Annotated in this window: 47 protein-coding genes (1 of these 47 cut by a window edge); 21 read left to right on the top strand and 26 right to left on the bottom strand. The window is 53.1% G+C overall.

The window, feature by feature from the left end; translation table 11 throughout:
• Positions 1–23 precede the first annotated feature (23 nt).
• Entirely contained in the window at positions 24–1,094 is a 1,071-nt protein-coding gene (locus tag ACSHSR_RS21750) for a hypothetical protein (RefSeq protein WP_107352615.1), read from the top strand.
• Entirely contained in the window at positions 1,091–2,200 is a 1,110-nt protein-coding gene (locus ACSHSR_RS21745) for a glycosyltransferase (RefSeq protein ID WP_144164614.1), read from the top strand. Before ACSHSR_RS21750 ends, ACSHSR_RS21745 begins: the two co-directional genes overlap by 4 nt.
• A 99-nt stretch (positions 2,201–2,299) precedes the next feature.
• Here the strand turns inward: ACSHSR_RS21745 and ACSHSR_RS21740 are convergent, their stop codons facing one another.
• From ACSHSR_RS21740 to ACSHSR_RS21715, 6 genes are all read right to left on the bottom strand, one after another.
• Complete coding sequence (locus ACSHSR_RS21740; protein ID WP_479631141.1) at positions 2,300–3,262, bottom strand: WavE lipopolysaccharide synthesis family protein; 963 nt, start codon at positions 3,260–3,262, stop codon at positions 2,300–2,302.
• 36 nt (positions 3,263–3,298) lie between these two features.
• Entirely contained in the window at positions 3,299–4,024 is a 726-nt protein-coding gene (locus tag ACSHSR_RS21735) for a glycosyltransferase family 2 protein (RefSeq protein ID WP_025009076.1), read from the bottom strand.
• Positions 4,021–5,577 carry a phosphotransferase gene (locus ACSHSR_RS21730; RefSeq protein ID WP_181881377.1) on the bottom strand — a complete coding sequence of 519 codons (1,557 nt, stop codon included), beginning with the start codon at positions 5,575–5,577 and terminating at the stop codon, positions 4,021–4,023. Before ACSHSR_RS21730 ends, ACSHSR_RS21735 begins: the two co-directional genes overlap by 4 nt.
• 35 nt (positions 5,578–5,612) lie before the next feature.
• Positions 5,613–5,987 (bottom strand): HAD hydrolase family protein, encoded by a 375-nt coding sequence (locus ACSHSR_RS21725; RefSeq protein ID WP_123115406.1) that lies wholly within the window; start codon positions 5,985–5,987, stop codon positions 5,613–5,615.
• A gap of 24 nt (positions 5,988–6,011) precedes the next feature.
• Positions 6,012–6,701, bottom strand: coding sequence for a glycosyltransferase family 4 protein (locus ACSHSR_RS21720; RefSeq protein WP_479631140.1), 690 nt, complete (start codon positions 6,699–6,701; stop codon positions 6,012–6,014).
• A 96-nt stretch (positions 6,702–6,797) separates the two neighbouring features.
• Positions 6,798–7,226, bottom strand: a complete 429-nt coding sequence (locus ACSHSR_RS21715; RefSeq protein ID WP_479631139.1) for a hypothetical protein — start codon at positions 7,224–7,226, stop codon at positions 6,798–6,800.
• Between the two features lie 759 nt (positions 7,227–7,985).
• Here ACSHSR_RS21715 and coaD point away from each other — a divergent pair.
• From coaD to ACSHSR_RS21690, 5 genes are all read left to right on the top strand, one after another.
• A complete protein-coding gene (gene coaD, locus ACSHSR_RS21710) occupies positions 7,986–8,477 on the top strand; it encodes a pantetheine-phosphate adenylyltransferase (protein ID WP_025009078.1) in 492 nt (163 codons plus the stop codon).
• A 5-nt stretch (positions 8,478–8,482) separates the two neighbouring features.
• Positions 8,483–9,976 (top strand): capsule assembly Wzi family protein, encoded by a 1,494-nt coding sequence (locus tag ACSHSR_RS21705; RefSeq protein WP_101059527.1) that lies wholly within the window; start codon positions 8,483–8,485, stop codon positions 9,974–9,976.
• A 256-nt stretch (positions 9,977–10,232) separates the two neighbouring features.
• Positions 10,233–10,964, top strand: coding sequence for a glycosyltransferase family 2 protein (locus ACSHSR_RS21700; RefSeq protein WP_025009080.1), 732 nt, complete (start codon positions 10,233–10,235; stop codon positions 10,962–10,964).
• Position 10,965: 1 nt separating this feature from the next.
• Complete coding sequence (locus ACSHSR_RS21695; RefSeq protein ID WP_096142240.1) at positions 10,966–11,640, top strand: TVP38/TMEM64 family protein; 675 nt, start codon at positions 10,966–10,968, stop codon at positions 11,638–11,640.
• A complete protein-coding gene (locus tag ACSHSR_RS21690) occupies positions 11,640–13,361 on the top strand; it encodes an ArnT family glycosyltransferase (RefSeq protein WP_144218807.1) in 1,722 nt (573 codons plus the stop codon). The genes ACSHSR_RS21695 and ACSHSR_RS21690 overlap by 1 nt, the downstream gene beginning before the upstream one ends.
• A gap of 7 nt (positions 13,362–13,368) precedes the next feature.
• Here the strand turns inward: ACSHSR_RS21690 and mutM are convergent, their stop codons facing one another.
• The 8 genes from mutM to ACSHSR_RS21650 are packed head-to-tail and all read right to left on the bottom strand — an operon-like array spanning position 13,369 to position 20,332.
• On the bottom strand, positions 13,369–14,184 hold the full coding sequence (mutM, locus tag ACSHSR_RS21685; RefSeq protein WP_025889008.1) for a bifunctional DNA-formamidopyrimidine glycosylase/DNA-(apurinic or apyrimidinic site) lyase: 816 nt from the start codon (positions 14,182–14,184) through the stop codon (positions 13,369–13,371).
• Positions 14,185–14,200: 16 nt separating this feature from the next.
• Positions 14,201–14,659, bottom strand: a complete 459-nt coding sequence (locus tag ACSHSR_RS21680) for a hypothetical protein (RefSeq protein WP_479631138.1) — start codon at positions 14,657–14,659, stop codon at positions 14,201–14,203.
• A gap of 53 nt (positions 14,660–14,712) precedes the next feature.
• Positions 14,713–15,699, bottom strand: coding sequence for a GTP 3',8-cyclase MoaA (gene moaA, locus ACSHSR_RS21675; protein WP_028780384.1), 987 nt, complete (start codon positions 15,697–15,699; stop codon positions 14,713–14,715).
• An 8-nt stretch (positions 15,700–15,707) separates the two neighbouring features.
• Positions 15,708–17,513 carry a bifunctional molybdopterin-guanine dinucleotide biosynthesis adaptor protein MobB/molybdopterin molybdotransferase MoeA gene (locus tag ACSHSR_RS21670; RefSeq protein WP_479631137.1) on the bottom strand — a complete coding sequence of 602 codons (1,806 nt, stop codon included), beginning with the start codon at positions 17,511–17,513 and terminating at the stop codon, positions 15,708–15,710.
• 9 nt (positions 17,514–17,522) lie between these two features.
• Entirely contained in the window at positions 17,523–18,116 is a 594-nt protein-coding gene (gene mobA / locus ACSHSR_RS21665) for a molybdenum cofactor guanylyltransferase MobA (RefSeq protein WP_345852322.1), read from the bottom strand.
• Positions 18,100–18,807 carry an ABC transporter ATP-binding protein gene (locus tag ACSHSR_RS21660; protein WP_044735567.1) on the bottom strand — a complete coding sequence of 236 codons (708 nt, stop codon included), beginning with the start codon at positions 18,805–18,807 and terminating at the stop codon, positions 18,100–18,102. Before ACSHSR_RS21660 ends, mobA begins: the two co-directional genes overlap by 17 nt.
• A gap of 8 nt (positions 18,808–18,815) precedes the next feature.
• Positions 18,816–19,523 (bottom strand): ABC transporter permease, encoded by a 708-nt coding sequence (locus ACSHSR_RS21655; protein ID WP_025009085.1) that lies wholly within the window; start codon positions 19,521–19,523, stop codon positions 18,816–18,818.
• Positions 19,520–20,332: an ABC transporter substrate-binding protein gene (locus tag ACSHSR_RS21650; protein WP_045283803.1), complete on the bottom strand. Its 813-nt coding sequence runs from the start codon at positions 20,330–20,332 to the stop codon at positions 19,520–19,522. Before ACSHSR_RS21650 ends, ACSHSR_RS21655 begins: the two co-directional genes overlap by 4 nt.
• 281 nt (positions 20,333–20,613) lie before the next feature.
• On the opposite strand from ACSHSR_RS21650, the gene ACSHSR_RS21645 reads away from it, so the two are divergent.
• Positions 20,614–21,996, top strand: coding sequence for a sigma-54-dependent transcriptional regulator (locus ACSHSR_RS21645; RefSeq protein WP_025009087.1), 1,383 nt, complete (start codon positions 20,614–20,616; stop codon positions 21,994–21,996).
• A 2-nt stretch (positions 21,997–21,998) separates the two neighbouring features.
• A complete protein-coding gene (locus ACSHSR_RS21640; protein ID WP_093981691.1) occupies positions 21,999–24,107 on the top strand; it encodes a sensor histidine kinase in 2,109 nt (702 codons plus the stop codon).
• A 700-nt stretch (positions 24,108–24,807) separates the two neighbouring features.
• Here the strand turns inward: ACSHSR_RS21640 and ACSHSR_RS21635 are convergent.
• Together ACSHSR_RS21635 and ACSHSR_RS21630 are read right to left on the bottom strand one after the other, a co-directional pair.
• Positions 24,808–25,497, bottom strand: coding sequence for a DNA-3-methyladenine glycosylase I (locus ACSHSR_RS21635; protein WP_208123985.1), 690 nt, complete (start codon positions 25,495–25,497; stop codon positions 24,808–24,810).
• Positions 25,498–25,633: 136 nt separating this feature from the next.
• Positions 25,634–26,503, bottom strand: a complete 870-nt coding sequence (locus ACSHSR_RS21630; protein WP_208123984.1) for an NAD(P)H-binding protein — start codon at positions 26,501–26,503, stop codon at positions 25,634–25,636.
• 107 nt (positions 26,504–26,610) lie between these two features.
• Here ACSHSR_RS21630 and ACSHSR_RS21625 point away from each other — a divergent pair, with 107 nt between their 5' ends.
• On the top strand, positions 26,611–27,516 hold the full coding sequence (locus ACSHSR_RS21625; protein ID WP_144224126.1) for a LysR family transcriptional regulator: 906 nt from the start codon (positions 26,611–26,613) through the stop codon (positions 27,514–27,516).
• Between the two features lie 92 nt (positions 27,517–27,608).
• Positions 27,609–28,262 carry a glutathione S-transferase family protein gene (locus ACSHSR_RS21620; protein WP_345884106.1) on the top strand — a complete coding sequence of 218 codons (654 nt, stop codon included), beginning with the start codon at positions 27,609–27,611 and terminating at the stop codon, positions 28,260–28,262.
• Between the two features lie 8 nt (positions 28,263–28,270).
• On the opposite strand, the gene ACSHSR_RS21615 is transcribed toward ACSHSR_RS21620, so the two are convergent.
• Together ACSHSR_RS21615 and prlC are read right to left on the bottom strand one after the other, a co-directional pair.
• Complete coding sequence (locus ACSHSR_RS21615; RefSeq protein ID WP_071237359.1) at positions 28,271–28,801, bottom strand: thioesterase family protein; 531 nt, start codon at positions 28,799–28,801, stop codon at positions 28,271–28,273.
• Between the two features lie 114 nt (positions 28,802–28,915).
• Positions 28,916–30,955 (bottom strand): oligopeptidase A, encoded by a 2,040-nt coding sequence (gene prlC / locus ACSHSR_RS21610; RefSeq protein ID WP_479631136.1) that lies wholly within the window; start codon positions 30,953–30,955, stop codon positions 28,916–28,918.
• A gap of 364 nt (positions 30,956–31,319) precedes the next feature.
• Here prlC and ACSHSR_RS21605 point away from each other — a divergent pair, with 364 nt between their 5' ends.
• The 6 genes from ACSHSR_RS21605 to ACSHSR_RS21580 all read left to right on the top strand — a co-directional run bounded on the left by ACSHSR_RS21605 (position 31,320) and on the right by ACSHSR_RS21580 (position 39,419).
• Complete coding sequence (locus ACSHSR_RS21605) at positions 31,320–32,027, top strand: hypothetical protein (RefSeq protein ID WP_208150252.1); 708 nt, start codon at positions 31,320–31,322, stop codon at positions 32,025–32,027.
• Positions 32,028–32,107: 80 nt separating this feature from the next.
• On the top strand, positions 32,108–32,632 hold the full coding sequence (locus tag ACSHSR_RS21600) for a hypothetical protein (protein WP_479631135.1): 525 nt from the start codon (positions 32,108–32,110) through the stop codon (positions 32,630–32,632).
• Between the two features lie 128 nt (positions 32,633–32,760).
• Positions 32,761–34,119: a glutathione-disulfide reductase gene (gorA, locus tag ACSHSR_RS21595; RefSeq protein ID WP_028780394.1), complete on the top strand. Its 1,359-nt coding sequence runs from the start codon at positions 32,761–32,763 to the stop codon at positions 34,117–34,119.
• Positions 34,120–34,451: 332 nt separating this feature from the next.
• On the top strand, positions 34,452–36,173 hold the full coding sequence (locus tag ACSHSR_RS21590; RefSeq protein ID WP_234519264.1) for a DUF262 domain-containing protein: 1,722 nt from the start codon (positions 34,452–34,454) through the stop codon (positions 36,171–36,173).
• 276 nt (positions 36,174–36,449) lie between these two features.
• On the top strand, positions 36,450–36,854 hold the full coding sequence (locus tag ACSHSR_RS21585; RefSeq protein ID WP_234519255.1) for a hypothetical protein: 405 nt from the start codon (positions 36,450–36,452) through the stop codon (positions 36,852–36,854).
• Between the two features lie 468 nt (positions 36,855–37,322).
• Positions 37,323–39,419 (top strand): M13 family metallopeptidase, encoded by a 2,097-nt coding sequence (locus ACSHSR_RS21580; RefSeq protein ID WP_479631134.1) that lies wholly within the window; start codon positions 37,323–37,325, stop codon positions 39,417–39,419.
• 71 nt (positions 39,420–39,490) lie between these two features.
• Here ACSHSR_RS21580 and ACSHSR_RS21575 read toward each other — a convergent pair whose 3' ends face one another.
• The 4 genes from ACSHSR_RS21575 to ACSHSR_RS21560 form a co-directional block, all read right to left on the bottom strand.
• Positions 39,491–48,004 carry a fibronectin type III domain-containing protein gene (locus ACSHSR_RS21575; protein WP_479631133.1) on the bottom strand — a complete coding sequence of 2,838 codons (8,514 nt, stop codon included), beginning with the start codon at positions 48,002–48,004 and terminating at the stop codon, positions 39,491–39,493.
• A 91-nt stretch (positions 48,005–48,095) separates the two neighbouring features.
• Positions 48,096–48,671, bottom strand: coding sequence for a phage tail protein (locus ACSHSR_RS21570; protein ID WP_208162804.1), 576 nt, complete (start codon positions 48,669–48,671; stop codon positions 48,096–48,098).
• 221 nt (positions 48,672–48,892) lie between these two features.
• A complete protein-coding gene (locus ACSHSR_RS21565; protein WP_479631132.1) occupies positions 48,893–49,384 on the bottom strand; it encodes a GNAT family N-acetyltransferase in 492 nt (163 codons plus the stop codon).
• A gap of 30 nt (positions 49,385–49,414) precedes the next feature.
• Entirely contained in the window at positions 49,415–50,341 is a 927-nt protein-coding gene (locus tag ACSHSR_RS21560) for a pirin family protein (RefSeq protein WP_479631131.1), read from the bottom strand.
• A 118-nt stretch (positions 50,342–50,459) separates the two neighbouring features.
• Between ACSHSR_RS21560 and ACSHSR_RS21555 the strand changes: the two genes are divergently transcribed.
• Positions 50,460–50,984 carry an NlpC/P60 family protein gene (locus ACSHSR_RS21555; RefSeq protein ID WP_479631130.1) on the top strand — a complete coding sequence of 175 codons (525 nt, stop codon included), beginning with the start codon at positions 50,460–50,462 and terminating at the stop codon, positions 50,982–50,984.
• Here the strand turns inward: ACSHSR_RS21555 and ACSHSR_RS21550 are convergent.
• Complete coding sequence (locus tag ACSHSR_RS21550) at positions 50,977–52,302, bottom strand: IS4 family transposase (protein WP_479631076.1); 1,326 nt, start codon at positions 52,300–52,302, stop codon at positions 50,977–50,979. The two genes, ACSHSR_RS21555 and ACSHSR_RS21550, sit on opposite strands and share 8 nt — an antisense overlap.
• A 118-nt stretch (positions 52,303–52,420) precedes the next feature.
• On the opposite strand from ACSHSR_RS21550, the gene ACSHSR_RS21545 reads away from it, so the two are divergent.
• Entirely contained in the window at positions 52,421–53,260 is an 840-nt protein-coding gene (locus ACSHSR_RS21545; RefSeq protein WP_044735545.1) for a hypothetical protein, read from the top strand.
• 73 nt (positions 53,261–53,333) lie between these two features.
• Positions 53,334–53,867 (top strand): molybdopterin adenylyltransferase, encoded by a 534-nt coding sequence (gene mog / locus ACSHSR_RS21540; RefSeq protein ID WP_028780400.1) that lies wholly within the window; start codon positions 53,334–53,336, stop codon positions 53,865–53,867.
• 119 nt (positions 53,868–53,986) lie between these two features.
• On the opposite strand, the gene ACSHSR_RS21535 is transcribed toward mog, so the two are convergent.
• Genes ACSHSR_RS21535 through ACSHSR_RS21525 form a run of 3 tightly spaced genes read right to left on the bottom strand, consistent with a single transcriptional unit; the run spans position 53,987 to position 57,341 of the window.
• Positions 53,987–55,123, bottom strand: a complete 1,137-nt coding sequence (locus ACSHSR_RS21535) for an ABC transporter permease (RefSeq protein WP_394136002.1) — start codon at positions 55,121–55,123, stop codon at positions 53,987–53,989.
• Complete coding sequence (locus tag ACSHSR_RS21530; RefSeq protein WP_028780402.1) at positions 55,120–55,854, bottom strand: ABC transporter ATP-binding protein; 735 nt, start codon at positions 55,852–55,854, stop codon at positions 55,120–55,122. The genes ACSHSR_RS21535 and ACSHSR_RS21530 overlap by 4 nt, the downstream gene beginning before the upstream one ends.
• Positions 55,851–57,341, bottom strand: a complete 1,491-nt coding sequence (locus ACSHSR_RS21525; protein WP_375336952.1) for an alpha/beta hydrolase — start codon at positions 57,339–57,341, stop codon at positions 55,851–55,853. Before ACSHSR_RS21525 ends, ACSHSR_RS21530 begins: the two co-directional genes overlap by 4 nt.
• Before the next feature lie 83 nt (positions 57,342–57,424).
• Here ACSHSR_RS21525 and ACSHSR_RS21520 point away from each other — a divergent pair, with 83 nt between their 5' ends.
• On the top strand, positions 57,425–57,671 hold the 5' portion of the coding sequence (locus ACSHSR_RS21520; protein WP_025009112.1) for a GntR family transcriptional regulator. The gene runs 137 nt beyond the window's last position; 247 of the gene's 384 nt are visible here — the first part of the coding sequence; it begins with the start codon at positions 57,425–57,427; the stop codon falls past the right edge of the window.

Raw genomic sequence — 57,671 nt, 5'->3', positions numbered from 1 at the left:
AGTATCAGTCTATGAATAAGCCTATGACAGCCCAATCCGCAGTAAAGTTTTTGTTTGTGCCCGTGTCTTCTGCCGAAGGCATGGGTGAGTATATGCGCTCCTTGATCATCGCCGATGAAGTGAAGCGGGTTTGGCCACAGGCGGATATTCGCTTTGTTCTCAGCCGGGAAGCTCCCTACGCCAAGACCTGTCCCTATCCGGCAGATTTGCTGGCCCGGACGCCCACCAAGGAGGTCAAGGCGGTCAACGGCATTATGGATGAGTTTGCTCCCGATGTGGTGCTGTTTGACGCCTCAGGCCGTAAGTCACAACTGAGCCATGCCCACAACTTGGGTGCCAAGGTGATCTTCTTCAGCCAGCACAAGCGCAAGCGCAGCCGGGGTATGAAAATAGGTCGCGCCAGGGTCACAGACAGCCACTTGGTCGTACAGCCTGAGTTTGTTATCGGCCCTATCAGCGCCTGGGAAAGTATCAAGCTAAAGCTCATTGGTAAGCCGGAACCTGTGTGTATCGGCCCTGTATTTACCCCGCCGGATGAAGCGCGGCAGCAGACTTTGCTGCAACAGTATGGCTTGAATGAGGGCGAATTCTTGCTGTTCAACGCCGGTTCCGGCGGCCATAAACTCAATGACAAGCTGGCAGCCGATTACTTCTTTGCCGCCGCCGAGGCTTGTTACCAAGCCTCGGGTATCCCTGTGGTGATGGTGTTTGGCCCCAATTATCCCAAGGATTTACCGCAGGCTCCCGGAGTTATAGCTATTTCCTCGTTGGCCAATGCCGACTTTATCAATCTGCTGGTGGCTTCGCGTGCGGCGGTTCTCAGTGGCGGTGATACCCTGCTGCAGGCCATAGCACTGCGTAAAAATACCCTGGCGGTTGCCGTGTCCAAAGATCAGCCTGCGCGAATTCGTGTCTGTTCAGACAAGGGGTTGGTGCTGCAGGCCGAGGCCGAACAGATGGGTTCGGCAGTACAGACGCTGTTGTCGCCGGATATGGACCAGAAGCTGCAACAAGCCATGGCCGCAGAACCGGACATGAACGGGCTACAGCTCACTATAGATGCGCTTAAGGCGTTGCTGGAGAATCAAGCATGACAGGCAGAAGAATCGCCATTGCCATAGACAGTCTCGCCGGTGGCGGCGCCGAAAAAGTAATGCTGACGCTGGCCACAAGCTTGAAGCAGATGGGACACGAGCCTCATCTGCTGGTGCTGCATAATGACTGTCACCACGAAGTGCCCGCCGCCCTGGCGGTGCATTTCTGTTTCGATGCCAAAGAGCGCAATATCGACAGTTTCTGGCGCCTGAAATCATCGGTTGCCAGAGTGCAGAGCTGGATTGCACAACTACAGCAGCAATATGGCACATTCGAGTTGTTTCTCTCCAATCTGGACAAGACCAACCTGTTGATGACTCGCGCCAGTGTGGCGCCACTCTACTGCATAGTGCACAACTCGATTGAAGAGGAGTTGCAAAGGCAGCGCAAGTTGGGGCCATTTGCCTACCTGAGTATGCTCAAGGCCAAGAAGGCGCTCAATGGCCAGAAATTGGTGACGGTTTCCAAAGGGATCGCCGGGGAGATAACGCAAGTGGGCCGGATCAAGCCCGCTTCGGTGCAGACTATTTACAATCCGTTTGAGCTGGACAAGATCCAGGCCTTGTCACAACAAGTGCCAGCAGATATGCCGACAGGGGATTATATGATCCATGTCGGCCGTTTTGCCCGGCAGAAACGCCACGATGTGCTCTTTGCTGCCATGAAGCAGATGAAAAACCCTATGCCATTGGTATTGTTGTGTAACAACAAGAAGAAGGCACTCAAGGCGGCGCATAAGTTTGGGGTCAGCGACAGGGTGATCATCCCGGGATTCCAGACCAACCCCTACCCCTGGATCAAAAATGCCCGTCTGTTGGTGCTCAGTTCCGACTATGAAGGCCTGCCAACGGTATTGATTGAATCACTGGCAGTGGGAACCCCTGTGGTGAGCAGCGATTGTCGTCATGGCCCGAAAGAGATCTTAACCGGGGAGTTTAGCCGTTATCTGGTACCCCGTAGGGAACCTGCTGCGCTGGCCAAGGCCATGGATGCGGCGCTGAATGATTATCCGGACTGTGCTACGGCCGAGATACTGCAGCAGGTGGGTGCCAAGCGGGTTGCTGAGCAATATCTGGCATTACTCAACGGGCCGGACTCAGAGTAACAAAGATTAAAAAAGGGCTGATTCGGCCCTTTTTATTTAGGATTGTACGAACGAACCCGGCCTGCTCTCTGGCGTGCAAGGGCTATTTGCCGGAACCCGTTAACCGAGTCTGAACTTGAGGTAGCTGAAAGGCATTTTCAGCATGCGTCGCCATCCCAGAGTACTGAACAGGGCCAGTTTGGAAGCCGGAAACTTAGGGTCACAATAGTGCTGGTAGAGCAGTTGCCAGTCGAGATGACTCATCTCGTTGGGGCGCTTGCTCTTGGGGATAAAGCGCTTTATCAGACCAAGCCCAATCTGCTCAGGCTCCAGCACCAGTAGATTGGAAGCCATAAATCTATCCCACTGCTCATCCATAGCGGCATCAAAATGGTGCCTGTGCTCCAGCTTGGGCCATGCGGGATCCAGGCGTCTCAGCCAGATATCACAATAAATCTGCTCTGCATGGGGGCAGGTCAAAGGGGCGCCATGATATTGCGCCTGATCGCTTCTCGAAGGGTCGTATTCGAGATCGGCAAACAGTGGCAGGTCCCATATCTTCAACAGATCTTCCTTGAGCCCAAAGTGGAAAAAGTCACTCGGGTGCCTGACGACTCTCTGCCCTTCGGCATAACGCCGAAAGTAGCTGGTATTGACTACGACTCTTTCCTGGAAATAGCTGTCGGCGGCATTGCGAACGGGATACTTGCCCTGGGCTGCCACAAAACCGTTGCCGGTCAGGAAATTGTCCGAGCGCAGTTTGACGGCATAGCGGGTTTCTACCCGTTTAAGCCCTTCGGCGGATGAGACAATTTGGCGGTTGAAGTTGAGTTTTTGCGGTTTGCCGGCGGCATCATAGGCCACTATGTTGCCGCCCGGGTCCTGATTGAGTAGCAGCAGATCCGGCTCCAGCCCACTGCAATCCTGCCCCTCCCAGGTGGAGAGAATAATCTTGGCACCGGGCAGGTGCTCTCTGATGCTTTGCAAACACTTATGGGTAATGCCTGTTTCCTGGGCCCTTTCCTGGTAGCTTTGAACCGGGCCTTGCACTACCACTGTGATATCGCTGAAATTGATTGCCATAATTAAGCGTCTGAATTGTCGTCGAAAGGAGCCTGGCTAATCGGCTTGTGCCAGCAGGGATAGATATTCTTCAGGAACACCACAAAAAATCACTTCATCGCGTTCAATCAGATGGTAATGGATCTGCTTACCCTGACTTATCAGGTAGTTGTATAAAGGCGCTATATACAGCTCCTGCTTTTGCCACTCGCTGGCGGGCTTGGCGGCCTCCTGGGTATAGGCTGTGCAAAAATCGGCGGCATGGCGAAAGTAGTACAGACCTGTACTGCACAGATCGGAAATCGGCCTTTTTTCTGCGGTTTCAACGACGAGCGTCGAATCTACAGCGGCAGGTTTAGCGTATGACCAGTTACTGCCTTCACCCTTGAACACTTCAAGATAGCCGTCGCAATGCTCTGTGATGGCAGGAAAGCTAAAGCCCGGGCGGAAAGTATCGATATTGAAGATGGTCAGCGGGGTTTGCGGGTCGACATCCGTTAACCCCAAATAGACGGTTTCGGCTTGTCCTCGAGTCGCTTCCGTGAGCGAGACGATACGGTAATCCTTGATCCCCAGTTGCCGGCAGCGCTTTTCAACAAACTCCGGAGTGTTATAGACATCGCGCACGATAAATAGAAACGGCATGGTCGCAAAATAGCGGCTGAAACTCAGCAGCGCATGGTCAAATAAAGGCTTGCCATGGGCCGGTAGCATATATTTGGGTTCCTGGTAGCCGGCTTTGAAGAAACGGGAACTGAGTCCGGCCATGGGGATGACTATCATAATTGGGCTCCTGTGCAGCTTTGCAGGCGATCATACAGGCGATAGGCATTGCCGATAAAGCCCAATTGTCTGTCGGGTCTGTCATTGTGCAGTGGCAGCATGGACAGAAATAGCTGGATCTGCATGGCGTAGAGCTGGCTCTCGCTGACACCGAATTCGCTGGCCATCAGTTGGGTGAAGTCGGCCATGATCTGTTCCCGTCTCTCTGTCACCGCAATATCGAAGTTGAGCGCTTGACCGTCGAGCTGCGCCCGAAAGTAGCTGGCGATAATGGAGTCGTACAGTCCCATCACAGAATGGGCCAGTTTGGCGATGTCGTAGAGGCTGTTGCCATATATAGTTTGCTGCTCGTCGCCGTCTATGCCGCGAGGATCTATCACCTTGATATTACAGGTGCGAAAGTCGTAGAGAATATTACTGAAGCAAAAATCACCGTGCAGCACATTGAGTTGACCACTGTCACCAGGAAGTTGCGCCTGAGTCGCTTCGGCCAGTTGATAGATGCTGGGCCTGAGTTGACCATTAAAAACGATGGGCTGGTGGAGATCCAGCGGCGTTTGCTTGGCAAACTCCTTGAGGCGTGAGCGGGTCTTGGCCATAAACAAGCCATCCAGGGTCGGCTTGGGTTGCGCCTTTTGATTGGCGGCATCCTTAATAAACTGGCTGCAGGCTCTGAGTATTTTACGCCAGGCAAAAGCTGGCAGTTGGCTGAAGACATACAGCTCGTTGAGCGCCGTCAGATGCAGGTATTCTATGCTGTAGCCAAAGAATTCAGTGGTTTCCTGGGTGCCGAGTAATTGTGGGATATAACTGCGCAGTGGCCCTGGTAGTTCAGTGTACCAGTTGGCTTCGGCAGCCAGTTTACGCTTTTTGTGGCTGTATTTACTGACCACCTGTCCCTGAATCGACATCTCATTGAAGGCTCTCTGGGTGGTCATTCGGCTCTTGGACTGATAGTAAGTATGACTGTGGCCGAAGTCATACCAATGCTCGAAGCGCTCGGGGGTGAGGCCTTTTTCGGCAATATAGCCGTTGAGTCCGGCGATAAAGTCCCACTTGCATTGGGTGATATGGCGGATCAGGGCTCTTGGTGCAGAAAAACTGAAAAAACCATTGGCGATCAATTCACTGGATGGTGGCTGATCACTATGGTGTTTATTGAGCATGCCGGTATCCGGATTGAATTCGGCCCAATCATAGTTGTCTTCAACTTGGCTCAGGCCGAGCAGATCCGGGGTCTGTGGCAGGGCATCGAACAAGGTGTCTCCATGCAGCACATACAAGGGCTCGGTCGTGGCAAATTCCAGCAGATTGAGGGCATAGACTATAGACTCCCCCAGACTCAAGTGAGTCGGCAGGTACAGGAGTTCTACCTGCTTTTCTGCCAATGCCTGGGTATCATAGGGCCCTGGAATAAAACCCTCTGGCAGTGTCATCACCACTCTCGCTCCCTCGGGAAGCAGGGCCAGTTGATGGTGAAACAGCCGTTTATTGCCTACCGGTAAAAAACAGGGCGGCAGTGGCCCGAATTCAGACTGGAGTTCAGATGCCACGAGTGCTGCAGAAGTTATCAGATACATGCTTGGCCCTATGCTTTGTCGTCCGCCAGTAACTCTTCTATCTGCTCCCGGCTCAACTTGGCAAATTCTGATGGTCTTATTGCCCGGTCATCAATATAGAAACCCTCATGACCACACCAAGGCTTACCCACCAGAATTTCATCGTAGGGAACCTGGTGCTTATCGAGCCAAGTGGTGATCACCGGCAGGGTATGAATATTGATCTTGCCAACATTCCCCTCAAAGGTGCGCATATTGCGAGCGGTGGAGATAACAATGTCAAACCCCTGCGCCTGATATTCACGCAATTTGGCTATCACATCCAAGCGCGGTGACACCGCGCTGTAATCCTTACTGTCACCTTGGGTAAGGGTGCCGTCAAGGTCGACTATGAGTCGTTTCATCTCTGCCCCAATAGGATAAAAACCTTATTGTACTGTGCGAGGCCAGGCTGAGCCAGTTGCTTGCGGACTTTGCACTTGCTGGCTTTGGGACTTAAGTGCCCGTATCTCTTTGGACATATCTTGCTTGAACTTGTCCAGATGGTGCACCTTTTTGATGTAGGCAATGGCTTCCTTGGCCAGAGTCTGGCGTTTGGCTTCATTCTGCAGCAACTGCTCAATCCCTTCGATGAACAGCGGCAATTTGTCGAAGCCATCCCCCAAAACTTTGCCGGTATAAATGCCGAAGCGACTGGTCAATTCATCCGGGTTTTGACAACTGACCAATAAGGTTCCGTATGACAAGGCCTCGAGAAATGACACGGGCAAGGCTTCATGAATAGAGGTATTGACCAGCAGCTTGGCATCTTTCAGCAGCTGATTTTTACGCTCGCCTTCAACGTGACCGACAAAGTGCAGGTTGGGTATGTCTTGATACTTGGCCATCACGGCGTTGTTCTCATCGGCCTGTCTATGCGCCTGCCCCAACATGTAGAATTGGTACTGCGGCATGGCTCGGGCAATTTCGGCAAACAACCAACCGCGTTTTACTGATTCTATTCGGCCAAGGAACAAAATATTGTCTTGTTTTTGATGATAATCCAGGTCGAAATTTTCATCTATTTCAATAGGGTTGGGCAGATACTGAATCTCGGTATCGGCCGGCAGGCGATACAAGTCTTTGGCTTTTTGGTCTAAACATCTGGCCTGACTGATAAAACGAATATTGCCCGTCTTAGCGTATTGATTTACAAAATCATAGACTTGTTGATCCTAATAGCAGGGTTCTGGAAACAGCTTGACGGTATTTATTTCATCCCATTCATAAGTGGGACGTGGATCCTGAATCCAAAACAGCAACTTCTTGTTTTTACCAGGGGCCTTGCTGAATATACGATATGAGTGAGTCGTCATTTCAATAGACAGGAAGACATCATATTGCTTTTTTTTCAAGAACAAATAGTTAATAAAATCGAAAGCCCTGGCGGCTAATTTATAGACTTTGATACCGTCTATCATATGGCATTTGGGAATGAGCCTGACTTTACCACAGTCTTTTTTTAGCAGCACTTCGACATCAATATCGTCGCCGGGCAGATATTTGGCAACCAAATGACGGGCAAGAAAACCATATCCCCCAAACTTTGTTTTGGCTCCACCAAAATACTCATCAACCAGAAGTGCTACTCTTAATTTACTCATCAGACCTGACCCAAACATATTGCTGAAGACGGCATTTTAGTTAGCCAAGACAACTAATTCAAAATTTATATCTGGAATAAAGTCTTGGTGTTTTTAATAAGATAATGATGTTGTTTTTTTATTTTTGTTGTTTGTTGTTTGTTGTTTGTTGTTTTTTGGTTTGATTTTTGCCTTGTTTTTAGGGGCGTGAATACTGTAATTGTTGATTGGGTTTCGATGCTTTCTGTCATGGTAAAATACTTTTTATTATTCTCCATGGCCGAATGCTATTCCGGGTTAATTATATCTATAGTGGATTTCGGCGTTATTTGATGTAGTACACGTAGGAAGCATCGAGGACTTATTCGCACTTTCATGAATAATAAGTCATAGGTTCAGTGGCTTATATTTCAGTATTCCGCTCGTTACATCACTCTCAATTTTATGTAGTCATAAAGGGTTTCAGTGTATGGAAGCCTTAGGGAAGGTGCGAACAAGTCCTCGTGGCACTCTGGCTTACACAGCAACCGGTTCTCTGCGTTATCCGACTTAAGCAGGCTTTCAGTCAGATGCCTTGAACGCCAATGCTGTGCAAGCCACTCTCTACAAAAGAGAAGGCCACAAGGACGTTACCAAGCACAAAAGTTGGGTAGATCTCAGGTCGTAGAGGATTGACTGGGGTTGGCTTGAGCCGTAAGCCGCCTAATACGTATTCACAAACACAGTGCGAGCGGTTAGGATCTGGCCTCTGTATTCGAGTAATATTACGTCGGTATCCTTATGCTCACACGCGCCATCTATCCCGGAACTTTTGATCCCGTTACCAATGGTCATGCGGATCTTATTCAACGTGCCGCGGCACTGTTTTCTCACTTGGTGATAGGCGTGGCAGCCAGTCCATCCAAGCAGCCTTGCTTCACTCTGGAAGAAAGGGTCGCCATGCTAAATGAGGTGACTGCGCACCTGGATAATGTGGAGGTGGTTGGTTTTACCGGGCTACTGGTAGATTTTGCCAAAGAACAAGGCGCCAATGTACTGGTTCGTGGGCTGCGCGCGGTTTCTGATTTCGAATATGAGTTTCAATTAGCCAATATGAATCGTCGGCTCCACCCAGAACTGGAGAGTGTCTTTTTGACTCCGGCGGAAGAAAACTCGTTTATTTCATCTACCCTGGTTAAAGAGGTCGCGCTGCATGGCGGCGATGTCAGCCAGTTTGTTCATCCGGATGTTGCCAAGGCTTTGGTTGCCCGAGTCAAAAAGCAAGGAAGTTAAAGTTAATGAGAAGTCTTTTGTACAAGAGCCTGATGCTGGCCGCAGGCCTGGGTATGAGCGCTGCGAGCCATGCGGCACCTTGGGTCGATAGTTCAGACATTTATTTGAGAGCCGATATTCAGGCGCTGGCAGATGCCGGGGTGATCACGGTTCCCGTTAATACTTACCCCTTGATGTGGGCCGGTATCGGTGCCGATTTGGCCAAGGTTGAGCCGGCAACCCTCACTCCTGCGTTGACTGATGCTTTTTCCAGAGTGAATTTTTACTATCGTCAGGCGATAGAAAATCGCGGCAATGCTGTTATCAAGGCGACGGCAGCCACGGATGCCGCCCGGTTTCAACATTTTGGCTCTGACTACCGTGAAAAGGGCCAACTGAGCGCCTCATATGAATATGTCGGAGAGCGTTTTGCCTTCAAGGCTGCGGGAACCGGCGCCTATGACGCCCAGGATGATGAGAGTGCACGTTTGGATGACTCCTACATGGCGCTGGTGCTGGGCAACTGGATAATGACTGCGGGTGCAGTGCAGCAGTGGTGGGGCCCTGGGTTTGATTCGGCTTTGCACAAGTCAAACAATGCCCGCCCTATGCCGTCAGTCATGCTCAGTCGTAATAATGCTGCGGGTTTTGAAACCCCTTGGCTATCCTGGATTGGCCCCTGGACCCTGACCGCAGGTGTCAGTTGGATGAATGACGACAGAGCCGTTGAAGACACACTGCTGTGGAACATGCGCGGCAGTGTCAGGCCCTTCAAACAGTTGGAAATAGGCCTTTCCTGGACCACACAATTCTGTGGAGAGGGACAGGATTGCGGCTTTGGTTCATTCTGGGATGCTATTTCCGGTGGAACCGAGTGTGCTGATGGTGACCCGAACTGCGACCCTTCAATGAATACCAAGATAGGTAACCAGATGGCGGGTTTCGACGTTCGTTATGCCGATACCCTGTTTAATGTGCCTTTCGGTCTCTATCTGGAGCGTACCTGTGAAGACTCCAGCGGTTCGGCGCCATGGCAGATTGCCGACTGCGCCGTGCTGGTGGGCGCTGATACCCGCTTCAACCTGGCGCAGCAGCAATATAAGCTGTTCTTTGAGTATACGGATACTCTGGTTGCCTGTGGTGGAGATCCCAATGTGTTCAACTGTTTCTATGAGCACAGCACTTATTTGAGTGGTTCCCGTTATTACAAACGTTCCTTGGGTTCTACCTATGACAGCGATGCCAAGGTCTACGTTCTGGGCTTGGTGGGTCAATTTGCCGACAGCCATGGTATTAACGCCTACCTGCGCTATGCTCAGCTCAACAAAGACGGTAAAAACCGAAATAATGGTTGGGCCCCAAAACCCGCCAAGGAAGATCTGCTGATGTTGGAACTCAGCTATCGTATGCCCTTGCTGAAGGGGATGATGACTTTTGGTGGCACAGCTTCCCGTTCAGAGTTTGCAACTTATAACGATAACGATGCCAGTTTGTTTGGTAGTTATGAGTACAGGTTCTGAGTGACAACTGCTTAACTAAGCCTGTATAGCCGGCTTTTTTAATCCCAGCCACAAGAATGTTACCAAATTTAGCCGGCCTAGCCGGCTTTTTTATGCTCGTAAAGAAAATGTTACCAAGTTTAAACGGAATGATTGCGTAAAAAACGGCATTAACGTAATTTGGCCTTAAGAAACTACAGCTATATTGCATCCAGACCTACTTCCTGTGTAGGTTGTTTTTTAATCAGTTCCAAGTTTGGAACCCGGGAGCTTATTTTTGATTTCAGTCGTAATACCCGCCAAAGACGAAGCCGGCAATATAGGCCCTCTCATTAATGAGATCTGTCAGGCCTTGGCAACGACAACCCCTTTTGAAATTCTGGTTGTAGATGATGGCAGCAGCGATAGTACTGCCGACGAAGTGTTGCAAACTGCAAAGCAAAACAGCTGTGATGCCAGAGTTATTCGCCATAAACGCAGTACAGGCCAGAGCACGGCTATCTGCACAGGTGTGCGCGAGGCCAAAGGGGAATATATAGTGACCCTAGATGCCGATGGTCAAAATGATCCTGCCGACATTCCCGCCATGATCCGGCTGATCCCGGAAATGAACAGTGCTGATTTTTGCATCGCTGGTTATCGAAAGCACCGTAAAGATACGGCTTGGAAACGCTTTCAATCCCGTTTTGCCAACAGGGTACGCGATGCCTTATTGCACGATGGCGTTCCGGATACCGGCTGTGGTCTTAAGCTCTTTCCGCGAGCCAGTTTTCTGAAACTCCCCTATTTCAACCATATGCATAGGTATATTCCAGCGCTTATCCGACGTATGGGCGGTGATGTGCGGATTTCTGTGGTTAATCACAGAGACAGACAAGCCGGTATTTCCAAATATACCGCCTGGAATCGACTCTGGGTGGGAATCGTCGATATCCTCGGGGTGATGTGGTTGATTCGCCGGGCCAAAATTGCCGAGATAGACAGCATTGAATACAGCCGCCGGGACTAAACTGAAGCGCCTGCTAAAGACGCTGTTGCTGATATCCGTCTTGCTTGGGCTGATGTTGGCCGTTCAGGCCGGCTGGTTTGAGCATCTCACCGACAGTAACTGGGTCGCTAACTTTATTCACCGCCAAGGGCCTGCCGGAGTGGCGTTACTGTTTGCTGTCGGCGCTCTGTTTACTGCTGTGGGGGGCCCGAGGCAGATCATCGCATTTGTTTTCGGCTTCGCGCTTGGTGGTGCTGTGGGCGCCCTGTTTTCCACCTTTGCCGCCTTGGCGGGTTGTCTCCTCAGCTTTTATTGTGCCCGCTTGACGGTGCGCGAGTTTCTACAGAAGCGCTTTGGGTCGCGGCTGCAACGTTTTGAACGGCTGATCATTCATCGCACCTGGCTTAAAGTTTTAATGATCAGGCTATTACCTGTTGGCAGCAACCTGTTGACCAATCTCTTCGCCGGGGCAACCAGGGTGCCTGCCGGCGGGTTCTTAATCGGCAGTTTCATCGGCTACCTGCCGCAGATGCTGATCTTTGCCTATGCGGGAGCCGGCTTGGGCTTGTCTGATCAGTATCAACTCGGTATCAGCCTGGTGTTATTGCTGCTTTCCAGCGCCATAGGAACTTACCTTTACCGTAATCGTCTGAGCCGTCAGGTGGATGATTTGGTTACAGATAAACAGGGGCTTTGATGAATTGGCTGCGTAGCTACTTTGACAGTGATGATTACACAAAAGTGTTTTGGGCACTGTTCTGGCTGACCCTGTTTATTATGTTGTTGGGAATAGGATTCCGCTCTCCCTGGCCTGCCGACGAGCCTAGATTTGTCGAAGTCGCCAGAGAAATGGTCAGCAGCGGTCAGTGGTTGTTTCCCAGCCGTGGTGGCGAATTCTATCCGGACAAACCGCCGGTTTTCATGTGGGCCATAGCACTTTGTTACGCCTTGATTGGAGACCTCAAGCTGGCTTTCTTACTGCCCAATGCCCTGTGTGGTTTGCTGACCGTGATGCTGGTCTACGATCTGGGCGCAAGGCTGTGGAATGTTCGCACCGGGCGCAACGCCGCTCTGCTACTGATGTTGGTGCCGCAGTTTTTGATGCAGGCCAAGAATGCCCAGATAGATGCCATGGTGATGTGCTGGATAACTTTAGGGTGCTATGGCTTGCTGCGCCATTTCCTCAAGGGACCCAGTTGGGGCTGGTATTTTGCCGCCTGGGGCTTTATGGGGCTGGGAGTTATCACCAAGGGAGTTGGTTTTCTGCCCTTGCTGCTGTTGTTGCCGTTGGGGGGGTACAGTTGGCAAAAGGGCTTGTGGCGAGAGAGTTGGCGCTGGCGAATAGTATTGGGGCCGGTTGTTATGTTGGCCGTAATTGCGCTCTGGTTGGTTCCCATGGTGCTGACGGTTCAAGCATCGGCCAGCCCGGAACACCTGGCATATATGAACAATATTCTGTTTAAGCAGACGGGTGAGCGTTACGTCAACGCCTGGCATCATATCAAGCCTTGGTATTTCTTTGTTTTCAGTGTCATTCCCTGGCTCTGGTTCCCGCTGCCCCTATTGGCATTGGCTTACGGAAAGCGACTCTGGGCGGCTATCAAGGCTGACCCAGGCATTGCCGTTTTGCTGTTATGGGTCTTGCTGGTGGTGGTGTTTTTCAGCATCAGCCCAGGTAAGCGTAATGTCTATATTTTGCCGGCACTGCCGATGGCCGCGCTGGCCATTGCAGCAGCACTGCAGGGAGCACAGTTGTGTCTATGGTTTGAGCGCCTGGTTTCCGCCTTGCTGTGGTTGTTGGGGGGCTTGCTGCTGACTCTGGGCGTGCTGGCATTGCTGCACCATCCCAAATTGCTTGAGAGACTGGCTGATTATACCGATGATCTCACAGGTATCGGTTATCTGTTTATGGTGCTCGGTTCCTCCTGGCTGATTTTGCTCTGGTGGTTAAGGAAACAGCCTTCGCTGCTCCGCTCCGGCGTGGTGACTATTCTTGGTTGGGCCTTGGTCAGTAGCTGGGGCTATCTGTTGCTCGACGAAATACGTACTCCCAAGGCCTTGATGCAGCACACTGCCGAGGTTATAGGTGAAGATGCCGAGCTTGGGCTGATCCGCTTTAAGGAGCAGTTTATTCTGTTTTCTCCCATGAGCATTACCCACTTCAGTTATCTGGCTTCCACTGCCGAGCAGGAACGCAGGGCCTGGCAGTGGCTGCAACAAGGTAAACAGCGTTATCTCCTGGTTCCCGGTGGGATAACGCTTGATTGCTTTGATATGAGCAAGGGCCAGAACATGGGCACAGCCCACAGAGAGGAGTGGTATTTACTTGGGGCTTCGGCGAGTTTGCCCGAGTGTCAGGCCCCCAAGACCATGGTCAGTTACCACACGCCGCACCCGGGACAGTGGATGCGGGAGTGATTGTGCTTCAGCGTGTCTGGCACAGGCTGCAAAACACTGTGGTGCGCTGTCCCAGGCGTATTTCGGATAACATATGGCCGCATTGGGTACAGGTTTCCCCACCGCGGCCATAGACATGCAGCTTCTGGGCAAAGTAACCCGGTTTACCTTCGGCATTGGTAAAGTCTTTCAGTGTGGTGCCCCCCTGCTTGATTGCCTGGGCCAGGATCAGCTTTATCTCGGCGACCAGCACTGTCAGCCGCTCTTTATCCACTTTACCGGCCTCGGCCTGCGGGTGGATCCCTGCGGCAAACAGGGCTTCGTTGGCATAGATATTACCGACACCCACCACAATGGCATTGTCCATCAGACAGAGTTTTATCGCCTTCTTCTTGCCCTTGAGCGCCGCTTGCAGTTGCTCGACATTGAAGGCATCCGTTAAAGGTTCGGGCCCCAGTTTGGCCAGCAGCGGATGAGCCGTTTCCGGCAACTCGCACCAGAGCCAGGCACCGAATCTGCGCGGATCGTTGAACCTCAGCACCCGGCCGTTTTCCAATTCCAAATCTATATGATCGTGCTTCTCAGCCGGTGTGCTACGGGGCAAAATCCGCAGGCTGCCGGACATCCCAAGATGCACTATGCAGGTACCGGCATCTGTATCCAGCAATAGGTATTTGGCGCGGCGGCGCACGGCTCTGATGGTCTGTCCTATGATATTGCGGGCCGTTTCGGGTACCGGCCAACGCAGCGAAGGATTACGAACGATAAGGTTACTGACGGTCTGATCAACAAGATACGGCGCAACCCCGAGGCGGGTCACTTCCACTTCCGGCAATTCTGGCATAAGGCTCTCTGCTCTATCAGCTTGTGGATACACTCAGCAGAGGTACAACACCACTTCTGAGGCTAGGGGGAATAAGATACCAGTTCCCGGCGGCAGATTTAAGCAGTCCCTGATGGGGATAGAACAGCCAAAGTTGTGGCTCGGCAGCGCCGCTGACTTTCAGCAGCAACTCTCGTGGCCGCTCATCTTGGGTGAGTTCTGGTTTACTTGCCAATGGTGATACCAGAATACTGAGCCAGGCTTGGCTCCAGTCGGCGCAATTGAGCACCTTGGGATCACACTGCCATTGGCCATTGGCGGCCTGTGCCAACCAGATCCCGCCCAGTTGCAGCTGCTGCAGTTCAGTATTGCTGTCAAACAGCTCGCGGGTATCGGGTACCGAGTTCATGCGTTTATCCAGCAAGGTCAGTACCGACACCATCAGAATGGAGGCCAGAATAATGATGTTATTCCACTGTTTGCGGGTCAGTGCCATGGGCAAGAATGTTTGGTTGAGGTCGAATCGCCAGTGTAGCACGGTGGCAGGTATCAGCCACCCGTGCTGTTCATAAACCTCAGGATCTGCACCTGATTGGGATCGTCGAAGTGATGCTCTTTGGGCTTGCGCTGAATCGCCTCGAAGATAGCCTGCTTCAATACGTCTATATCACCAGGATGGCTGCGGATGATCTGCTTCAGATCCAGCGAGTGTTCATTCCCCAGGCACAGCAGCAAGCGGCCTTCGGCCGTGACTCTGACCCGGTTGCACTCATGGCAAAAGTTATGGCTGTGGGGTGAAATAAAACCTATATGGATAGGGCTGTCGGCCATGCTGTAGTAACGTGCCGGGCCGCCGGTACGCTTGGATGACAGGCTCAGTGGCCAGCGTTGATTGATAATTTCCCTGACATCACTGCTGCTCATGTGTCTTGGCAGAGAACGCTCTTCCATAACACCCAGAGGCATCTCTTCGATAAAGGCGATGTCCAGCTGCTTTTGACGGCAATATTCCAGCAGATCGATAATTTCGTTTTCGTTGCGGCCCTTGAGGATCACGGCGTTGATCTTGATCCTGTCAAAGCCGGCCGCCTTGGCGGCATCTATGCCCTTGAGCACCCGCTCCAGCTTGCCGTTGCGGGTCAGGGTGGTGAAGAGTTCGCTCTTTAGGGTATCCAGGCTGATATTAAGGCGGTTCAAGCCGGCGGCTTTCAGCGCCGGAGCCAGCTTGGCCAGCCTGGAGCCGTTGCTGGTCATGGAAAGATCCTTGAGCCCGGGTAGTGCCGCCAACTGCGCCACCAAACGGTCACAATCGCTGCGTACCAAGGGTTCGCCGCCGGTGAGGCGTATCTTGCTGACACCAAGTTCGGTAAAGGCGCGGCCGATAAAGGCCAGCTCCTCCAGGCTCAATACCTGTTCCCGCTCCAGAAAACAGGGGTCTTCACTCATGCAATAGATGCAGCGAAAATCACACCTGTCGGTAATAGAGAGGCGCAGATACTCTATTTTGCGGCCAAAGCCGTCACTCAGGCTGTTCAAGGGCAGGCTCAGAGCAGGTCTGCAAACGGGTGTACATAGACGGTTTCACCCGCCTCTATGCGTTCATCTGCCTCGCCGATAATCACCAAACAGTTGGCCTTGACCATGGAGCTGAGCATGCCTGAGCCCTGGGCACCGGTCGTACGTACGTGCAATTGGCCATCATCTCCCAGGGTCATGATGCCGCGGCTGAATTCGGTGCGGCCGCTGCGGCTGCGCATGGCTTCATCGGCAATCGCCGGCAATAGTCTTGGCTGCCAGCTTGGTTCGCCGGCCAGTTTACGCAATGCCGGTTGAACAAACATCAGGAAAGAGACCATCACGGCCACAGGGTTGCCGGGCAAGCCGAAGAACAATGTTTGGTCTATCTTACCAAACGCCAACGGGCGTCCCGGACGCATATTGATGCGCCAGAAGTTGATTTCCCCCAGCTTGGCCAGCACTGTCTTGATATAGTCGGCATTGCCGACAGACACCCCGCCCGAGCTGATGATCACATCGGCCTGAGTCGCCGCCTGGCTCAATGTTTGGCTCAGAACCGCTTCCGAGTCTTCGATGATCCCCAAGTCCAGCACTTCACAGCCAAGGCGTTTGGCCATCGCCTTGATGGTATAGCGGTTGGAGTCGTAGATGCAGTTGGCCTTGAGCTCAGTGCCGGGTTGGCTGACTTCATCGCCGGTGGAGAATACGGCGATTCTGGGGCGGCGCTTGAGGGGCATCTCAAACAGCCCCAGCGAAGCCAGCAGGCCTTGCTCGGCAGCGCCCAAACGAGTGCCACTGCCGAGGGCAACGGCGCCTTGGGCTATATCTTCCCCTGCCAGACGCACGTGCTGGCCGCGGTAGATCTTGCCACTGAAGCTGACCTTGCCATCGGTTTCGGTGGCAAGCTCTCTGGGTTGAATGGTATCTGCACCCAGAGGAACCGGCGCACCTGTCATAATTCGTACCGCTTCACCCGGCTGCAGCTGGCCTGAATATTGATGACCGGCCAGCACTTCTCCTTTCAGTTCAAAGGATTGTGACATGTTGTCTTGAAACGCGAAGGCGTAACCATCCATTGCCGAGTTGGTCTGCTGCGGTACGTTCACCGGTGATATGGCGTCCTGGGCCAGAATACGGTTGTCGGCTTCATCGAGCGTCAACAGCTCTGTCTCTGTGACGGGTTTGACTTGCTCCAGGATATGGTCGATGCCCTGACGTACCGACAGATTTTGTTCGCTGCCGAGCTCACAGGCACTTAAGGGCAGGGCTCTTGCTGAAGAGGACTTGAATTCGGGGCGATACTCGCGAACATACTGCTGCACAAAATCAGCAATTTGCGCCACATTGTTGAGATCCAGGCGGCGGATCTCTCCCGGCAGCTTGGTTTCATCACAGCAGGCGATTGCGAGGATATTGGGATCCTCGGTATGGATAAAGGGTTTGCCATGGGCGGCTCGGTGTAATTCAATTTTGGGCAGCGCCAGTTTCTTGAAGCCTTCCACCAACACCAGGTCGGCCTTGTCCTGTTCCAACTGGCCGAGTAGATGCAGCAGGTCTGGATCTCTGTCCAGCGGATCTTCAGTCATCAAGGCCCAACGCACATGGGAGGCCACCAACATCTGTCTGGCGCCAGCCTTGCGCATTTCATAGCTATCTTTGCCCGGCTCATCAATATCAAAGTTGTGATGAGCGTGTTTGATCACTGCCAGTCTCAAACCACGACGATTCAGCTCAGGGATCAACTGCTTCAACAGTGTGGTCTTGCCTGTGCCGCTGTAGGCACAGAAGCCCAACACGGGAATGGACAGGGGATTGGTAAAGACAGTGCTCATAAAAACCTCTTAAGCTTGGGATATTTCCGCCGCGAGTTGTTGTTTTTGTTCGTTGGTATTGACGTTAATAAAGGCGCTGGGTTGATCGGCGAATGATTCAACCACTACCGGGTGTTCACTGTACCAGAGATCGATACGGCGCCTGCCAGAATCGAGAAAGGCCTGCATCGAATCCCTCACCGTCGGTTTGAGCAGCATAACCACCGGCTGCTCCCGCTCGCCGTCGGACGCCACGGCGAGATCCGCCTCTGACGCCTGCAGCTTTTGCACCATACGCTCGACCAGGTCTTTGGGCAGCAAAGGGCAGTCGCAGGGCACCACCAACAGCAGATCGGCATCTGTCTTATCCAGGGCGCTGATCATTCCCGCCAACGGCCCGGGATAACCCTGTTCCAGGTCGGCAATGACAGGAAAACCGAACTCAGCATAACGTGTTTGATTGCGGTTGGCGTTGATCAGGATCTGATTCACCTGAGGTTTTACCCTGTCGATAACATGGGCAATCATGGGGCGTCCCAGCAGGTCCACCAAGCCTTTGTCTTCTCCGCCCATACGCCTGGCCATGCCTCCGGCGAGTATCACCGCATCAATGCGCTGCGACATAGTTGTTCTCCTGCAGTTCTTCCGTGGCCAGGGTCAAATTGGCTGAGGTTGTCAGTTGTTGTGATTCGATATGCCAATGTTGATGACAAAGTGCCGTTAGTTCTGAGTGCTGGTGGCTACTGATAAGCAGTCCTGTGCCTTGTTGCTTCAATTCGGCAATCATAGCAAAAACGGTTTGCTGCGATGCCCTGTCCATATTGGATATGGGTTCATCGAGCATGAGTAACTTGGGTTTCAACAGCCAGGCTCTGGCCAGTGCCAGCCGTTGCCGTTCACCGCCGGACAGAGTTGAGGCGTTGGTCTTGAGCAGTTGCCCCAACTGGGCATGTTCTATCGCGCTTTGCATCCTAGTGTGCTGTTCGGTCTTATCCAGGCTGCTGTATTTCTGCGCCAGTTGCAGATTGTAGCTGACATTGCCTTCAAACAGGTACGGGTGTTGATGCAGGTAAATAGCCTTGCCGAGCAAGGTATCGCGTCGCCACCAGGGCGCAGCTGGAAATCCTTGGGTATAGATGGTACCGGCACTGGGTTTGAGTAAACCGGCCAGCAGCTTCATCAGAGTGGTTTTGCCGCAGCCATTATCACCTTGCAGATAGATGACCTCGCCCTGGCAAAACTCCAGTTGCCGGGTGCGAAATAACAGGCGTTCACCAAAACGCATCTCTAGATCTTGGGCTATCAGCTTTATCATCAAGCGTCCTAATGGCTTCTGGGATTGGCCCTGCCACGCAGAGTACCCAGAGCAAAATTCAGTATCAATGCCAGCACCAGCAGCACCAAGCCAAGGGCTATCGCCTGGGCAAAGTCGCCTTTACTGGTTTCCAGTGAAATCGCGGTGGGAATGTTACGGGTGACATGGGCTATGTTGCCACCAACCATCATGGAACAGCCGACTTCAGTAATGATACGGGAAAACGCGGCGATAATCGCCAGTAACAGAGGTACTCTCAGCTCGCGGCAAACCACCCAGATGGCAGAGGTCCAACTGGCGCCCAGAGTGCGGCTGGTTTCCCAGGCGCGGCGGTCGACACTGGTGAAGGCGGCATGGCTCATGGCTATCAGTACCGGGGCACAGATCATCATCTGCCCGAGGATCATCCCCTTCTGGGTAAAGAGCCAGCGAAGATCACCCAGGGCACCGTTACGGGTCAGCAGTAAATAGGCCAACAGGCCTACCACCACAGTGGGAATGGATTGCAGGGTTTGCACCAGATTGGTTACCAGCCAGCGGCCGGGGAATTGCACAAACGCCAGGGCGAACCCCAGTATCATGGACGGCAGCAAGGTGATCAGCAGCGCCGCGAAAGATACCGAGAAAGAGACGGAGATAATAGACCAGACTTCAGGGTCTCTGGAAAACAGCAGGCCTAGGGCCTGCTGTATAAGGGCTAACCAGCCTTCACTCATTTGCCGTAAGTTGCCTTGAACAGTTGTTCGCCTTGAACTTTATAGCTGTTGATCATGCTTTGTGCTTCTTTGCTAATCAACCAATCACTGAAGGCACGTGCACCTTTGTGATTCAGATCAGGGTATTTGGCAGGGTTGATCAGGATAACCTGGTAAGGGTTGGCCAAAGTGGCACCGCCGTCGAAGTCGATGCCCAGGTCCAGCTTGGCTTTGTAAGCCACGAAAGTACCACGGTCAGACAGGGTGTAACCTTGCAGTTCGTTGGCCATCAGCAGGGTTTTGCCCATACCTTGACCTACAGAGGTGTAACCTTTGAAGTCTGGAGTCACGTTGGCGGCTTTCCAGATGATCAGCTCTTTCTTGTGAGTACCTGAGTCATCACCACGGGATACGAAAGGTACACCTGACTTGGCGATTTTGGCGAAGGCTTCTTCGGCATTTTTGCTGTCACGGGCCTTGGCTGGGTCGTTCTTGGGGCCAAGGATAACAAAGTCGTTTTCCATGATGCCGCGAGGCTCAACACCGAAACCATCGGCGACGAACTTGGCTTCTGCGCCAGGAGCGTGAGTCATCACCAGATCCACATCACCCTGAGAACCCAGTTTCAGAGCCTTACCTGTACCTGTGGCAATCACTTGTACCTTATAGCCTGATTCAGATTCAAATTTTGGCAGCAGGTAACCCAGCAGACCTGAGTTTTCAGTACTGGTGGTAGTGGCTAGCTTGATGGTTTCCTGAGCGGAAGCCGGGGCAGAGATCATCAGGCCTGCCGCAATGGCAAGACCCAGCAGTTGTTTCAAGTTCAACATTATTGCTCCTTGGCGTGATTTTAATAAGTGGGCCTAACCCATAAGCCTGCGGGCCACGGCCTTGTACTCGCACCCATTAAAGCAATTTGGGTGCCAAAAACGAATGTTTGCTATAAACCGATATTGAGGGATCTAATATGTGAACTGGATCCCAAGCTTGGTAAATAAGTATCAGACAAATTGTCCCAACCGGCTTTTTCTCTGGTTCATAGTGACCAATTTTTACCGTATCAATGATAGAATCTATTTCAATTGAGTCAAAATGTCCTGAAGCCGACAATATGAGCCAGATAGAAAAGCCACTTAAGTCTAAGCCAATGCCTTCTGCCGTGTCCGTGTTGATCGTCGACGACGAGCCCGGTATGCGCAGTTTCCTCAACAAAGCGCTGGCAAAGAAATTTGCCCTGGTAGAAACCGCTGCCAGCATAGAAGAAGCCGAACAACTGCGCAGCCGTTGTCACTTCGATCTGCTGATTGTGGATATACGTCTGCCCGGCCGCTCAGGTATTGAGTGGCGTGAGGCGCTGGATGATCAGGAGCGGCGCTCCGACATCATCTTTATGACGGGCTATGCCGATATGGAAGTGGCGATTCAGGCACTCAGGGCCGGCGCTTCCGACTTCATCATGAAGCCTTTCCATCTGGAGCAGATGATGAAGGCGGTCGATCGCTGCATCGAGCGGCGCTTGCTGAAGCGGGAAAACCTGATGCTGCGCCGGGAAGTGTCCAGCGGCTATTCCTCCACCATCATAGGCAACAGTGATGCCATGATGGAGGTCAAGCGGGTGATAGAGCGAGTGGCACCAACCAATGCGGTGGTGCTTATCGAAGGCGAGTCCGGTACGGGCAAGGAGCTGGTGGCCAGGCAACTTCACCTGCTCAGTGGTCGTCAGGGCCCGTTTGTACCGGTTAACTGTGGTGCCATCGCTCCCGAGCTGCTGGAGAGTGAACTCTTTGGTCATACCGCTGGCTCTTTTACCGGTGCCAAGGGCAATCGCGAAGGTCTATTCAGCTTTGCCTCCGGAGGCACCATTTTCCTCGATGAGATCGGGGAAATGCCGCTGAAAATGCAGACGGCCTTGCTGCGGGTGTTGGAGCAAAAGGCGATTCGTCCGGTTGGCAGTGAAAAAGAAGTTAATATTGATGTCCGGGTGATAGCGGCAACCAACCGTAAGCTGGCCGATGAAGTGGAAGCCGGGCATTTCCGCCGCGACCTCTTCTACCGTCTCAATGTGCTCGACATAGTGATCCCGCCATTACGGGAAAGACCGGATGATGTGGTGGAATTGACCCATCACTTTACCCGCCAGTTGGCTGCAGAGCTCGGGGTGAAAGAGGTGGTCTGGAGCCATGAGGACCTGCTCAAACTGCAGCAACATCAGTGGCCTGGGAATATCCGCGAATTGCGTAACATGATAGAGCGCTGCATTCTGCTGGGTAAACCACCGGCGGAATACTGGAAAGAACAGCCCAAGGCCGAGCTGAATGCCCAGCCTGGCTATCCCCACGACTGGGCGCTCAAGGATGTGGAAAAAGACCATGTCACGGCCGTGGTTGACTCCCACGGCGGCAATAAGTCGGCGGCAGCCCGGGTGCTGGGAGTGTCTCGCAAAACACTGGATCGTAAATATAAAGAGTGGTTTGACTGCGAGTCGGAGGTCTGAGCTTGTCACTGTTCAAACGGCTCTTTGGCCTGAGCTGGCAGCAGCTGCAGGCAAAGGTGCGTTATCGCATTCTGATCCTGACTCTGTTGCCTATCTTGCTGACGCTGGTGAGCTTGGTGTTTATCACCATATACTGGAACATCAGCTACACAGGCAAACAGCTGTTTATGAAGGTCAAGGCCGACCTGACAGTGGCCAACAACACGCTGGCTGCGGTGCAGGAGCGTCAGGAAAAGCAGCTCGAACATGTGATGCAGTCCTTCGATTTCCAGACCCATTTTCGTTCGATACTCGAAGGTGAACAGCAGAAGCAGAAAGATCTCAACGCTTTTCTGGATCAACAGCGCAAGGCGTTGGATCTCGATTTTCTGCGTCTGGTCAGAATTGCCGATGCTGCGGCCGATCCTGACTTGCGGCAGATGCTGCCCTTGGTTCAGGGGCAAAGCGCCTATTCAGGGCTGATGGTGCTCTCCTCCTCGCGGTTGGCACGAATCGATCCCGAGTTGGCCGAGCGTGCCAAGATCCCGGTGAAAATGACCTTAAGGGCACAAAATCCCGACAGAGAAGTGGAAGAGCGGGGCATGCTCAGTCGCAGCCTGCTGCCGGTAGCCGATGAAAACGGCAAGGTCGGCTGGTATCTGGATGGCGGGACCCTGTTTAATCGCAATACTCGCATCGTCGACCATATTCGCGATCTGGTCTATGACAAGGGCACACTGCCTGAGCGTTCCATAGGCACTGTGACCATCTTCCTCGACAATATCCGCATCAGCACCAATGTGCCTCTGCATTTCTTCCCCAAAGAGGATGAAAATCGCGGTCGGGCATTGGGCACCCTGGTGTCCGAGGAGGTACGTCAGCAGGTGTTGGTCAAGGGCCAACTCTGGGTCGATAGAGCCTTTGTTTACAACGACTGGTTTATCTCGGCCTATGCGCCACTGACCGATATTCGTGGCCAGCGGATAGGCATGATCTATTCCGGGTTTTCCGAGTCGCCTTTTATCCACAACTATCTGCTTAATATCATAGAGTTGGGCACCATTTTGATGTTGGTGTTGCTGGTTTCCGGGCTCTTGGTTTATCGCGGCGCTTACAGTTTGTTGCAGCCGATAGAGCGTATTCACCAAGTGGTTAAGGCGGTGCAGTCCGGGCGCAATCTGCGTATCGGCGAGCTAGGACTGGACAGAGACAATGAGCTGGCCAACCTGGCCGAGCAGTTTGACCGCATGCTCGATTTATTGCAGCGCCGCAATGCGCAAATTCAAGCGGCGGCCGAGCAACTGGAGATGAAGGTCGAGGAACGCACCCGTAGCCTGCAGGAAAAAACCGAAGAGCTGCAGCGCAACGTGCAATTACTGAACGAAACCCGTCAGCAGTTGGTGACCAATGAAAAGCTGACAGCCCTCGGGGAGTTGACCGCTGGGATTGCCCACGAGATCAACAACCCTACCGCCGTCATCCTTGGCAATATGGAACTGCTGCGGGTGGAGCTTGGGGATAACGCCGAGCTGGTCGAAGAGGAGATAGATCTCATCATCCAGCAGGTGGGGCGTATCAGCACTATTATCCGCAGCTTGCTGCAGTACAGCCGTCCTGGCGAGTTCAATGCACCGCTGGAGATGCATCAAATCACACCTATTATCGAAGAGATGCAGCTGTTGGTACGTCACTCATTGGGTAAACAGGAAGTGGTGTTGTTGCCTGAGCTGAACGCCAGTTATCCGGTGCAGGTAAATCGTCCGCAACTGCTGCAGGTGCTGATCAATCTGGTGGTCAACGCTGCTCATGCTATGGATGGCAAGGGGCGGATCTGGATCCGCACCTATGACTGGGTGGAACAGGACGAACCTGTGGGGATCAAGATAGAGATTGAAGATGAAGGTTCTGGGATCCCGCAAGAGCAGTTGAGCCGGATATTCGATCCCTTCTATACCACCCGTAAGGATGGTACCGGGCTGGGCTTGTCGCTGAGCTACGGTATTATCAAACGCATAGGCGGCACCATAGAGGTCAGTTCGACTGTGGGTAAGGGGACACTGTTTACTGTCAGTATTTACCATATGGCCAAAGAGGATCAGTCAGGCCCCTATGATGGTTTGCTGTTCGGGTAGGCTCTTGGCTTGGCGTGAAAAAACAAAAAAAGAGCCGGGTAATTAACCCGGCCACAAAGAGTGTGTGAGCAATGTCGTGCTTTGCAAACTCAGGAACACCATAACTCTCAGCGGGTACTGCGGGCCTAAAGCTAAGGATGAGTTTTGGAACGCAAGTTAACGATAATCGTTCTCATTTATGTTTGCAACTATTTTTTGACCTTTGGCGATAAAATTTTCCAGTGTTATTCCTTCTTTCTTGGATTTCCGACCAAAAAATCTACCTAACTTATTAATTTTAAATTAGTTTAAATCTAAGGTGCAGGCCGGTAGTCATTGGTAGTTTTGGGGCTAAATCCAGATGGCTGCACCTTCCTTAGTGCCTGATTCCCTCAATGTTGGTTTGTAGAGAGGGGCATCAAAATTTAAAAACAGCGGCGAGGGATGAAAATAGTTGGCGGAGAGGAGGAGCATAAAGCTCTGACAATAAGAATCAGCCAAAAAAAAGGGCCGGGTAATTAACCCGGCCTAAAAGAGTGTGTGAGCAATGTCGTGCTTTGCAAACTCAGGAACACCATAACTTCAAGCAAATCTCAGTCGACTAGCGGTTAACTGACTCTCAGTTAAGGATGAGTTTTGGAACGCAGAACAAATGATAATAGTTCTCATTTTCGATTGCAACTGTTTTTTGTCTGTATTCAAGACAAATTTATCTCAGGCCTCAGATACGATTGTCCCCGGTGCAACAAGCCAGGATGCGGCTGATGGCGGCCATGCTCCTGCCGCTGCTCTGCTGCCAATGATTGAATACAGCTTGTACCTGGGCCAGGCCGCTCTTTGAGCTGAAGCCTGCGTCCACCAGTTTGTGACTCTTGAGATAGTTTTGAACATCAGCGGTCAACAGGAAGGTGTCTTTACCTATGCCACGCAGAAAATAGGGGCCGGTATTGCCACCCAAGCGTGCACCACGGCGTTTGAGCTCCTGCCACAGTGAGGTGATCTCCTCCACCGGCCAGAGGGCGATATATCGGGCCAGGCTGCCGTGTTCTCTGGCAATATCCTGCACCATGAGCGCGTTATCATAAATGGCCTGGGTCTTTTTCTGGTGGCGAATGAGGCGGCTGTCCTCACCTCTGGCCTGCAACTGCTCGGGGGAGAGCATCAACACTTTCATGGGTTCAAAGCCAAAGAAGGCCTCTTCATAGGCCGGCCATTTGTGTTCCACTACCTTCCAGACAAAGCCGCTCTGAAATACCTGTTTGCTGAGTGCTGACAGTAACTCGGCATCTGTATATTCCAGCAATTCTTCCGTGGAACAGACTCTGGGTAACAGGCTCTCCAGTCGCTCGGCGCCGCCTTTGCGCTCGCAGGCTCTGGCATAGATGGTGGCAAAATCTTCCGGCTTGCTCATGTGCTTTCCCTTTTGATTCAATTGCTGCTGCACCAGTGTAATACCAATCGGGATAAATATGGGAGTGATCAATGATGATTAACAATCACAGCCCCTCCCAGGCAGAGGGAGGGACTGTGGCACGCGATATCGGGTATCAGGATTGAGTGAGGCTCTGTTCAAACAGGGCCTTCAGTGAACGCCCTGGGCGCCCCAGCAGACGTTCCAGATCTGCGCTTTGCTGCTGATATTCACCATCGGCTATCGCCTTGGAGTTGTTGGCAAACGCCTTGGCCATATAACCGGGGAGGCCGATCCCGAGGAAAATCTGCTCCAGCTCTGCGACTGAAATGTTTTGCAGCCGAATGTTTTTGCCACTCACCTGCAACAGGTATTGTGCCACCTGGGCCTGGTTCAACAGTTCCGGGCCTGTCAGGGTATAGGTTTGTCCCAAATGGCTGCTTACAGTCGATTCCGATGAGAGAATGCCGGCGATGGCCTCTGCCAGATCGGCCTTCCACACAGGGGCAAACAAACCATTTTCACCGGCATTGAGCATGGTTTCTGTTGCCAAAGTGTGCTCCAACCCGGCCAACTGCAATTCGGCATAGGGACCGTTACGTACCAAGGTGTAAGGCACATCTGAGTGAACTATTGCTGCTTCTGTTGCTGCATGGGTGCGGGCAAAGTCGAATGCCGAGTCCAGGGTCGCCAATTGGAAACTGGTATAAACCAATTGTTCGACAGCGGCGGCCTTGGCGGCGCTGAGCACATTCATGTGCTGCTGCAGTCTCTGATCATTGGGTGTATCACCCGAGATCAATAACAGGCGTTTGACGCCCTGCATGGCTTTCGAGAGTGAAGCCGGGTCACTGTAATCGGCAAAGGCCTTCTCTACATCAGCAAACTCGTTCAATTGTTCAGGGTGGCGACTTGCCAATCTCAACTGTTTGGCAGGAACCTTTGCCAATAAGGCTTGGCTGACCAGACGGCCCAATTGGCCGGATGCACCTAAGATAAGGATCATGTTTTTTACTCCAGTAGGTTTATGGCATCAGTGTATCCCCGTGGCAAAAATTGATAATGAGTGCTTTACTTATCACTTTGGTTATTTAAATTAAACAAAGGTGAGAGATGGATGCGGCACAACTCTATCGTATGTTGGTATTCGCCACTGTAGTGGAACAGGGATCGTTAACGGCGGCCGCAGAAGTGCTGGGGATCAGCCGCTCCATGGTGAGTCAACATTTGAAGAAACTGGAACAGCGTCTTGGCTGCCGTTTATTGCACAGAACCACGCGCAAGATAGGCTTGAGTGAAGATGGTCAGCAGTTCTATCACTATTGTGCCGAGTTGTTGCAGCTGGCCAAGCAAGCCGAGGCCGTGACTCGCCCCAGTGATGAACAGTTACATGGCAGCTTGAGGATCACGGCACCAGTGGGGGTAGGTGAACTGTCACTGCTGCCCTTGATGGGGGAGTTTCACCAGCGCTTCCCCCATATCCGGCTGACACTGTTGCTTGAGGACAATAAGCTCAATCTGCTGGAGCATAAGATAGATATCGCCATTCAGGCCGGCTGGCCTGAAGACTCTGAATTCAAGGCGATAAAATTGGGCGACTTCGAAGAGTATCTGGTGGCTTCGCCCGAGTATCTCAGTCGCCATGGCAAGCCGCTGCATCCGGATAACCTGCATCATCACCAATGGCTGATGCATGCATCGAGTCATTTGCCTCGCAGCTGTACTTTGCACAATAGTCAGGGCGAACAGTTTCGTATTCGGGTTACCCCCTTTATCAGCTGCAACAGTACCAATGCCATCGCGGCTCTGGCTGCTCAGGGGCTTGGCATTGCCACCTTGCCGGATCATCTGTTGCAAAGGCAATTGGACTCGGGAGCGCTGGAACGTCTGTTACCGGATTATCATCTGCGAGAGGGCGGTATCTATGCCATTCATCCTTACCGTGAGGGGATGCCACCCAGAGTCCGGGTCATGTTGGACTTTCTCAAGCAGAAGTTGGGTCAAACAGAGGGGGGATAATGCCTTGCAGCACTCATGGTAACTGGTCACGCCTTCCCTAAGCGGTAGTCAGCAACTAAAGTTAAAGTTGGTAACCATGGGGATCCCTGTCTATGGAGCTTTACTACCATCCATTGTCGCGTTATTCGCAAAAGGCGCTGCTGGCACTTTATGAAAAGCAGGCAAACTTCTTTCCCCGGGTAACGGATCTGCAGGATCCATTGGAGCGCCAACACTATCTGCATTTCTATCCATCCGGTAAGCTGCCACTCTTGGTGTGTCAGGACGGCAGCCTGTTGCCTGAATCCAGCATTATCATAGAGTATCTGGACAATAAAATGGACGCCGGCACCCGGCTGTTGCCCAAGGAGCCCGAGCTCAATCTGCAAGTGCGTCTCTATGACAGAATTGCCGATAACGACCTCAACAACAGTCTCTATCAGTTGGAGCAGCAATATAGCTTACCGGAAGAGCAGCAACTTCCACTGCTGCAGCGTCAAATTGAAAACCGTCTCAGGCTTTGCCTGCGGGCGTTGGACTTACGCCTGGTTGAGCATCATTGGCTTTGCGGAGATGGGTTCACTTTGGCCGATTGTGCCTTAATCCCTTGTCTTGGTTACCTGCAGCGCAGTTTCAACTTACTGGACTACCAGCATTTGGGGCGCTACTGGCTCCAGGCGCAATTGCGGGGTTCCTGGATGTTGGTGCAGGATGAAGTGACTCTGGCTCAGGAGGAGGCCAGCAGTGGGCTCAGGCCCATCCCCTGAACAAGAATTCAGCTGTTGCGGGCCTTTTTGAGATCCAGGAACGACTTCCACTTGATGATCTCTGCCGGTAACTCGGGCGTGATCTCATCGAAACCGGCTTCCGTCAACAGGTTTTCCGTGGGTACCGGCTTGCGTTTGCAGACGAACAAACCTCTGACATGCACTATGGCATGCAGGCCTCTGTCCGACAGGAAACGCTGCTCTATGTAGAAATACTTTTCATCCCAGCCAACCACGCGAGAGGCAATTTCAAACTGCTGTAATGGCCTGATATCCCTTACATAAGTGAACTCGGCGGCATTGACTATTGGCATCCATTTCAGTTTTAGAAAGCGCTTCAGCAAGCCCATTTCGGCCATCATATAAGTGCGGGCCAGATCCATAAATGCCGGGTAGCGGGAGTTGGTCAGGTGTAGGTTGATGTCACAGTCACTCGGTAAAGCCCGATAACGGATGCGGCTGGTGCCGAGAAAACCGATATCGTTTGCCCGGCGCACTCGCCAGAGCAGCAGCCAAAACAGGCGAAAGTAGAGGTTCATCAAAGGGTCCAAGAGTTGAGAGGAATTAAAGGCTATCAAAGGTCATACCAGACGGCAAGCGAGAACTGGCTCACAAAAAAGGCGCCCGCAGGCGCCTAATCAATTGCTTCTGTCTCAGGCTTGGATCCCTGAGTGACGCAGCAGTGCGTCTATGCTGGGCTCGCGGCCACGGAAGCGGGTAAATAGCACCATAGGCTCTTCACTGCCGCCCATCTCAAGTATGTTGTGCAGGAAGTCGCGTCCTGTGCTCTCGTTGAAAATACCTTCCTCCTCGAAGCGTGAGAAGGCATCGGCAGACAACACCTCGGCCCACTTGTAGCTGTAGTAGCCGGCGGCATAACCTCCGGCAAAGATATGGGCGAAGCCATTCTGGAAGCGGTTGAATTCAGGCGGTGTGACCACTGCCACCTGGCGTCGAACCTCATCCAACATCTGCTGAATATGGGCGCCCTTGGCCGGATCAAACTCCTGATGCAGGCGGAAGTCGAACAGAGAAAACTCCAGTTGCCGCAGCATCATCATGCCGGACTGGAAGTTCTTGGCGGCCAGCATCTTGTCCAGCATCGCCTTGGGCAGCGGCTCCCCGGTCTGATAATGGCCGGAGATCTCCGCCAGCGCCTCTTCGGCCCAGCACCAGTTCTCCATAAACTGGCTTGGCAGCTCCACGGCATCCCAAGGTACGCCGTTGATACCGGAAACCCCGCCGACATCGATGCGGGTCAGCATATGGTGAATACCATGACCAAATTCGTGGAACAGGGTAGTGACTTCGTCATGGGTAAACAGCGCCGGCTTGTCACCCACAGGGCGATTGAAGTTACAGGTGAGGTAGGCTACCGGCTTTTGCAGGCCTGTGGCCGTCATTCGCCGGGTTCGGCAATCATTCATCCAGGCGCCGCCCCGCTTGCCTTCACGGGCATAGAGGTCCAGATAGAAGCTGCCTCTGTGTTCGCCCTCGGTATCCAAGATGTGGAAGAAGCGCACATCTTTATGCCACTTGTCGAAATCCTGCTGCTCTTTGACATCCATACCGAACAAGCGCTTGATGGTGTAGAACAGGCCGCTGAGCACCTTGTCTTCGGGGAAGAAGGGACGTAGCTCTTCCTGAGATATCTCATACTTGTGTTGCTTGAGCTTTTCGCCGTAGTAACCCAGATCCCAGGCCGCCAACTCGGTTACACCATAATGCTCCTTGGCAAACTCCTTGAGTTCGGCCAGCTCGGCCTTGGCTTGAGACTTGGAGCGCAGCGCCAGCTCATTGAGGAAGGCGATAACCTGCTCGGGCGATTGCGCCATCTTGGTGGCCAGGGACTTATCGGCATAGGTATCAAAGCCCAGTAACTGTGCCAACTCATGGCGCAGGCTCAGGATCTCGTCCATCAGCGGGCCATTGTCGAACTCACCGGCATTGGGGCCTTGATCCGAAGCGCGGGTAACAAAGGCGCGGTAGCACTCTTCACGCAGACTGCGGTTGTCGCTGTAGGTCATGACCGGCAGATAGGATGGAAAATCCAGGGTGAATAGCCAACCTTGCTGTTCTTTGGCCTCGGCCATCGCCTTGGCGGCGGCAATGGCAGACTCTGGCAGACCGGCCAATTCGGCTTCATCGGTAACCAGCTTGCTCCAGGCATGTGTGGCATCCAGTAGTTGGTTGGAATAGGTGCTGCTGAGTTCGGACAGGCGCTTTACAATCTCTCCATAGCGGGCTTTTTGTTCATCGCTCAGACCTATTCCCGACAGTTCGAAGTCTCTCAGGCTATGTTCTATCACAGTCTGTTGTGCCTGGCTGAGCAGGGCAAATTCCGCCGATGCCTTGAGCTCTTTATAGGCCTGATACAGGCCCTGATGTTGGCCGACAAAGGTGCTGTACTCAGACAACAATGGCAGGCAGGCATCGTGCGCGGCGCGCCACTCTTCATTGCTGAGTACAGAATTCATATGGGAAATCGGCGACCAGATCTGGCTCAACTCATCGTCCACCTGCTCCAGAGGGGCCACCAGGTTCTCCCAAGTGTAGGGGCCTCCGGCGGCCAGCACGGCTTCTATCTTATCGCGGCATTTGGCTATGGCCTGTTCGACCGCCGGTTGAATGTGCTCGGCCTTGATACTGGAAAAGGGCGGCAGCTCCTGTGCTGTCAGCAGCGGATTGGTCATTGTCTGTCCTCTCTTTGGGCGTGGGCCATAGGGCCTGCATTGGATGCCTGGTCTTGCCGCCATGGCGGCGAATATTCAGGGGCGTGGCTAATAGATAAGGGTTCCGCTTTGATTTATCAAGGTGATAAAAGCGATTGGTGCCATAGCAGTGGCACAGATGTGAAACATAGCAGTGAAACATAGCCGCCAAACTCGACAGTGAAATACCTGTAAGTTACGAGTCACTGCTGCCGAGGAAGAGAGCCTACCGTCAATGCACAAAAAAATCATAAATGATAACTGGATCTAAAACACGATTCGTTATCATTTACATAATGAGGTGGTGGAATAAAATAAACTTTACTTTGTAAGTTTGGTACGTTTTATGCGCTATCCGCTCTTGTTGCTGACACTCCTGTGCTGCAATCCATTATTGGCCGATGAGGCCGCCGAAACCCAACTCATGCTGGGGTGGGACAGCCGCTATATTTCGGAGGGGCGTGACAACTTGTCTGCGGGCGGGATTGCCTGGAGTGGTATTCACCATAGCCGTGATGGCCTGGGGGCCTTCGTGTTGTTTGGTCGAGCCGACAGTGTTAACTACGCCGAGCTCAATGCCGGGGTGGAATACTGTTTCAACCCACTCGAATCAGTGGAAGCCGGTGTCGGCATGCAGCGACTGGAGTTTTACGGTGATGAGCGTGCCCATGACAATGAGGTGTACGCCTATCTCGCCTATCAGGGGCTGAGCTGGCTGACACCATCGATTAACTATACCTATGCTACTGAAGCCTCTGGTTATTTTGTTGAGTTGAGCCTGCACAGCCATTGGCAAGTGAACGAGCAACTGACTCTGACCCCCTATGTGACCCAGGGATTCGACTTTGGCTATGCCAGCCAGACCCATGATGGCCCCAATCATCTGCAGCTTGGTGTAGAGGCATGCTACTCATTAACCCCTTCTTTGGTGGCTTCCTTGCATTTGAGTCACAGCATAGCGGAGGATGATATCAAGCAGCAGGCGCAAGAGGAGGATTGGCATGGCGACCTGGATCAGTCTTATGCCGGCTTGCATCTGGAGTGGCAGTTTTAAACTGGCTAACATTCACCGCAGCTTCTAGACTCTGATGTGAAGACAAACAGCGTCGAAGGATCGATGCGGGAGTACAGGGAATGTTAACCTACAGAATCGGCGGGCTTTGCTGCCTGCTCCTTTGGTTGGGAGTCGCCCCATTGGCTGAATCCCAGGCCGAATCAAGCTCAGACCTGAATCTAGTGTCGAGTTCAGAGCCCTCAATAGATAAGCAACTCAGCAACCTGGACAAAGAGCCTGGTTCGCTCCCTCTGGGGTTAGTGCTCGACAGCGAGGGCAATCCTATTGCCATTCCACAGCAGTTTGAAGCCGCACTTGAATATGAGTCTGCGCCCTTGCCCAAGGCCTCGCGCGACAGTAAACCAACGAAATCCCGAAAAAAGAAGGCATCCAAGCCTCGCCGTCAAGTCGCCGATGATCCCAGTTGTCGCTGGTTGGATAAGCGAATGACAGAGCTGGAGCGGCGCCTCAGGCAGAAAGATTCCCACACTGCCAGATTTTTGCAGGCTGAACTCGGCGAGCATCAACAGCAGTTTCGTTGCCTCAAGTGCTCAGGTTCAGGGCCTGAGACCCAGGATTATTCGCGCTGCACCTTGTATCACTGAAATTTTTACCGGCAGACTCTGGTCTGGTCACTTGATCTGAATCCCCCTACAATGGCTCACAAGTATCCCGCCAGACGGGAGGTCGCCCTGTTGGGCGAAAGAATCTGTATCAATCGACGGAGATAAACATGGCACAACATTTTGACTATATCTGCCTGGGTGCGGGCAGCGGTGGTATTGCGTCAGCCAACAGGGCCGCCATGCGTGGCGCCAAGGTGTTGCTGATTGAAGCCAAACACCTGGGTGGTACCTGCGTCAACGTCGGCTGTGTGCCCAAGAAGGTCATGTGGTATGGCGCCCAAGTGGCCGAAGCCATGCATCTCTATGCCAAAGATTATGGTTTTGATGTCAGCGTCAACCAGTTTGACTGGAACACTCTGGTGGCTAGTCGTGAAGCCTATATCGAACGGATCCATGGCTCCTATGAACGCGGTCTGGCCAACAATAAGGTCACTGTGGTTAACGGCTATGGCCGCTTTGTTGATAACCACACCATTGAGGTCGACGGTGAACACTACAGTGCCGAGCATATTCTGATAGCTACCGGTGGCGCGCCCAGCATTCCTGACATTCCCGGGGCAGAACATGGCATAGACTCGGACGGTTTCTTTGCCCTGCGTGAACAGCCCAAGCGGGTAGCCGTAGTGGGTGCCGGTTATATCGCGGTGGAAATTGCCGGTGTATTGCATGCCTTGGGCAGTGAAACCCATCTGTTTGTACGCAAACATGCGCCGCTGCGTAACTTCGACCCCATGCTCTATGAAACACTGATGGAGTCCATGGCCAGCGAAGGGCCTTCGCTGCATACCCAGAGTATTCCCAAGGAAGTGCGTAAAAATGCCGATGGTAGCCTGACTCTGGTGCTGGAAAACGCTGAAGAGTACACAGTGGACTGCCTGATCTGGGCCATAGGTCGGGCACCGGCCACAGGCAATATCGGCCTTGAAAATACCGATGTGCAGTTGGATCCCAAGGGATATGTGATAACTGATGCCCAGCAAAACACCAGCGCCAAAGGGGTTTACTGTGTCGGTGACATCATGGCGGGCGGAGTAGAGCTGACACCGGTTGCCGTCAAGGCGGGTCGCTTGCTGTCAGAGCGTCTCTTTGGCGCCATGCCGGATGCCAAGATGGACTATGACTGCATCCCGACTGTGGTCTTCAGCCACCCGCCAATTGGCACCATGGGGCTGACAGAGCCCGAGGCCAAAGAGCGATTCGGTGAGGATCAGGTTAAGGTCTACACTTCCTCCTTTACCTCCATGTACACTGCAGTTACTGCGCACCGTCAGGCTTGTAAGATGAAGCTGGTTTGTGCCGGCGCCGATGAAAAAGTCGTCGGGATCCATGGTATCGGCTTTGGCATGGATGAAATCCTTCAGGGCTTTGGCGTTGCCATCAAGATGGGCGCCACCAAGGCTGACTTCGATGCCGTAGTCGCTATCCATCCAACGGGCGCAGAAGAGTTTGTTACTATGAGGGGTTAATGTCGAAAACCCACCTACACACGTTCGTATTGTAGAAAAACTGAGAGGCCAGAGCATCGTTCTCTGGCCTTTACTGGCTCATCGATACACTGCCTCTTCTAACACGTTTATGCCCCATTCCTTCTTAGTGCTTTTACTCATTCACGTCCGGTTCATAAGTTTTTACCCTACTAAAAGTTATCCATTCTTCTAACGCAGTTAGTTGTTCCCTATGTTGTATCACGAGGATAAGTTAGACCGACTCACGTACATCGGGATACTGACTTATCTTTGTACACGGTATAGTCTAGTGTTAATATCTCTAAAGGACTAATTATCATAGAGTTAGTGGAATGAATCTCAGTACAGCAAACGAAAACTTTAGGCAACTTGTCGGGCACAACGTTACTTATAGCATACCGCCATTTCAGCGAGATTATTCATGGAGTGAAGAGAACTGGGAAGAACTATGGTTTGATATTTTAGCTATGTATAGTGAGGAAGATGACGCTGAGACTGAGCATTATATGGGATACCTAGTCTTACAAGAATCTGCGAACAAAAAATCTAGCGCTGTGATCGATGGTCAACAAAGGATCACTACGATTTCAATCATAATATTATCTGCATTGAATCACTTACAAAGCTTGATCAAGAAAGACTTGGATTCAGAAAATAACTTGAAACGTGAAAATGTGTTGCGTGAAAGCTACATAGGTTACATCGACCCTATTACGTTACGTTCTCGTTCCAAATTAACCTTGAACAAGCACAATGATAGGTTTTACCAAACTTACATTGCAGTTAACTCTGAACGTATCCCTGCTAGAAACCTTAAAGCATCTGAGCATCTTCTTAGAAAAGCGTACCATTGGTACTCAAACAAGATTGAGACAAGATTTGGCTTCACAAAAGAAAGTGGTCAGGAAGTAACTGCTTTTATCGATTCCTTAGTAGACAAATTGTTCTTCACTGTAATTTCAGTTACTGATGAGCTAAATGCCTTTAAAGTATTTGAAACACTGAATGCGAGGGGGGTAAAACTTAGCTCCACAGATCTGTTAAAAAACTATCTTTTTTCTGTGCTAAGTAAAGACAATCCACATGACTCTGTTTTAGAAGATCTTGAGTCTTCATGGGAGCATATTACTGGCTTGCTGAGTAGTGAAAGTTTTCCTGAGTTGTTGCGGATTTTCTGGAACAGTAAAAACAAATTGGTTCGAAAAAAAGATCTATTTAAAACAATTCAAAAGGCTATAGATACACAAGCAAAAGCATTTCAATTAGTTACAGACTTGGAGTATAACGCTGAGATTTATGCGAATCTTCGAGATCCTAACAGTGCCATTTGGGATACAACTGAGAAGGAAGCTCTTTCGCAATTAATAATGTTTGGTGTAAAACAACCTATAGCAATGCTTATGTCCTCTTATCGAAGATTCTTTGATACTGACAGACAAACGTTCACAAAAATCCTTCAGTCAATATCAGTAATATCGTTTAGATATAACGTAATTTGTAGTTTGCCACCACAAGATCAGGAAGGCTTGTATAGCTCGGTAGCTACGAGAATAGAGAATGGTAATCTTACCTCTTACATAGAAGTTATTGATGCACTGAGGGATATCTATCCAGATGACACCCATTTTGCTGCTGCATTTACTAGCAAGCAGTTAAAGACGACAAATACTCGCAACCAAAAGGTTGTCCAGTACATACTTAAAAAGTTAGAATACTGTGAGTCTGGAAATTCTATAGATTTAATGACTAACCAATTTAACATCGAGCACATTTTGCCTCAGCGTGCAGGCGATGGTTGGGATCAATTTAATGGTGTTAGACAACAACAGTCAATTTATCGGTTGGCTAACATGGTTATATTAGAGAAATCAATAAATAAGAACATTGGAAACTGCCCTTACGAGGTCAAGCGTGAATCACTTAAAGAGAGTACTGTTGCTATAACTGCGGGCCTTGCAAACTTCTACGATGATTGGACTCCAGAGACCATCGATTCTCGTCAAAGGTATTTGGCGAAGAAAGCTAAAACCATATGGCGAATTAACGGATTCTAAATAAAAAGGCCCATTAGGGCCTTTTGGGTTTTCAGTTTTCCAAGTCTATCTTGATTCACAAAACAGATTGAAACTAGTTGAGTTTTAGAATTAATACAGCATCATATACGAACTGAAAATACGGGAAAAATTGTCCGTGAGTCGAGTATTTCTTTAAGAGGAAATTTTGGAAAATTATTCAGTAAATTAGGTTATTACAAAAGATTTCCGCAGAAAAGCAATACTCAAACTATAACCTATCGTGAGCCTGAATTTCCTGAGCGAAATAGTCAACGATTGATAGAGATAGTCGCTGAGGGTAATGGATGGTTCAGAGCACGAACGCAAGAATCTAATGCTAAGACCGGAATATTTTTTAGTATTGAACATAAGCTTAGTCACCTTCTTACTTGTATCGACCCTGAAATAGAAAATTTGATGTTAGGTAAGAAAATTAACACTCTCAAAGCGTTCATCAAACTCTATGAGTTTGATGACTCTGCTGAAAAGAGAGAGTTTCGAGAACTTCTGCCACCTTTACATGAGGTTAAGAACATCCGAAATAAGCTCGTACATGACCTGATGAAGTCATCAATCGGGCTGAATGAACAGCCTAGAACGTTGGAATATGTTCGCAAACGAGACAAATATTTTATCAATGACGTGTTGAATAAAATCGAAGATGATAGTGAGAAGTCCTGAATTTTATTGGCTAAATTTGGCCTTATTTTCTCAGTTGAACTAGCACTGGTGGCAATGACTGTTGAACTATAAACCAGTATGCAAAAAACTATAGTGTGGCTTTGCCTTACTCAATTTAATCTGTAAACAGCTAAATTAGCAGACGCTCTGGCACAGAAGTTGTCCAGAAAGGTGTTTCATTGGATGGTCAAGACAACCAGCATGATACTTTGTTCCTCTCCCACCGCTTAAGCCAGTTTTACTTGACCACTATACTGGACAGCTTCTCCACAATAAGCCAAAAATCCGCCTTTGCCTATCGCTTTTGGGGTGGGAATTACCTCAGACGCTTTTGAGGTTAAGGGATGCGCAGGGGGCAATCTGCCTCATATCTTGTGACAGTTTTCTGCTTGGCCGCCAAGCGGTGAAATGAGATAGACTCGAAGATCAAACGCCTGAAACCCCATAAATAAGATCAAGGAAATCTGCATGTTCAAGCCCAATGCAATCGCGCTGTTTACCGCCGCGGCCCTGCTCGGCGGCCTGGCCGCTTGCCAGTCTCAAGATACAGCTTCAACCAAGGTGCCGTCTGTGACTTCCAGTCAGGGAGAGGCCAATATAGGCATCAGTCTGGCAGCCATGGATACCAGTATTAAACCAGGAGATGACTTCTACAATTACGCCAATGGTCAATGGATGCGGGATACCAAGATACCTGCCGACCGAGCCTCCACTGGGTCTTTTCTGGTGGCTTTTGAATCGACCGAGCAGCACAAGGCCGAATTGATTGCTGAGCTGGTTGCCAAGCCCCATGCTGCCGGTAGTGATGAAGCGCGAATTGCCGATTTTTATCTGGCCTATACCAATACTGATGCCATCGAAAAAGCCGGCCTGCAGCCATTGGCGAATTACCAAAAGCAGATAGCAGCCCTGAAAACCAAACAGGCGCTATCGGCGGCCTTGGGAGCCAGTTTACGGGCCGATGTTGACCCGCTTAATGCCACCGACTATCACACTGAGAATCTGCTGGGGGTATTTGTCACCCAAGGGCTGGCGACTCCGGGAGAGGTATTGCCCTATCTGTTGCAGGGCGGGCTGGGATTGCCGGAGCGGGAATACTATCTGTCGGGCGATCCCAAGATGCAGCAACTGCGGCAGGCTTATCGCCACTATGTCGAGACCTTGTTGCAAACCGCCGGCATAGACAATGCCGGTGAACGGGCCGAGCGAATATTCGCGCTGGAGCTGAAAATAGCTGCCGCCCACGTCAGCCGTGAAGACAGTGAAGACTTTGCCAAATCATCCGCAGTTTGGAGCCGGGCTGACTTTGACACCAAGGCCCCGGGTATCGACTGGCAGGCATTCTTTGAGGCCGCGCAACTTGGCCAGCAGCCACGCTTTGCCGCTTATCATGGCCCCGCCATCCGCGCACTCTCGGCCTTGGTAGCTTCCGAGCCGCTGGCGAGTTGGCAAGATTGGTTGCTGTTCCACCAGATCAATAGCCACACAGATGTCTTGCCTTCGGCGCTGGATCAGGCGCACTTTGCCTTCTATGGCACAACCTTGTCAGGCACGCCTATGCAACGCAGCCGCGATAAGCGCGCCTTGGAGGCGTTGGATAATTATCTGGGAGATGCTGTTGGCCGCGCCTATGTGAGCCGTTATTTCCCGGCGTCGGCCAAGGCCAAGGTCAGCGAGTTGGTGGATAACATAGTCGATGCCTTCCATGGCCGGGTTGAGGCGATTGATTGGCTGGCACCGGCCACCAAACAGGAAGCCCTGGCCAAGGTTGATACTCTGGTGGTGAGTGTGGGCTATCCGGATAACTGGCGTGATTACAGCCATTATCAGGTGGGGCAGAGTGCTTATGCCAATGCCGTGGCCGGTGAACAGGCCGAATACGCTCATCAATTGGCCAAAATAGGCAAGCCCCAAGATAAAGGGGAATGGTGGATGAACGCCCAGATAGTCAATGCGGTAAACCTGCCGGTGCAAAATGCGCTCAACTTCCCGGCCGGGATACTGCAACCGCCGTTTTTTGATGCCACGGCCGACGATGCCTATAACTATGGTGCCATAGGGGCGGTCATCGGCCATGAGATCAGCCACAGCTTTGATAATAATGGTGCGGCTTTCGATTCCAGCGGCGCTATGCGCAATTGGTGGACTCAGGCGGACTTTGAGCATTTCGCCGCCCAAGGGGATGCCCTGGCCAAGCAGTTCGACAAATATGCGCCTTTCCCCGACTTGCATGTCAACGGCAAACTGACTCTGGGGGAGAATATCGCTGATGTAGCCGGATTGGCTGCCGCTTACGATGCTTACCGGGCGTCACTCAAGGGCAAAGAGGCGCCCGTTATTGCCGGTTTTAGCGGTGATCAACGTTTCTTTATCGGTTATGCCCAAACTTGGGCAACCAAGATGCGAGATCAGGCCATGCGCCAACGTATTGCCACCGATGGCCATGCTCCCGGCAACTACCGGGCCCTGACTGTGCGCAATCTGGATGCCTGGTATAGCGCCTTCGATGTAAAACCCACAGATGCGCTCTATCTGGCGCCAGAGGACAGAGTCAGGATCTGGTAAGCCTACCGATAAGAAGACCGCCATCAGGCGGTCTTCTTACATCCTGGCGGATCGCTTAAGCTAATCCAAGCTCAGAAAAAGAACTCCAGACCAAGAAAGACACCGTCTACCTGATTTCTGTCCAACATATAACGGCGGTAATCGGCTCTGATCGCCCACTGTTCGGAGAGTTGATATTGGCCACCCAGACCCCAGTAGAAGTCGACGCCAGAGTCGTCATAACGCAACTCTTGCTGTTGCCACTGGCTGTTGAAGTCGCTCTCCCAGACAAATATCCCGCCGTTGAGGCTGAAAGACCAGTCGTGATATCGCCAAAAGCGGTATTCGGCTCCGGCAGTTACCCCGGAGGCCAGTTGCGGCCCAAGGTTGGCAAGTGATTGCTGCAAGGCCTGTGGGTCGAGTGTGCTGCCGGCCAGCATGAGTGAGGTTTCGCCCAAATCAAGATAGCCAAACTGCAGCGCCCAGGCATCACTAGCCTGGTAGTTCAGCGCCACAGACCAGGCGAAATCATCTTTGTCCAACTCCGTCAGTTTGATCTCTGCCGGTAAGGCCTGGTTGATATCCGACTCCGAGAGGCGGGCATGGCTGTAACCCAAGTTGAGGTTCACAGACCAGCGCGCCTGGGCATTGAAACTGACCCCAATTGCCAGTAGCAGCAACAGCGGCAGGCTTGCCAAACGCAGGCTTAAGCGCCTGAATCCCGCCATCACCAGCATTAGTGCCAAGGCCCAGGGGGCGACGGCCCCGCCGGAAGAGCGGTTTTCCACCACAACCTCTTGATAGGCCGTGACCGTCACCACTACCTGAGCGGTTGCCGAGGCGCCGTTGCCATCACTGACACTGAAGCTGATGATATCTGTGCCCGCAAAGCCGGTCTTAGGTTGATAGCTCAGCGTCTGTGATGTTGTGATGCTGACGCTACCGGATTGAGCTACAGCGCTTTCCAGCGTCAGGCTGTCGCCATCCGGGTCGCTGGCAGTGCTCAATACATCCAGTTCTATCGTCGTCCTGTCGTTCGTGCCGGCGCTGCTGTCATTCACCACGGGTGCCCTGTTGTAAAAGACAACCAGCTCTGCATGGCTCATTGCCGTACCACCCATGCCGTCGCTGACGGTATAACTCAGCTGTGCGTTGCCGATAAAGTCTTCCGGCGGCGTGTACATCAGGCTGAGCTTGTCGTCACTGACACTGATCTCACCGATAGAGACACTGGCCTGCACCAGATAGAGGCTGTCGTTATCGGCATCATTATCGTTGGCCAGTACGTCCAGTAGATGTTGCTGATTCCATGGCAAACTAAAGCTGTCAGCCTGGGCTATGGGGTGTTGGTTGGCTGACAGCTTCACGGCAACGCCGCCCGGGTCGACTATGGTGCCATTAGCTTGGCCGTCACCGTCGTTGGGGCCACCATCCTGAATAAGCAGTTGCACACACCAATGACCTTCAGTAAGGCCACTCTGCCAGCTGGCATCACCCATTGGTGGACAATATCCGGGTTCTCCCGCGCTGCTAAATATCTGGTTGTTGGCATCTGTTACAAACTCCTGCCAGCCGGAAGCGACATATTTACGGTATTGAGCTTGTGCCGGTATCGCCTGAACTTGCGGGATCACTATGCTGACACTGCCGCCATACTCGCTGCCCTCGAGTTCGAAGTCGAATAAACCTCCGACAATTTTCCCTTCACTGTCATCTGGCAACATTGAGCCATCTTCCAGCTCAATACCGTTATCCAGCCGCTGTAGACTTAGCAACCCCTTACGGGAGCAGATGCCGGGTTGCGCCTCGGCCAGGTAGCTATTGGGGCGGCTGAGCTGTTCGGGGATCACATTGCAGGGGTGATCGCCCTGCAGATAGGCAGGAATACCGTTGCCGTCCGGATCGCCATAGCCTTCGGCACTATCCGGTAAACGGTTGTTGTTGGCGTCTGTTTCCCCAAGAGCCGGTAGCTGTGCCAGCAGCAATAGCTTGAGACTCTTGCTGCTTCCCAGTTGGGGGGAACCATCGTCCATGGCGTTCAATGTCAGAGTCACAATCCCTGGGGCCAGCACTGCGGGGTCAAAGGTGAACTCGTTTGCTGAGGTCGAGAGGTTTGTCATAGCTGGCTCGCTGGACCAACTGAGGCTGATATTGTCTGCCGGGTTGGGGTCAGCGACTTCTGCCGTTACCGTCACTAAGCCATCCGAGCTGCTGACACTGGAGCGAATTTCACCCTGTTGACTGGCGCTCAAGCTGAGGTTGGGCGCCAGATTATTGTTACTGATGCGTATTTCAGTAGCGGCGTTGTGCCCGGGGTTTTGGCCGTCGTCCAGGGTGATTGTCAGCGATTTTTGTTGCCCGGCGGTCAAGTCGGCAAAAACATTGAACTCCAGGCTGGTGGACATTCCCTGACTCAAGAGCAGGCTTCCGCTTGCAAGGTCATGGTCTTGACCTGCAATCGCATCGCCGCTGACACTGTAGCGGATTTCCATCGGATACTCGGGGGCCGAGCCGTTGAGTAAAACCGGCACCTGCACCCGAGTGAAGTTGGCGACAGTTTTCGAGGCTCCCAGGTTAATCCTGGGGTACACGGTAACCAACTGCGACGCTGTGGCACTTACCCCCTTACCATCTGTGGTTTTCCAGTAAGCCAAATGTTGGCCGGGAGCAAAAAACGGGAAGCCGTTCAACAAGGATACCGGAATGGGGTTGTCATCGCTGTCGATGGCGCCGACCCGACCCAAGTTTACCCGGGTAAACAGACCTGTGGCGTTGGCTGTGACATCGGCCGGGATATTGATGACAGGGGCTTCTGGATTACTGCCTTCTATACTGAAGCTCACCTTGGCACTGTCATAAAACTCTCCGTCCGTGATGCTGTAGCTGAGTCGCACCTGACCATTGAAGTTTTCCGGCACTGTCAGTTGCAGCTTATCTCCCAGTACAGTAGCAGTGCCCAGACTGGTGCTGATATCCACAATCGTCAGTGGATCGTCATCTGGGTCACTGTCGTTGGCCAGTACATCGAGCAAATAACTATTTTCTTGGCTGAAGGCTTGGGTTATCCGGTCGTGGTTGGCCTGTGGCGCTTGATTGACAGCCTTTACTTCCACACTAAAGGGCGCCAAATCTGTACTGAGCGCACCATCCGTGACTCGGATAATGATGTTGTCACTAACTCCTACATGCTCTCGAAGTGGAGTACCACTGAGCTCGCCGCTTGCCGTGTTGAAACTGGCCCAGGCCGGTTTGTTGCTGATGCTGAACGTCAGAGGATCCTGATCCGGATCTGTGGCCGTGGGGATAAAGCTGTAATAGCTATCCTGATCTACGCTGCCGGCTGGAGTACCTGAAATACTGGGGGCCTTGTTATCCGGCTCCGGGGTTACAGTATTGGAGGGGCTTGAGGCCGGGCCTGTGCCTGCGATGTTGCTGGCGCTGACGATAAAGCTGTAGTCGGTGCCGTTGCTCAGGCCGCTAACTGTCAGCGGCGATCCGGTGCCGCTGGCGGTGAAACCACCTGGGCTTGAGGTGACTGTGTAACTGCTGATCGCCGCGCCGCCGGTACTTGCCGGGGCGCTGAAACTGACCGTGGCGCTGGCGTCGGCAGCGACAGCGCTGACAGACATCGGTGCGCCGGGCACCACAGCATTAACTGTAAAGCTCTGGGTCACGGTTGGCGCTGCATTGTAGCTGCTATCCCCGGCTTGGTCGGCGTTAATGCTGCAACTGCCCGCGCTGATAAAGTTGAGAGTGCCGGTAGTTGTGATGGTACAGACTCCAGTGCTGTTGGAGCTGAACACTGGCGCCAGCCCTGAACTGGCTGTGGCCGTAAGGGTTGGCGTGGTACCAAAACTCTGCGCCCCCGGGTTGTTGAAGCTGATGCTCTGGCTTGCCTTGGGGGTCACAGTATTGGAGGAGCTTGAAGCCGGGCCCGTGCCTGCTGTGTTGCTGGCGCTAACCGTAAAGCTATAGTCGGTGCCGTTGCTCAGGCCGCTGACTGTCAGCGGCGATCCGGCGCCGCTGGCGGTAATGCCTCCCGGGCTTGAGGTGACTGTGTAACTGCTGATCGCCGCGCCGCCGGTACTTGCCGGGGCGCTGAAACTGACCGTGGCGCTGGCGTCAGAGGCAACGGCGTTGACAGATGTGGGCGCTCCGGGCACCACGGCATTGACCGTAAAGCTCTGGGTCACGGTTGGCGCCGCATTGTAGCTGCTGTCTCCGGCTTGGTCGGCATCGATACTGCAATTACCCGTGGTGACAAAGGCTAATGTACCAGTGGATGTGATGGTACAGACCCCAGTGGTCGTGGAGCTGAACACAGGTGTTAGCCCTGAGCTGGCGGTGGCGGTAAGGGTTGGTGTGGTGCCAAAGCTCTGCGCCCCCGGGTTGTTGAAGCTGATGGTCTGGTTTGCCTTGGGGGTCACAGTATTGGAGGGGCTCGAGGCCGGGCCCGTACCCGCGGTGTTGTTGGCGCTGACAGTAAAGCTATAGTCGGTGCCATTGCTCAGGCCGCTAACTGTCAATGGCGAGCCGGCGCCGCTGGTGGTGAGGCCGCCCGGGCTTGAGGTGACTGTGTAACTGCTGATCGCCGCGCCGCCGGTACTTGCCGGGGCACTGAAACTGACTGTGGCGCTGGCATCAGAGGCAACGGCGTTGACGGACGTGGGCGCTCCGGGCACCACGGCATTGACCGTAAAGCTCTGGGTCACTGTGGGCGCCGCATTGTAGCTGCCGTCTCCGGCTTGGTCGGCATCGATACTGCAATTACCCGTGGTGACAAAGGTTAAGGTGCCGGAGGCCGTGATGGTACAGACCCCAGTGGTCGTGGAGCTGAACACAGGCGTCAGCCCTGAGCTGGCGGTGGCCGCAAGGGTTGGCGTGGTGCCAAAGCTCTGCGCCCCCGGGTTGTTGAAGCTGATGGTCTGGTTTGCCTTTGGGACTACCGAGTTGGATGGTGCGGATGGTGAGCTTGTACCCACGGCATTGATGGCCTGCACTGTAAAGGTATAACTCGTGCCGTTGGTCAGGCCTGCAACCCCTATCGGCGAGTTGGCGCCACTGGCGGTGATCCCGCCTGGAGATGAAGTCACTTGGTATGAGGTAATCGCAGAACCACCATCACTTGCCGGCGCCGAGAAGTTGACCACGGCTTGGCCATCCAAGGCAGATGCCGTGCCTATGATGGGCGCGCCGGGCACCACAGCATTGACTGTAAAGCTCTGGGTCACGGTTGGCGCCGCATTGTAGCCGCTGTCCCCGGCTTGGTCGGCGTTAATGCTGCAACTGCCGGTGCTGATAAAGCTGAGAGTGCCGGTAGTTGTGATGGTACAGACTCCAGTGCTGTTGGAGCTGAACACTGGCGTCAGCCCTGAACTGGCTGTGGCCGTAAGGGTTGGCGTGGTACCAAAACTCTGCGCCCCCGGGTTGTTGAAGTTGATGGTCTGGTTGGCCTTGGGGGTTACCGTATTGGAGGGGCTCGAGGCCGGGCCCGTGCCTGCTGTGTTGCTGGCGCTGACAGTAAAGCTATAGTCGGTGCCGTTGCTCAGGCCGCTGACTGTCAGCGGTGAGGCGGCGCCGCTGGCGGTGAGGCCGCCCGGGCTTGAGGTGACTGTGTAACTGCTGATCGCCGCGCCGCCGGTACTTGCCGGGGCGCTGAAACTGACCGTGGCGCTGGCATCAGAGGCAACAGCGCTGACCGACGTCGGCGCTCCGGGCACCACGGCATTGACCGTAAAGCTCTGGGTCACTGTGGGCGCCGCATTGTAGCTGCTGTCTCCGGGCTGATCGGCATCGATACTGCAATTACCCGTGGTGACAAAGGTTAAGGTGCCGGAGGCCGTGATGGTACAGACCCCAGTGGTCGTGGAGCTGAACACAGGTGTTAGCCCTGAGCTGGCGGTGGCGGTAAGGGTTGGCGTGGTGCCAAAGCTCTGCGCCCCCGGGTTGCTGAAGCTGATGCTCTGGTTTGCCTTGGGGGTCACCGTATTGGAGGGGCTCGAGGCCGGGCCCGTACCCGCTGTGTTGTTGGCGCTGACAGTAAAGCTATAGTCGGTACCATTGCTCAGGCCGCTAACTGTCAGTGGCGAACCGGCGCCGCTGGCGGTAAGGCCACCCGGGGTTGAGGTGACTGTGTAACTGCTGATCGCCGCGCCGCCGGTACTTGCCGGGGCGCTGAAACTGACTGTGGCGCTGGCATCAGAGGCAACGGCATTGACCGACGTGGGCGCTCCGGGCACCACAGCATTGACTGTAAAGCTCTGGGTCACGGTTGGCGCCGCATTGTAGCTGCTGTCTCCGGCTTGGTCGGCATCGATACTGCAATTACCCGTGGTGACAAAGGTTAAGGTGCCGGAGGCCGTGATGGTACAGACCCCAGTGGTACTGGAGCTGAACACAGGCGTCAGCCCTGAACTGGCGGTGGCGGTAAGGGTTGGCGTGGTGCCAAAGTCCTGCGCCCCCGGGTTGTTGAAGCTGATGCTCTGGTTTGCCTTTGGGACTACCGAGTTGGATGGTGCGGATGGCGAGCTTGTACCCACGGCGTTGATGGCCTGCACAGTAAAGGTATAACTCGTGCCGTTGGTCAGGCCTGCAACCCCTATCGGCGAGTTGGCGCCACTGGCGGTGATCCCGCCTGGAGATGAAGTCACTTGGTATGAGGTAATAGCAGAACCACCATCACTTGCCGGCGCCGAGAAGTTGACCACGGCTTGACCATCCAAGGCAGATGCCGTGCCTATGATGGGGGCACCGGGAACAGTAGGGACGGCAACAGTATGAACATCGCCAGAGGTGTAGGCTGCCGGCCCACTGTTGGCCTGAGCATCGCTGATGTTGGTTGCTGCTTTCAGATCCAGGCGCAGCGAACCGTTACCGCTGATATTGTTGATAGTTACAGTAACGCTGGTGCCTGAGCTGGCGGATACCGACGCAATATTGCCTGCGGCAGAGCCCGTGTTGGTCAGGTTAAAGTCGTCGGTCGAGATATTATTGGCCAACTCATTGAAACTAACTGTGTAACTGATGCTGGTTGCGGTATCTGCGGGTGAGCCATCGATAGTCATGCCGGTCACTTCCGGAGCAAGGTCATCCACGACTGTGATACTAAAGGCTTTTTCAAATGTGGCATTGCCTGAATCTGTCGTCTGCACCCGGATGCTATAACTACCGCCAACCAAGGTGGAGGCATTGTTGGCTCTGAGGGAATCACCACTGAGATTGAAGCTGCCATTGTTGGTGTCACCACTACCGGCAATCAAGGCATAACTGAAACTGTCACCAACATCGGCATCCGTGGTTGTCAGGGTGCCCACCACAGCATTACTGCCGCCGCTTTGGTTGACGGAGTTGTTGGAAAGCGAGATATCTGTTGGGCTTTGATTACCGCTGAAGGCTCCAGTGACACCCAACGTAACACCACTGCTGCTTCCCTGGAGTATGGAACCATTGGTTTGGCTGTCATTGACAACTGTGCCGCTGGTTTCGTTGAGTTTCCAGTAGCCAATCAAGCCGGTTTCATTGCCCGCCAGCTCGAGCTGGCGGTTATTTTGAATTTCGGTTTGAGTCCGCGCCGTGCTCCAAAGGCGGATGTCATCTATTTTGCCGGTAAAGTTGTTTACCGAACCATGATTTTGAAGACCGGCGACCAGGTTGTTGACGTTTGCCGCTTGATAATCCGGCACTGTGTTGTTGCCACCCATGTCGGCAACACCAATACCTGTGGCTTGGCCATCCAGATAAAAATCCCACTGGCCGTTGTTGAAGACAAAAGCAAAGTGATACCAGACATTGGTTGAAATAGTGATTGGATTACTTTGGGTCAAAGAGCCGAAGTCGCCGCTCAGATCAACCGTCATTGTATTGTTATATATGATAAAACCACCGGCATCGAGTGAGCCGGTAATATCCATCAGATTGATGATGCCTGAGGTGCTGGAAAAATTGGCCCACATTTCCAGGGTAAAGGTGCTGTCATTGGCGAGTGCTGAGGCGGCATTGGTGAGGGTAACCGCATCACCGTCGGAGAATTCGTAAGCTGTGTTGGACAATAGCGTATTAAACCCTCTCACTTCATCGGAAAACAATGTCCTGGCGGTAATGGTCGAGGAGGTGGAGTATTCGAGTTGCCAATCACCGCCAAGACGCTGGTTGCCTGTGGCGTTGGTCGATGCCAATACGGGCCGGGCTAAAATCGAGGCCAGATTATCGACAAAGGCTTGGCCCTTTGGATCCTGAGCCAAGTTACAGGCGTAGAGATAGAGGGGGGCACCCGGTAGTAGCAGTTGATCCAACTGAGTGGCCAGTTCCCGCGGCGCCAACTTGTGGCCTGCCAACAGTATTTCGCCGCTTTGACCGTGAGTGATCAAGTGTAAACCCGAGTACTTCTTGTCTTGGGCTATCAAGGCGTTGAGTTCGGTCAGTTCGGTAATGGGTCTAGAGGTGAGGGCCGTGGTAGATGCCTGTTCCAGCAAGGTTTGATATTGAGAGATTGTGGCATCGACCAAGATGAGCTCAGCCTTTGTCCCTGGTTCTGTGACACTCTTTGCTTGTACAAATGGCAACAGCAACAATGTCACCAGGCTTAATATCCGTATTAAAGAGTTCATGGTTTTGGCAGCCCTGAATAGTCCGGTGTTAGCTTGAGCAATTCAACGGCAGCAGGAAAGCACACTTCCAACTGCCGTTGATTGTGATGCTTTATGTTCTGGGAGGGTAAATGCCTTGTAAGGCAATGATGAAGTTCACCACGGTTAACGGCTGGCGCAAGTCGACAGTGTCACTGTTGCCCGTTGTGTTTGTGTTGCCATCCAAGCTGACTGGTGACGGTTGCATACTGGTGTTCGCCGTGGTGCTGTATGCTTCCAGCGCATTTAGACCGCTGGCAATCTTGGCCGGTACTGTATCGGGGCCAGGCTCATCAGTGGTGCCGCTGCCGGTGGATGCCAGTGGGCTGACACTGGCATTGATTGAGTCAATGGCGTGGTTATGGGCGGGCAACTGGGCTGTTGTCAGATTGGTCCCCTCGGCTCCAAGCATCTGCCCTTGGTTGTATAAACTGGTGCCTGGACTCTGGCCAAAGCTGACGGGTACCCGGCCGCGAAGATCCGGCAGCTTAAAGGTGCTTACTCCATCACCGCCATACATAGTGCCTAATAAAGAGAATAAAGCCGTATTACTGGCAATGCTCATTGTCTGTCCGTCGCACAGTGCCCAACCTGGCGGAGCATAGTTGAAGCCCACCATACGAATTTCGCCGATAAAGTTGTCTGCCATGATATTCACTCCTTGAAAATGAAGGCTTGGCTTGAGCAAGCCCTCTTGATGATGTCCATTTACCTAGAGGTGTCGCTGCGAGGCAGTGACAGGTCTCCATAAACACTGGTACACAAGTCTGAAAATAACAAGTTGGTTACCGGATTTTAACTTTGGTTGGGTGGTTGGCAGAGAATTGCGGAGGGAGGTAAGTTGTATCTTTGCAAGCCTACAATCGGTACTTAGTGGCAGTGCCAGTACATCAATTCGTGAGTCTCAGTAACATCCTGGGTAACAAAACCTTTGTTCAAGTACAGTTTTTTCGCTTGCGGATTGTCCCTGGCGACCATCAGGGATACCGCCAGTTGTTTTAGCTGGGCCAGAGATTGAATGGCGTTCAGCAATTCGCTGCCCAGGCCTTGTCCCCGATACTCAGGTAACAAAGCCATATCCAGAATATGCAGTGCATCAGTACCCGTGTTTAGGGTGAGTATTCCTGCCGCTTGCTCTTGCACCCGGAGTATTTGGGTAATGGCGTTGGGATAGTGATTCTGGAACCAGGCTTGTTGCAGCTGAAACTGTTGTAACAACAGCACCTGAGCCATCTCCTCAGGTAAGCCCAGATGCAGAAAATAACTGCGGCAGGAGTTGAAGACTTTTTGGATAAAAGCTGTGTCTGCGGCCGTGGCCATTGAGGCCGACAATTGGTACTGAGGTGTGAATTCAAGTTTCATAGTGTGCCCATCCTTGAGCCAAAAGATTGATTACCAGGGGATCGCCGGGGGTAACAGGCGTTTACCCCGGTAGCCGGGCACGGCTGCGAAGCGGGGATCTTCGGCCAGCCATTGCGCTTGAGCCGCGGCAATTTCAGCCTTGCTGTGACCAACAAAATTCCACCAGATGGTGATGGCTTCTCCCAGCGGCGCACCGCCAAGCAGCAAAATCCGACTTTCGGGCGCCAATTCCAGACTAACCTCGGTGCGATTCAATCCAAGATAGGCCAAAGTGTCTTGGGCAAAGGGCTCACCATCAACTTGCATGCAGCCTTCGAGTGGCATCAGGCCATACTCGAAATTGGGATCCAAAGGCAGATTCAATAAGGCGGAATCATGGCTCAAGAGATCCAAACCTATGATGGGAGAGAAATGTACTGCCGGAGACTTGCGCTGTAACCACTGACCTATCAGCAGGGTGAAGTCGACCCCGGCTTCGGTCCAACGAGGTAAGTCGGCATAGTGATCGAATCTGGGCTGGGTATCTTTGTGGGCTTCGGGAAGGGCAATCCAGAGCTGGGCCGCATGTAACTCAGTATGCCCCGGCTGCGCTTCTTCGGTATGGGCAATGCCGTGGCCGGCGGTCATCAGGTTGACTTGTCCAGGGCGGATAAGTTGCTGACTTCCCAAGCTGTCGCGGTGCAGTATTTCGCCGGCCAGCATCCAGGTGAAGGTTTGCAAACCTATGTGCGGATGGGGGCCTACATCCATCAAGGGGCCTGAAGATGCCGGGCCAATATGGTCGAGAAAGCACCAAGGGCCTATCAGGCGCCTGGCTTTCTGGGGAATGGCCCTGGCAACCGGAATGCCGCCGACATCATCGAAACGCGGTTCCAGCTTCTGGATCTGTTGTCGGCCATCCTTACTGGAATATTCCCTCGAGCCGACGTAAAACGGCGGTATTTGCCTGTCACTCATATAGCCTCCTTTGCGATAACCCGCTTCAGTTAGACTCGGGCATTTACCCGATTTTTGCAAATATCGGCGGCTTATTGCACATTAGGGGTTCTTCAATGGCATCTGAGTTGGAAAGAGCATGCAGCTGTGGCAGATATTGGCGACATTCCTGTTGTTGGGCGCCCTGAGTGGCTGTTCCGGTCGTCCCGATCCTGTTTCCGCTCCGGCTACTGTGGCTAAGCCCCAAGACGGCACCGAGTCCGAAGCCAAGCGCTCTGAGCAAGCGCCCCTGTCACAGCAGCGGCTGCTGACGATGCAGCGAGAATGGCATGGGGTTCCCTATCGTTTGGGAGGCATGAGCAAGCGAGGTGTCGACTGTTCGGGCTTTGTCAGCCTGACTTACCGGCGTTTGACCGAAATCATGCTGCCGCGCACCGTGGATGAACAGCGCAAGCTGGGGTTCGCGGTCAAGAAAAGCCAGCTCAAGGTGGGCGATCTCCTGTTCTTCAAGACTGGCTGGAGTAGCCGCCATGTGGGGATCTACATAGGCAACAATGAGTTTATGCACGCCTCTACCAGTCAGGGGGTGATGATCTCATCGCTGGATAACAGCTACTGGAAGCAAAAATATTGGCAGGCCAGGCGCCTAATGCCGTTCACTTAGTGTGAACGGCATTTTTCTTAGGCTTAATGGGATACTTGTTTTTACTCATTTTTAACGCACGTGGATAGGCTCTATCCCGTTTCCCATCAAGCTTGAACTGCCTCGCATTACGCACTATGTCCAAGACCTCTCTCGGAACATTCCCAGGCATTTGAGATGACAGCTGAGTCAGTTTAAAAATGATATAACTCGATGCATCTCTAAAGCTTAATTGGTTCGGATGTAACGACGGTAAGCTCTTAGCCATCAACACCATCTTGTATCTGATGAGGTTATAGGCCAATAGTACCCCCCACAATTCTTGGATAACCAACTCTGGCAATTGACTACGCAACGTAAAGCGACTCTCCAGAAGATGCTGCTTCATCTCCCGATAGCCCACTTCTATCTCCCATCGATGGGCATATAAATCCGCTATCTCTGCCCCCGGATAACGCAAGGGGTCTGTTAATGAGGTCAAAATGGAAACCGACTTACCTTTTATCGTCTTTGTCAGTAAGCGAGCTTCAATATTGTCAGGTAGCATAGGCCACTTCTTTCTGGCTTGAGGCGTGGTGGCTAACTGCACCAGTTGGTCGTGTTTTCCTAAAGAGCGTACCACTTCATATTGTGTCCCTTTCTTCAACGGCAGCAGCCAGTGACTGTTCGGTTGAGCCTGTTGCCAGGCGTGCAAAAGCCCCAACGAATAAAAGCCTCTGTCAAACAGCGTCAGGCTGTTATTGGGTATGCTTGATATCAGTTCGGCGGCTAAATTCATTTCACTGACAGCAACAGAATCAAAGGCACTGTTCAATACCAGGTGGCTGCTTAACTCCATCATGCAAACCATGCGAATTTGAGGATAGGCAGCATCACCAGAAGCGTTGGCGGTTTTGGCGAACACCTGATTGTTTTGCTCACTATCAGGTGTTCGCCACACGACACCATCGACACCGTAGAGGTTGAGCCCACACCAATGAGGATGCTCTGCTCTTTCATGCCAGGTCTTGGCACTTCGCTTAAACACATCCTGAACAACGTCAGAGCCCAATCGCTTACGCGCTTGCGTGACAGCACTGCGCGCAACGTAATCCACCTCTTGCGGTAAGACGATATCAAGCTTATTGATGAGTGAACGGACGGACTCGCCTCTGAACAGAGCCATACCAATCACCGCCCAAATCATGGCATCCATAGGTAACTTACGTCGTCTTAAACTGGCAACACCATGTGAATCAAGGCACGACTGAATTAACTCAGGCTCAAGTACATCGGCCAGACAGGTGAATTCGGTAAGACGATTGATATGAGTACGCGCCAAAGCTTCTGAAAGTTGCATAAAAAAATCCGATGACATGGGTCATCGGATTTTGATCCTTTCAGTGAGATCGTCAAGCGATCTGTCTTAACTGATCGGCATTAGGCCAGGCGCCTGCTCTAGTGTCGGGAGAAGGGAAATGGATAGCCTGTTACTCGCCAAAATAGCTACCGCCATCATAGCCGTGGTGGGCCTGTCACTGGTGGCCGAGCGGGTCAGCCCCAGAGTAGCGGGTATTTTGTCCGGCTATCCACTGGGTACGGCTATCGCGTTGTTTTTTATCGGCATTGAATTGGGTGAGCCCTTTGCCGCGGCCAGTGCCACCGCCGCCTTGTCCGGTTTTATCGCTTCGTTGCTGCTGATTTGTGGTTATGCCCTGGGTATTCGTCTCGGTGGCGAGCGGCCACTGCCTTTGGTGGCACTGCTGGGGTCAGGGCTGGGATTGCTGGCCTTTGGCCTCAGTGGCTATCTTCTGAGTCTGTTGAATCTTAATCTCCTCGGCGGAAGCCTGGCGCTGCTGCTGGCGATAGTGCTTGTGGGCTTGGTGCTTGCCAAAATACCGGACGCTACAGTAGCCAAGCCCGTTCGACTCAGCCCGCTGGTATTGCTGCTTAGGGCTGCGGCGGCCGCCATGATAGTGCTGTTGGTCACGGCGGCGGCCAAACTGCTGACGCCGGCTCAGGCCGGTATTCTGGCCGCCTTCCCCATTACGCTTTATCCGTTTTTGTTGATCATTCATCTGGCCTATGGCTCGCCGCAGGCGCAAACCATTATCAAGCACTATCCCAGAGGCCTGGGGTCGCTCATGTGTTATGTGATTGCGGTGAGCTGGCTCTATCCGCTGCTCGGCATTGTCTGGGGAACTGTGCTGGCGTTTGTGGTGGCGACCCTGTATCTGTTGGCGTTGAGTGCCTGGCATAGGCTTAGAACCAAGCCTCTTGAGACTCCCGCCCCCGAGACGACAAAATGCTCCCGCTGATGGGGGCAGGAAAGCCTAATTGTGGTATGTTAGGCGCCACTGCAACACAAGCATTTTTGCCAAGGGGAACAGCATGGCCAAAGCCAAAATCGGGATAGTAACCGTCAGTGACCGTGCCAGCGCCGGAGTCTATGAAGACATTTCCGGTAAGGCGATCATAGAGACTCTCAATGCTTATCTCACCAGTGAGTGGGAAAGTGTTTATGAAGTGATCCCGGACGAGAGGGAGGTGATTGAAGCCACCCTCAAGCGGATGGCCGATGAAGACGGCTGTTGTCTGGTGGTGACCACAGGGGGCACAGGGCCGGCCAAGCGCGATGTTACGCCCGAGGCGACCGAAGCCGTGTGCGACCGTATGATGCCTGGCTTTGGCGAGCTGATGCGCGCCGAGTCGCTCAAGTTTGTTCCGACGGCGATTCTGTCACGGCAAACCGCCGGGCTGAGAGACGACACCCTGATAGTCAACTTACCGGGTAAGCCCAAGTCGATTCGTGAGTGCCTGGATGCGGTATTCCCGGCGATTCCTTACTGCATCGATTTGATGGAAGGCCCCTTCCTCGAATGCGATGAGACAGTGATCAAGCCGTTTCGTCCCAAGGCGAAATAAGCGCCACCCCGGTTTTTACCCGGCCGATACCCTTGGGTTTCGGGGGGGCGGGTTTCGGCAATCGAAAGGCAAGCCAACACTGAATCTCGGCTTGCCTTTTCTTTTGCGGCCTTGGGGGATCAGAGGCCGAACACCACCTTTTCGCTCTTGAGTGAGCGCTCCAGCCCCAGCACCAGGGCGGCGGCTATGGCCAGCGTCAGCAAGCTGGATACCAACAGCTGCAGCAGCGGCAACTCCTTACCCTTGATAAAGGCCATCAGCGCCTGTTGCTGCCCCGAAACCGGTAACCACTGCAAGGTGTCCGGCGCTATGTCGTAACTGGCGGTCATTGCCAGGGCCAAGGGCACGAACAGCACTATGGTCAGATAGGATTGGGCTTCCTTGAAGGTCTTGGCCAGGAAGGACACAAACAGTTGCATGCTGGCGGCCAGCAGGGCGACCGGCAAGCCTATCAACAGCATCAGGGCAATAAACTCGGCGCTGATGCTGATGCTGAAGCCGAGTTCCTGCCAGGGCACCATGGGATAGGCAAACTTGGAGATCAGCAAAATCAGGATCAAGCCCAACATGGCAAACACTGTCACCGCCAGCAGCTTGGAGATCACCAATTGCCTCGGGGTGACAGGGTGACTCAGCAGCAGTGCCAATGAGTTGCGTTCACGTTCGCCGGCACTGGTATCTATCGCCAGATTCATCCCGGAAATAAATACCGAGTAGATCATGGTGAAGATGGCGATTCCGAGGATCATTCCGCCCTTGGAGTCGGGCGTGGCCTGATCCTGCAATTGCACCTTAATCGGCTGCATTATCCTGGGATCTATACCGCGGGCCAGTAGGCGCAGGCTGCCCATTTCGGAGGAATAACCCTGTAGTGTCCGTTCCAGACGGCGAATCGATTTCTGCAGCTTTTCATCCGAGTTGTCGGCTATCAGGATCACCTCGGCCCTTTCGCCTTTGGCCATCTGCGTCCGATATTGCTCGCTTATCTGCAGTATCAGAGCGCCAGCCTGCTCGCCGCTGTCCTGATTGATCCCCTTCTGGCCGAGATAGCGCACCAGATCCGGCGCCTGTTCGGCGTTGTCTATGCGAATTTGCAGATCATCCGGGCTGGAGAGCTGACCAATCAGCACCACAAACAGACCGCACATGATCAACGGCGTGCCTATGGCATAGTAGAGACCGGCCATCACAGAACGCTTGTCGCGGGCGGCATCCAGCAGTTCCTTGCGAACCAGTGTCAAGAGTCGACTCATCATGCGGCTATCCCCTCATCCGTGCCTATCAGTTGTATAAAGGCATCTTCCAATGACTCCTTACCGGTTTGACGGCATAGATCGGCCGGGCTGCCAACGGCCACCACGCGTCCCTGGGTCATGACTATCACCTTGTCACAGAGAGCGGCTACCTCCTGCATCACATGGCTGGAGAACAACACACAGTGGCCCTGGCGTTTGAGATCCAACAGTAGCTCCCGCAGTACCCGGGTGCTCATCACATCCAGCCCGCGGGTGGGTTCGTCGAGAATAATATTGGTCGGTTGATGCACTATGGCCTGAGCCAGTGCCGTCTTCATCCGCTGTCCCTGGGAAAAGCCCTTGCAGTGGCGGTCGGCAATATCGTCCATCTTGAGTTTGCCGAGCACATCGGCAGTCGCCTGCTTGGCGGCCTTACTCGGCATGCCGCTGAGTTCGGCGAAGAAACGAATATATTCCCTCGGACTCAGGCGTTCATAGAGGCCGAAGGGATCCGGAAACAGCCCAAGTTGCTGCTTGGCCGCCAGCGGATTGCGGCCGACATCTATACCGTCGACCTCGGCTATGCCTTCGTCCGGTTTCAGCAGGCCAAACACAGTGCGCAGGCAGGTGGTCTTGCCGGCGCCATTGGGGCCGAGCAGGCCGGTAATCATGCCATCTTCGGCGCTGAAACTCAGGCCATCCAGGGCTTGAACCTTGCCGATGCGCTTACTCAGATTGGTCACCTTGATCATTTTGTTCCTCCTGGAATGGCTTCCACTGTGCTGGCGTTGAGATAGAAACTGCGACGCACATCTTTGTTAAGACACTCGCCGTCCAACTTGTCCGGCGCCGTGCCCTTGACCAGCTCGGCGATCAGCTCATTGGCGCAGGACTGGGCGGCAACACCATGGGTGGCATAGGGGGAGATCAAGTGTCTGGCGTTGCTCAACTGGGCCATGGCCAGCTCGCCCCAGGAAGGCGGCGTGGCGGGGTCCTTGGCTCCGGAAAGCAACAGGGTGGGGATATCGCTGGCTATCGGCTCGGCAAAGGTGGCCGCCGCGGCCGGGACATTCCAGATAGGGCAGCTTCTGTCCAGGCTGCTGAGCATCTCTTTGCCTATGACGCTGGCCTCGGCCTGTTGGCGCTCGGCGGCGGTCAATCTGGGCCAGTCTTCACCGCAAACCACGGCGGCGTGCATGCCCATGGCGATACCTGTGCTATCGACACTGAGAGCCATTAATCCCAGCAGAGGTTGGTATTCCTCCATGGCCGCCCGGTGGATGGCGTAGGGCAGCAGAGCTCTGACCGAGGGGCTGTAGAGCGCCATTCTCAGGCTGCCAAGCAGCTTGCTACGGGTCAGGGTCAGCATGGCGATATCACCGGTTACCGGATGAGGCACCTTCTTCATCACCGCATGTTGCCCCAGGCGCTCGGCCAGCTGGTTCAGTTCCTGACGCAGCTGTGGGTAGGTCTGAGCGCACAAAGCGTCCTGCTCACAATCGCTCAGCAGCAGATCCTGGGCCCGGCCAATGGCGGCACCTATGGCCAGCACACTCTGCTGCATAGGCACGACACCATCTAGGGTCACTGTCTTGAGTGCCTCGGGATAGTGGCGCATATAGAGCTGAGCCATGCGGCTGCCGTAGGAGATGCCATAAAGGTGCAGTTTCTGATAACCCAGATGTTGGCGAACCGCTTCGAAGTCGTGCAATGCCTGCTCGCTGCCGTATTGGCTGATGTCGGCATCCAACTTACTCAGGCAGTTACGGGTTTCCTGTTCGACATCGAGTGCTTCGTCGTTATAGGCCAGGGTTTGTTCCAGATCCAACGCCGCACACTCAAGGGCGTTGGACTGGCCGGTACCGCGCTGATCTATCAGCAATATGTCCCGGTTTTGACGGACTTTGCTTAAGATCAGGTTGAAGGTAGCGGCATTTTCGATGGCCGACTGTCCCGGCCCGCCGGCGATGGCCAGTACGGCTTCATTGGGGGCGGTATTCTTGATTGCCGGCAAGACGGCATAGTGGATTGCCAACTGGCGGCCTTCGGGCTTTTTCGGATCCTCCGCGACTAGAGTCGTGCCGCAACGCAGACGTTCAGACAGACCATCGACATAACAGCCCGTGCTTTCGGAAGCTGTCTGTGCCTGACTCAGCGGCGTCAAACAAAGCCCCAGTGCCAACAGCAGCATGCTGGTTACGGCAAGCCTGTGGTGCCGGCCAAAGTTCCTTTGCTTCATGCTTGTGTTCCTTTTTGGCATTCCTGCCGGAGTGTGTTAGTTTTATTGGTGTATCAATGCATTAATACAGTGTTTCAAGGCTAATGTTAGAACTATTGCATGTCAACCCCGGCAGCGGCGAACCCATCTACCGTCAATTGAGCGAGCAGATTATCCATCTGATCGTCGGCGGCCAGCTGCCCGAGGAAACCGTATTGCCCTCGGTGCGGCAGATGGCTGAGCATCTGGCTGTAAACCCCATGACAGTTTCCAGGGCGGTGAAACAGTTGGTGGAGCAGGGATGGCTGGAGCGGCGACGCGGCCAGGCAACCCGGGTAGCCCAGCGCCGGG

This window comes from Shewanella sp. VK101 (assembly GCF_056497865.1).
Note: the sequence above shows the minus strand (reverse complement) of the source record. Positions and strands in the feature narration are given on the sequence as shown.

Excerpts from the sequence above, each read along its gene's own strand:
- ACSHSR_RS21750 (WP_107352615.1), top strand. The coding sequence starts at position 24 with ATGACAGCCCAATCCGCAGTAAAGTTTTTGTTTGTGCCCGTGTCTTCT.
- ACSHSR_RS21745 (WP_144164614.1), top strand. The coding sequence starts at position 1,091 with ATGACAGGCAGAAGAATCGCCATTGCCATAGACAGTCTCGCCGGTGGC.
- ACSHSR_RS21740 (WP_479631141.1), bottom strand. The coding sequence starts at position 3,262 with ATGGCAATCAATTTCAGCGATATCACAGTGGTAGTGCAAGGCCCGGTT.
- ACSHSR_RS21735 (WP_025009076.1), bottom strand. The coding sequence starts at position 4,024 with ATGATAGTCATCCCCATGGCCGGACTCAGTTCCCGTTTCTTCAAAGCC.
- ACSHSR_RS21725 (WP_123115406.1), bottom strand. The coding sequence starts at position 5,987 with ATGAAACGACTCATAGTCGACCTTGACGGCACCCTTACCCAAGGTGAC.
- ACSHSR_RS21715 (WP_479631139.1), bottom strand. The coding sequence starts at position 7,226 with ATGAGTAAATTAAGAGTAGCACTTCTGGTTGATGAGTATTTTGGTGGA.
- coaD (WP_025009078.1), top strand. The coding sequence starts at position 7,986 with ATGCTCACACGCGCCATCTATCCCGGAACTTTTGATCCCGTTACCAAT.
- ACSHSR_RS21705 (WP_101059527.1), top strand. The coding sequence starts at position 8,483 with ATGAGAAGTCTTTTGTACAAGAGCCTGATGCTGGCCGCAGGCCTGGGT.
- ACSHSR_RS21690 (WP_144218807.1), top strand. The coding sequence starts at position 11,640 with ATGAATTGGCTGCGTAGCTACTTTGACAGTGATGATTACACAAAAGTG.
- mutM (WP_025889008.1), bottom strand. The coding sequence starts at position 14,184 with ATGCCAGAATTGCCGGAAGTGGAAGTGACCCGCCTCGGGGTTGCGCCG.
- ACSHSR_RS21680 (WP_479631138.1), bottom strand. The coding sequence starts at position 14,659 with ATGGCACTGACCCGCAAACAGTGGAATAACATCATTATTCTGGCCTCC.
- ACSHSR_RS21670 (WP_479631137.1), bottom strand. The coding sequence starts at position 17,513 with ATGAGCACTGTCTTTACCAATCCCCTGTCCATTCCCGTGTTGGGCTTC.
- mobA (WP_345852322.1), bottom strand. The coding sequence starts at position 18,116 with ATGTCGCAGCGCATTGATGCGGTGATACTCGCCGGAGGCATGGCCAGG.
- ACSHSR_RS21660 (WP_044735567.1), bottom strand. The coding sequence starts at position 18,807 with ATGATAAAGCTGATAGCCCAAGATCTAGAGATGCGTTTTGGTGAACGC.
- ACSHSR_RS21655 (WP_025009085.1), bottom strand. The coding sequence starts at position 19,523 with ATGAGTGAAGGCTGGTTAGCCCTTATACAGCAGGCCCTAGGCCTGCTG.
- ACSHSR_RS21650 (WP_045283803.1), bottom strand. The coding sequence starts at position 20,332 with ATGTTGAACTTGAAACAACTGCTGGGTCTTGCCATTGCGGCAGGCCTG.
- ACSHSR_RS21645 (WP_025009087.1), top strand. The coding sequence starts at position 20,614 with ATGAGCCAGATAGAAAAGCCACTTAAGTCTAAGCCAATGCCTTCTGCC.
- ACSHSR_RS21635 (WP_208123985.1), bottom strand. The coding sequence starts at position 25,497 with ATGAGCAAGCCGGAAGATTTTGCCACCATCTATGCCAGAGCCTGCGAG.
- ACSHSR_RS21630 (WP_208123984.1), bottom strand. The coding sequence starts at position 26,503 with ATGATCCTTATCTTAGGTGCATCCGGCCAATTGGGCCGTCTGGTCAGC.
- ACSHSR_RS21625 (WP_144224126.1), top strand. The coding sequence starts at position 26,611 with ATGGATGCGGCACAACTCTATCGTATGTTGGTATTCGCCACTGTAGTG.
- ACSHSR_RS21620 (WP_345884106.1), top strand. The coding sequence starts at position 27,609 with ATGGAGCTTTACTACCATCCATTGTCGCGTTATTCGCAAAAGGCGCTG.
- ACSHSR_RS21615 (WP_071237359.1), bottom strand. The coding sequence starts at position 28,801 with ATGAACCTCTACTTTCGCCTGTTTTGGCTGCTGCTCTGGCGAGTGCGC.
- prlC (WP_479631136.1), bottom strand. The coding sequence starts at position 30,955 with ATGACCAATCCGCTGCTGACAGCACAGGAGCTGCCGCCCTTTTCCAGT.
- ACSHSR_RS21605 (WP_208150252.1), top strand. The coding sequence starts at position 31,320 with ATGCGCTATCCGCTCTTGTTGCTGACACTCCTGTGCTGCAATCCATTA.
- ACSHSR_RS21600 (WP_479631135.1), top strand. The coding sequence starts at position 32,108 with ATGTTAACCTACAGAATCGGCGGGCTTTGCTGCCTGCTCCTTTGGTTG.
- gorA (WP_028780394.1), top strand. The coding sequence starts at position 32,761 with ATGGCACAACATTTTGACTATATCTGCCTGGGTGCGGGCAGCGGTGGT.
- ACSHSR_RS21590 (WP_234519264.1), top strand. The coding sequence starts at position 34,452 with ATGAATCTCAGTACAGCAAACGAAAACTTTAGGCAACTTGTCGGGCAC.
- ACSHSR_RS21580 (WP_479631134.1), top strand. The coding sequence starts at position 37,323 with ATGTTCAAGCCCAATGCAATCGCGCTGTTTACCGCCGCGGCCCTGCTC.
- ACSHSR_RS21575 (WP_479631133.1), bottom strand. The coding sequence starts at position 48,004 with ATGAACTCTTTAATACGGATATTAAGCCTGGTGACATTGTTGCTGTTG.
- ACSHSR_RS21570 (WP_208162804.1), bottom strand. The coding sequence starts at position 48,671 with ATGGCAGACAACTTTATCGGCGAAATTCGTATGGTGGGCTTCAACTAT.
- ACSHSR_RS21565 (WP_479631132.1), bottom strand. The coding sequence starts at position 49,384 with ATGAAACTTGAATTCACACCTCAGTACCAATTGTCGGCCTCAATGGCC.
- ACSHSR_RS21560 (WP_479631131.1), bottom strand. The coding sequence starts at position 50,341 with ATGAGTGACAGGCAAATACCGCCGTTTTACGTCGGCTCGAGGGAATAT.
- ACSHSR_RS21555 (WP_479631130.1), top strand. The coding sequence starts at position 50,460 with ATGCAGCTGTGGCAGATATTGGCGACATTCCTGTTGTTGGGCGCCCTG.
- ACSHSR_RS21550 (WP_479631076.1), bottom strand. The coding sequence starts at position 52,302 with ATGCAACTTTCAGAAGCTTTGGCGCGTACTCATATCAATCGTCTTACC.
- ACSHSR_RS21545 (WP_044735545.1), top strand. The coding sequence starts at position 52,421 with ATGGATAGCCTGTTACTCGCCAAAATAGCTACCGCCATCATAGCCGTG.
- mog (WP_028780400.1), top strand. The coding sequence starts at position 53,334 with ATGGCCAAAGCCAAAATCGGGATAGTAACCGTCAGTGACCGTGCCAGC.
- ACSHSR_RS21535 (WP_394136002.1), bottom strand. The coding sequence starts at position 55,123 with ATGATGAGTCGACTCTTGACACTGGTTCGCAAGGAACTGCTGGATGCC.
- ACSHSR_RS21530 (WP_028780402.1), bottom strand. The coding sequence starts at position 55,854 with ATGATCAAGGTGACCAATCTGAGTAAGCGCATCGGCAAGGTTCAAGCC.
- ACSHSR_RS21525 (WP_375336952.1), bottom strand. The coding sequence starts at position 57,341 with ATGAAGCAAAGGAACTTTGGCCGGCACCACAGGCTTGCCGTAACCAGC.